This window comes from Nocardia niwae NBRC 108934 = DSM 45340, assembly GCF_001613465.1.
GTDB lineage: Bacteria > Actinomycetota > Actinomycetes > Mycobacteriales > Mycobacteriaceae > Nocardia > Nocardia niwae.
This window is the reverse complement of the sequence record NZ_BDCK01000011.1, coordinates 110,580-165,858: the sequence shown is the minus strand read 5'-3', so window position 1 is coordinate 165,858 and position 55,279 is coordinate 110,580. Positions and strand designations below refer to the sequence as shown.

The 55,279-nt window shown below is 69.3% G+C and carries 58 protein-coding genes (2 of these 58 only partly in view); 36 read left to right on the top strand and 22 right to left on the bottom strand.

Features of this window, described 5'->3' with window-relative positions:
• The 4 genes from NNI01S_RS03705 to NNI01S_RS03690 form a co-directional block, all read left to right on the top strand.
• Nucleotides 1-665 carry the 3' portion of a carbohydrate ABC transporter permease gene (locus NNI01S_RS03705; protein ID WP_063017474.1) on the top strand. It extends 217 nt beyond the left edge of the window, so 665 of the gene's 882 nt are visible here — the last part of the coding sequence; its start codon lies off the left edge, out of view; the stop codon is at nt 663-665.
• On the top strand, nt 662-1,546 hold the full coding sequence (locus NNI01S_RS03700) for a carbohydrate ABC transporter permease (RefSeq protein ID WP_218019155.1): 885 nt from the start codon (nt 662-664) through the stop codon (nt 1,544-1,546). Before NNI01S_RS03705 ends, NNI01S_RS03700 begins: the two co-directional genes overlap by 4 nt.
• 92 nt (nt 1,547-1,638) lie before the next feature.
• Nucleotides 1,639-2,382, top strand: a complete 744-nt coding sequence (locus tag NNI01S_RS03695) for a TetR/AcrR family transcriptional regulator (protein WP_084488432.1) — start codon at nt 1,639-1,641, stop codon at nt 2,380-2,382.
• A 117-nt stretch (nt 2,383-2,499) separates the two neighbouring features.
• A complete protein-coding gene (locus tag NNI01S_RS03690; RefSeq protein ID WP_063017473.1) occupies nt 2,500-3,291 on the top strand; it encodes a DeoR/GlpR family DNA-binding transcription regulator in 792 nt (263 codons plus the stop codon).
• Between the two features lie 4 nt (nt 3,292-3,295).
• Here the strand turns inward: NNI01S_RS03690 and NNI01S_RS03685 are convergent, their stop codons facing one another.
• From NNI01S_RS03685 to pnuC, 3 genes are all read right to left on the bottom strand, one after another.
• Nucleotides 3,296-3,982: a hypothetical protein gene (locus NNI01S_RS03685; protein ID WP_157114576.1), complete on the bottom strand. Its 687-nt coding sequence runs from the start codon at nt 3,980-3,982 to the stop codon at nt 3,296-3,298.
• 128 nt (nt 3,983-4,110) lie between these two features.
• The gene (locus NNI01S_RS03680; RefSeq protein WP_157114575.1) at nt 4,111-4,587 is read right to left on the bottom strand and encodes a hypothetical protein; all 477 of its coding nucleotides are present in this window, start codon (nt 4,585-4,587) and stop codon (nt 4,111-4,113) included.
• 257 nt (nt 4,588-4,844) lie between these two features.
• Nucleotides 4,845-5,534 (bottom strand): nicotinamide riboside transporter PnuC, encoded by a 690-nt coding sequence (pnuC, locus tag NNI01S_RS03675; RefSeq protein ID WP_063017468.1) that lies wholly within the window; start codon nt 5,532-5,534, stop codon nt 4,845-4,847.
• A gap of 154 nt (nt 5,535-5,688) precedes the next feature.
• Between pnuC and NNI01S_RS03670 the strand changes: the two genes are divergently transcribed.
• The 4 genes from NNI01S_RS03670 to NNI01S_RS03655 all read left to right on the top strand — a co-directional run bounded on the left by NNI01S_RS03670 (nt 5,689) and on the right by NNI01S_RS03655 (nt 9,369).
• The gene (locus NNI01S_RS03670) at nt 5,689-6,492 is read left to right on the top strand and encodes an ABC transporter ATP-binding protein (protein WP_063017530.1); all 804 of its coding nucleotides are present in this window, start codon (nt 5,689-5,691) and stop codon (nt 6,490-6,492) included.
• Nucleotides 6,493-6,616: 124 nt separating this feature from the next.
• A complete protein-coding gene (locus NNI01S_RS03665) occupies nt 6,617-7,363 on the top strand; it encodes an ABC transporter permease (RefSeq protein ID WP_157114574.1) in 747 nt (248 codons plus the stop codon).
• 26 nt (nt 7,364-7,389) lie between these two features.
• The gene (locus NNI01S_RS03660) at nt 7,390-8,187 is read left to right on the top strand and encodes an ABC transporter permease (RefSeq protein ID WP_063017466.1); all 798 of its coding nucleotides are present in this window, start codon (nt 7,390-7,392) and stop codon (nt 8,185-8,187) included.
• 93 nt (nt 8,188-8,280) lie between these two features.
• Nucleotides 8,281-9,369: an ABC transporter substrate-binding protein gene (locus NNI01S_RS03655; protein ID WP_063017464.1), complete on the top strand. Its 1,089-nt coding sequence runs from the start codon at nt 8,281-8,283 to the stop codon at nt 9,367-9,369.
• Here the strand turns inward: NNI01S_RS03655 and NNI01S_RS03650 are convergent, their stop codons facing one another.
• A complete protein-coding gene (locus NNI01S_RS03650; RefSeq protein ID WP_063017462.1) occupies nt 9,370-10,407 on the bottom strand; it encodes an XdhC family protein in 1,038 nt (345 codons plus the stop codon). It lies immediately after the preceding gene.
• 13 nt (nt 10,408-10,420) lie between these two features.
• Nucleotides 10,421-11,017 (bottom strand): nucleotidyltransferase family protein, encoded by a 597-nt coding sequence (locus NNI01S_RS03645; protein WP_063017460.1) that lies wholly within the window; start codon nt 11,015-11,017, stop codon nt 10,421-10,423.
• A 137-nt stretch (nt 11,018-11,154) separates the two neighbouring features.
• Here NNI01S_RS03645 and uraD point away from each other — a divergent pair, with 137 nt between their 5' ends.
• The 9 genes from uraD to puuE all read left to right on the top strand — a co-directional run bounded on the left by uraD (nt 11,155) and on the right by puuE (nt 21,560).
• Nucleotides 11,155-11,658, top strand: coding sequence for a 2-oxo-4-hydroxy-4-carboxy-5-ureidoimidazoline decarboxylase (gene uraD, locus NNI01S_RS03640; RefSeq protein WP_063017458.1), 504 nt, complete (start codon nt 11,155-11,157; stop codon nt 11,656-11,658).
• Entirely contained in the window at nt 11,655-11,972 is a 318-nt protein-coding gene (uraH, locus tag NNI01S_RS03635; protein ID WP_063017456.1) for a hydroxyisourate hydrolase, read from the top strand. The genes uraD and uraH overlap by 4 nt, the downstream gene beginning before the upstream one ends.
• Before the next feature lie 7 nt (nt 11,973-11,979).
• Nucleotides 11,980-12,885, top strand: a complete 906-nt coding sequence (gene pucL, locus NNI01S_RS03630; protein ID WP_063017453.1) for a factor-independent urate hydroxylase — start codon at nt 11,980-11,982, stop codon at nt 12,883-12,885.
• Entirely contained in the window at nt 12,873-14,231 is a 1,359-nt protein-coding gene (locus NNI01S_RS03625; RefSeq protein ID WP_063017450.1) for an 8-oxoguanine deaminase, read from the top strand. The genes pucL and NNI01S_RS03625 overlap by 13 nt, the downstream gene beginning before the upstream one ends.
• A 287-nt stretch (nt 14,232-14,518) precedes the next feature.
• Nucleotides 14,519-15,361 carry an FAD binding domain-containing protein gene (locus NNI01S_RS03620; RefSeq protein ID WP_063017448.1) on the top strand — a complete coding sequence of 281 codons (843 nt, stop codon included), beginning with the start codon at nt 14,519-14,521 and terminating at the stop codon, nt 15,359-15,361.
• Nucleotides 15,361-18,378 (top strand): molybdopterin-dependent oxidoreductase, encoded by a 3,018-nt coding sequence (locus NNI01S_RS03615; RefSeq protein ID WP_063017446.1) that lies wholly within the window; start codon nt 15,361-15,363, stop codon nt 18,376-18,378. Before NNI01S_RS03620 ends, NNI01S_RS03615 begins: the two co-directional genes overlap by 1 nt.
• Nucleotides 18,375-19,592, top strand: coding sequence for a DUF6986 family protein (locus NNI01S_RS03610; protein ID WP_063017444.1), 1,218 nt, complete (start codon nt 18,375-18,377; stop codon nt 19,590-19,592). The genes NNI01S_RS03615 and NNI01S_RS03610 overlap by 4 nt, the downstream gene beginning before the upstream one ends.
• A 20-nt stretch (nt 19,593-19,612) precedes the next feature.
• Nucleotides 19,613-20,614, top strand: a complete 1,002-nt coding sequence (gene alc / locus NNI01S_RS03605; RefSeq protein WP_063017526.1) for an allantoicase — start codon at nt 19,613-19,615, stop codon at nt 20,612-20,614.
• Nucleotides 20,615-20,666: 52 nt separating this feature from the next.
• A complete protein-coding gene (puuE, locus tag NNI01S_RS03600; protein ID WP_063017524.1) occupies nt 20,667-21,560 on the top strand; it encodes an allantoinase PuuE in 894 nt (297 codons plus the stop codon).
• Between the two features lie 107 nt (nt 21,561-21,667).
• Here puuE and NNI01S_RS03595 read toward each other — a convergent pair whose 3' ends face one another.
• Complete coding sequence (locus NNI01S_RS03595) at nt 21,668-22,108, bottom strand: MarR family winged helix-turn-helix transcriptional regulator (protein WP_157114573.1); 441 nt, start codon at nt 22,106-22,108, stop codon at nt 21,668-21,670.
• 71 nt (nt 22,109-22,179) lie between these two features.
• On the opposite strand from NNI01S_RS03595, the gene NNI01S_RS03590 reads away from it, so the two are divergent.
• The 6 genes from NNI01S_RS03590 (at nt 22,180) to NNI01S_RS03560 (ending at nt 30,235) form a co-directional block, all read left to right on the top strand.
• Entirely contained in the window at nt 22,180-23,025 is an 846-nt protein-coding gene (locus tag NNI01S_RS03590; RefSeq protein ID WP_063017520.1) for an alpha/beta fold hydrolase, read from the top strand.
• 873 nt (nt 23,026-23,898) lie between these two features.
• Entirely contained in the window at nt 23,899-25,188 is a 1,290-nt protein-coding gene (gene aceA / locus NNI01S_RS03580; protein WP_063017440.1) for an isocitrate lyase, read from the top strand.
• 383 nt (nt 25,189-25,571) lie between these two features.
• The gene (locus NNI01S_RS03575) at nt 25,572-26,441 is read left to right on the top strand and encodes a 3-hydroxybutyryl-CoA dehydrogenase (protein ID WP_063017438.1); all 870 of its coding nucleotides are present in this window, start codon (nt 25,572-25,574) and stop codon (nt 26,439-26,441) included.
• Nucleotides 26,442-26,835: 394 nt separating this feature from the next.
• A complete protein-coding gene (metE, locus tag NNI01S_RS03570) occupies nt 26,836-29,142 on the top strand; it encodes a 5-methyltetrahydropteroyltriglutamate--homocysteine S-methyltransferase (RefSeq protein WP_063017435.1) in 2,307 nt (768 codons plus the stop codon).
• Between the two features lie 104 nt (nt 29,143-29,246).
• On the top strand, nt 29,247-29,669 hold the full coding sequence (locus NNI01S_RS03565) for a VOC family protein (protein ID WP_063017433.1): 423 nt from the start codon (nt 29,247-29,249) through the stop codon (nt 29,667-29,669).
• On the top strand, nt 29,669-30,235 hold the full coding sequence (locus NNI01S_RS03560; protein WP_063017431.1) for a TetR/AcrR family transcriptional regulator: 567 nt from the start codon (nt 29,669-29,671) through the stop codon (nt 30,233-30,235). Before NNI01S_RS03565 ends, NNI01S_RS03560 begins: the two co-directional genes overlap by 1 nt.
• Here NNI01S_RS03560 and NNI01S_RS03555 read toward each other — a convergent pair.
• From NNI01S_RS03555 to NNI01S_RS03545, 3 genes are all read right to left on the bottom strand, one after another.
• On the bottom strand, nt 30,225-31,550 hold the full coding sequence (locus NNI01S_RS03555) for a tetratricopeptide repeat protein (RefSeq protein ID WP_063017429.1): 1,326 nt from the start codon (nt 31,548-31,550) through the stop codon (nt 30,225-30,227). The genes NNI01S_RS03560 and NNI01S_RS03555 overlap by 11 nt on opposite strands.
• A gap of 129 nt (nt 31,551-31,679) precedes the next feature.
• Nucleotides 31,680-32,870, bottom strand: a complete 1,191-nt coding sequence (locus NNI01S_RS03550) for an AI-2E family transporter (RefSeq protein ID WP_063017426.1) — start codon at nt 32,868-32,870, stop codon at nt 31,680-31,682.
• A gap of 72 nt (nt 32,871-32,942) precedes the next feature.
• Nucleotides 32,943-33,995 carry an NAD(P)-dependent alcohol dehydrogenase gene (locus tag NNI01S_RS03545; protein ID WP_063017424.1) on the bottom strand — a complete coding sequence of 351 codons (1,053 nt, stop codon included), beginning with the start codon at nt 33,993-33,995 and terminating at the stop codon, nt 32,943-32,945.
• A gap of 160 nt (nt 33,996-34,155) precedes the next feature.
• On the opposite strand from NNI01S_RS03545, the gene NNI01S_RS03540 reads away from it, so the two are divergent.
• The gene (locus NNI01S_RS03540; protein ID WP_063017422.1) at nt 34,156-35,277 is read left to right on the top strand and encodes a S1C family serine protease; all 1,122 of its coding nucleotides are present in this window, start codon (nt 34,156-34,158) and stop codon (nt 35,275-35,277) included.
• 6 nt (nt 35,278-35,283) lie between these two features.
• Here NNI01S_RS03540 and NNI01S_RS03535 read toward each other — a convergent pair whose 3' ends face one another.
• From NNI01S_RS03535 to NNI01S_RS03525, 3 genes are all read right to left on the bottom strand, one after another.
• Nucleotides 35,284-35,850, bottom strand: a complete 567-nt coding sequence (locus NNI01S_RS03535; protein WP_063017420.1) for a vitamin K epoxide reductase family protein — start codon at nt 35,848-35,850, stop codon at nt 35,284-35,286.
• A complete protein-coding gene (locus NNI01S_RS03530) occupies nt 35,847-36,626 on the bottom strand; it encodes a DsbA family protein (protein ID WP_063017418.1) in 780 nt (259 codons plus the stop codon). Before NNI01S_RS03530 ends, NNI01S_RS03535 begins: the two co-directional genes overlap by 4 nt.
• 108 nt (nt 36,627-36,734) lie before the next feature.
• Nucleotides 36,735-37,379, bottom strand: coding sequence for a TetR-like C-terminal domain-containing protein (locus tag NNI01S_RS03525; RefSeq protein ID WP_084488426.1), 645 nt, complete (start codon nt 37,377-37,379; stop codon nt 36,735-36,737).
• A gap of 95 nt (nt 37,380-37,474) precedes the next feature.
• On the opposite strand from NNI01S_RS03525, the gene NNI01S_RS03520 reads away from it, so the two are divergent.
• Both NNI01S_RS03520 and NNI01S_RS03515 read left to right on the top strand, forming a co-directional pair.
• Complete coding sequence (locus NNI01S_RS03520; protein ID WP_063017416.1) at nt 37,475-38,812, top strand: carboxylesterase family protein; 1,338 nt, start codon at nt 37,475-37,477, stop codon at nt 38,810-38,812.
• Between the two features lie 34 nt (nt 38,813-38,846).
• Nucleotides 38,847-39,710 (top strand): LLM class flavin-dependent oxidoreductase, encoded by an 864-nt coding sequence (locus tag NNI01S_RS03515; protein WP_063017414.1) that lies wholly within the window; start codon nt 38,847-38,849, stop codon nt 39,708-39,710.
• Between the two features lie 10 nt (nt 39,711-39,720).
• Here NNI01S_RS03515 and NNI01S_RS03510 read toward each other — a convergent pair whose 3' ends face one another.
• Genes NNI01S_RS03510 through NNI01S_RS03495 form a run of 4 tightly spaced genes read right to left on the bottom strand, consistent with a single transcriptional unit; the run spans nt 39,721 to nt 42,421 of the window.
• Entirely contained in the window at nt 39,721-40,569 is an 849-nt protein-coding gene (locus tag NNI01S_RS03510; protein ID WP_063017412.1) for a polyphosphate kinase 2 family protein, read from the bottom strand.
• 34 nt (nt 40,570-40,603) lie between these two features.
• Nucleotides 40,604-41,329 (bottom strand): ESX secretion-associated protein EspG, encoded by a 726-nt coding sequence (locus tag NNI01S_RS03505; RefSeq protein WP_063017410.1) that lies wholly within the window; start codon nt 41,327-41,329, stop codon nt 40,604-40,606.
• Complete coding sequence (locus NNI01S_RS03500; RefSeq protein ID WP_063017408.1) at nt 41,326-41,988, bottom strand: hypothetical protein; 663 nt, start codon at nt 41,986-41,988, stop codon at nt 41,326-41,328. Before NNI01S_RS03500 ends, NNI01S_RS03505 begins: the two co-directional genes overlap by 4 nt.
• 40 nt (nt 41,989-42,028) lie before the next feature.
• Complete coding sequence (locus NNI01S_RS03495) at nt 42,029-42,421, bottom strand: hypothetical protein (RefSeq protein ID WP_063017405.1); 393 nt, start codon at nt 42,419-42,421, stop codon at nt 42,029-42,031.
• 183 nt (nt 42,422-42,604) lie between these two features.
• Between NNI01S_RS03495 and NNI01S_RS03490 the strand changes: the two genes are divergently transcribed.
• Complete coding sequence (locus NNI01S_RS03490; protein WP_063017403.1) at nt 42,605-43,351, top strand: GntR family transcriptional regulator; 747 nt, start codon at nt 42,605-42,607, stop codon at nt 43,349-43,351.
• 61 nt (nt 43,352-43,412) lie between these two features.
• The gene (locus NNI01S_RS03485; protein WP_063017401.1) at nt 43,413-43,604 is read left to right on the top strand and encodes a hypothetical protein; all 192 of its coding nucleotides are present in this window, start codon (nt 43,413-43,415) and stop codon (nt 43,602-43,604) included.
• Nucleotides 43,605-43,712: 108 nt separating this feature from the next.
• On the opposite strand, the gene NNI01S_RS03480 is transcribed toward NNI01S_RS03485, so the two are convergent.
• The 4 genes from NNI01S_RS03480 to NNI01S_RS03465 all read right to left on the bottom strand — a co-directional run bounded on the left by NNI01S_RS03480 (nt 43,713) and on the right by NNI01S_RS03465 (nt 47,942).
• Complete coding sequence (locus tag NNI01S_RS03480; protein WP_063017399.1) at nt 43,713-44,345, bottom strand: class I SAM-dependent methyltransferase; 633 nt, start codon at nt 44,343-44,345, stop codon at nt 43,713-43,715.
• A 5-nt stretch (nt 44,346-44,350) separates the two neighbouring features.
• Nucleotides 44,351-45,601 (bottom strand): saccharopine dehydrogenase family protein, encoded by a 1,251-nt coding sequence (locus tag NNI01S_RS03475; protein ID WP_063017397.1) that lies wholly within the window; start codon nt 45,599-45,601, stop codon nt 44,351-44,353.
• A gap of 37 nt (nt 45,602-45,638) precedes the next feature.
• Entirely contained in the window at nt 45,639-47,051 is a 1,413-nt protein-coding gene (locus tag NNI01S_RS03470; protein ID WP_063017395.1) for an ABC1 kinase family protein, read from the bottom strand.
• A 222-nt stretch (nt 47,052-47,273) separates the two neighbouring features.
• Nucleotides 47,274-47,942: a TetR/AcrR family transcriptional regulator gene (locus NNI01S_RS03465; protein ID WP_084488422.1), complete on the bottom strand. Its 669-nt coding sequence runs from the start codon at nt 47,940-47,942 to the stop codon at nt 47,274-47,276.
• Between the two features lie 350 nt (nt 47,943-48,292).
• Between NNI01S_RS03465 and NNI01S_RS03460 the strand changes: the two genes are divergently transcribed.
• The 5 genes from NNI01S_RS03460 (at nt 48,293) to NNI01S_RS03440 (ending at nt 52,316) form a co-directional block, all read left to right on the top strand.
• Nucleotides 48,293-49,510, top strand: a complete 1,218-nt coding sequence (locus NNI01S_RS03460; RefSeq protein ID WP_435825097.1) for a DUF445 domain-containing protein — start codon at nt 48,293-48,295, stop codon at nt 49,508-49,510.
• Nucleotides 49,511-49,614: 104 nt separating this feature from the next.
• Nucleotides 49,615-50,121: a helix-turn-helix domain-containing protein gene (locus NNI01S_RS03455; protein ID WP_063017390.1), complete on the top strand. Its 507-nt coding sequence runs from the start codon at nt 49,615-49,617 to the stop codon at nt 50,119-50,121.
• A complete protein-coding gene (locus NNI01S_RS03450; protein ID WP_063017388.1) occupies nt 50,118-50,807 on the top strand; it encodes a hypothetical protein in 690 nt (229 codons plus the stop codon). The genes NNI01S_RS03455 and NNI01S_RS03450 overlap by 4 nt, the downstream gene beginning before the upstream one ends.
• An 82-nt stretch (nt 50,808-50,889) precedes the next feature.
• Entirely contained in the window at nt 50,890-51,180 is a 291-nt protein-coding gene (locus NNI01S_RS03445; RefSeq protein ID WP_040870424.1) for a DUF2516 family protein, read from the top strand.
• A gap of 92 nt (nt 51,181-51,272) precedes the next feature.
• On the top strand, nt 51,273-52,316 hold the full coding sequence (locus tag NNI01S_RS03440; protein ID WP_084488420.1) for an alpha/beta fold hydrolase: 1,044 nt from the start codon (nt 51,273-51,275) through the stop codon (nt 52,314-52,316).
• Between the two features lie 19 nt (nt 52,317-52,335).
• Here NNI01S_RS03440 and purU read toward each other — a convergent pair whose 3' ends face one another.
• Complete coding sequence (gene purU / locus NNI01S_RS03435; RefSeq protein ID WP_063017516.1) at nt 52,336-53,226, bottom strand: formyltetrahydrofolate deformylase; 891 nt, start codon at nt 53,224-53,226, stop codon at nt 52,336-52,338.
• Between purU and NNI01S_RS03430 the strand changes: the two genes are divergently transcribed.
• On the top strand, nt 53,225-53,482 hold the full coding sequence (locus NNI01S_RS03430; RefSeq protein WP_245675952.1) for a FitA-like ribbon-helix-helix domain-containing protein: 258 nt from the start codon (nt 53,225-53,227) through the stop codon (nt 53,480-53,482). The two genes, purU and NNI01S_RS03430, sit on opposite strands and share 2 nt — an antisense overlap.
• Nucleotides 53,479-53,895 (top strand): type II toxin-antitoxin system VapC family toxin, encoded by a 417-nt coding sequence (locus NNI01S_RS03425; RefSeq protein ID WP_063017377.1) that lies wholly within the window; start codon nt 53,479-53,481, stop codon nt 53,893-53,895. Before NNI01S_RS03430 ends, NNI01S_RS03425 begins: the two co-directional genes overlap by 4 nt.
• A 113-nt stretch (nt 53,896-54,008) precedes the next feature.
• Here NNI01S_RS03425 and NNI01S_RS03420 read toward each other — a convergent pair whose 3' ends face one another.
• A complete protein-coding gene (locus NNI01S_RS03420) occupies nt 54,009-54,563 on the bottom strand; it encodes a GNAT family N-acetyltransferase (RefSeq protein ID WP_063017375.1) in 555 nt (184 codons plus the stop codon).
• Between the two features lie 155 nt (nt 54,564-54,718).
• On the opposite strand from NNI01S_RS03420, the gene deoC reads away from it, so the two are divergent.
• Nucleotides 54,719-55,279: the 5' portion of a deoxyribose-phosphate aldolase gene (gene deoC / locus NNI01S_RS03415; protein WP_063017373.1), read on the top strand. The gene runs 108 nt beyond the window's last position; 561 of the gene's 669 nt are visible here — the first part of the coding sequence; it begins with the start codon at nt 54,719-54,721; the stop codon falls past the right edge of the window.

The window sequence follows — 55,279 nt, the reverse complement described above, 5'->3', positions numbered from 1 at the left end:
GGGTGGTCGGCGTCGTGCTGGTCACCTTGCTGCTGTCCGCGGCGCTGGCCCAGTTCCTGAGCAAGGACTTCCCCGGGCGCACCGCGGTGCGGATGGCGATCCTGGTGCCGTGGGCGGCGTCGGTGGTGATGACGACGACGATCTTCTACTACATGCTCGACCCCGATGTCGGCATCGCGAACCGATTCCTGGTCGACATCGGTGTGCTCGACCGTGGTTACGGTTTCACCAAGCAGCCCACGCAGGCGTTCCTCGTGGCGATGGGCGTCGCGGTGTTCGTCTCGGTGCCGTTCACCACCTACACGATCCTGGCCGGACTGCAATCCATTCCGGCGGAGATCGACGAGGCGGGACGGGTCGACGGTGCGAGCGCCTGGCAGCGTTACCGCTATCTCACCCTCCCGCAGCTGCGACCGGCGATCGCGGTGGCCACCGTCATCAACATCATCAACGTGTTCAACTCGCTGCCGATCCTGCAAGTGATCACCGGCAGCATCGCCGGGTTCTCCGCGGACACCACCACCACGCTCACGTTCAAGCTGATCCGGCAGAACCAACAGGTCGACACGGCCGCCGCGATGAGTGTGCTGAACTTCGCGCTGATCATCGTCGTCATCGCGATCTACGCGCGGCTGGTGCGCCCGACCCGGGAGGCGGACCGGTGACGGCGCAGGTGGAGGTGCGCGAGCACGAAACCGCGCCGCCGGTTGCCGAGGCGGCGCCCGCGCGACGCCGCTGGGAGCTCACCGCGGTCGGCGTGGTGCTCGCCGCGGTGTTCCTGCTGCCGTTCGTCGTGATGGTGCTCGGTTCGCTGAAGAGCAAGGCCGAGATCCTGCGCATCCCGCCGACGTATCTGCCGCGGTCCTGGCATCCGGGCAACTACGCGACGATGTGGGCCACCCCGGAGACGCCCTTGCCGTTCAATCTGGCGAGCACGATCATCATCGCGGTCTGCGCCACCGCGCTGGTGCTGGCCGTGGCGATCCCAGCCGGGTATTACACGGCGCGGCACCGCTTTCCGGGGCGCGGGGTGTTTCTCGGCGTGGTGCTGGTGACCCAGATGTTGCAGCCGACGGTGCTGGTCACCGGGTTGATCCGGGAGTTCTTCGCGCTCGGCATCAACGACACCTGGCTGGCGATGATCCTGGTGAACGCCGCGTTCAACCTGTCGTTCGCGGTGTGGATCCTGCACAGTTTCTTCGCCGCCATCCCGGTGGAGATCGAGGAAGCCGCCATGCTCGACGGACTCGGCCGCGCGCAGACGCTGCTGCGGGTGAGCCTGCCGCTGGTCTGGCCGGGCATCGTGACGGCGACGATCTTCGTGGTGGTGGCCTGCTGGAACGAATTCGCCGCCAGCCTGGTCGTGCTGACCACGCCGGAGAATCAGCCGCTGTCGGTGGCGCTGACGAAGTTCGTCGGCCAATACGACACCGCGTGGCAGTACGTGTTCGCGATTTCCACCGTCGGCATCATCCCGGTGGTGCTTCTCTTCGCGGTCATCGAGAAGCGCTTGGTGGCGGGACTGACCGCGGGCAGCGTGAAATAGCGTGCCCGCGCCGGACCGCGCGGACGACGGAATCGCCACGCCCGCACCGTCGCACGCGCGGGCGGTCGGTAGCCGCGCGGTAGCATCGAACGGTGACACGGCGGGATCACCGACCCAAGGATGGTCGCAGCTACGGCGGGCTGTCCAAGGAGCAGCGGGTTGCCCAGCGGCAGACCCGCCTGATCGACGCCGCCCTCGAACTATTCGGCACCCAGGGCTACGCGGCTACCTCGATCGAACGCCTCTGCGCCCTGGCGAACGTCTCCACGCGCAGTTTCTACGAGGACATGGGCAGCCGCGAGGCCCTGCTCATCGCCTTGGCCAATCGCATCACCTCTCGCGCGCTGGAGTACGCGCTCGCGGCACTGGCGGCGACCGAGAACGAGCCCTTGCCTGTGCGCATCGTGGCGAGTTTCCGCGCGTACTTGGGAGTCACGTGTGCCGATGCCCGGCGCGCGCGAGTTTGCTACGTCGAGGTGGTCGGCGTGAGCTCCGCGGTGGAGGAGTGGCGCAGGCAGCAGCGCCGTCTGCTGTCGGCGTTGCTGATCAGCGAGGCCGAGCGAGCCGTCGGCCGCGGCGAGACCGGCCCGCGCCGGTTCGATCTCTTCGCGCTGGCGGTGATCGGCGCGGTGACGTCCCTCGCCCAGGAACTTGTGCAGAGCACAGCGCCGGACGCGACGGTGAGCCTGGACGAAATCTGCGCGGAGATCGCCTATTTCGTGCATTCCGGCCTGTCCCACCCACGGGTCGACCTGTCGGCAGGCGACCCGGCCGAATGTCTCCCCGGCGGCTCGGCGCTTCGGCAGAGGCCCGCAGTCGAGGCCGATGTGTCCTGAACCGGACCGGCCCGGCTTTTGCCGTAGGGGATCGCTACGGCCGGCGAGCGCGTGTGGTCATATTGTTCGCGTGTTCGCCGAAACAGCGGGTTTCCCGCGCGACCGGGGCGGTGTGAGATGACCGGACCGACGGATCGTCCGCAACGGTGGAACCGGTTGCTGGAATTGCTCGCCGAATCCGGGCGGCTCTCGGTGGAGGAGGCCGCCGACCGGCTCGGCGTGTCGGCCGCGACCGTGCGCCGAGATTTCACCGCACTCGCCGAACAGCAGCTGGCCACCAGGACGCACGGCGGTGTGGTGGCGACCTCGGTCGCCTACGACCTGCCCGCCCGTTACCGGCAGAGCGCGGGCGAGGCCAAACAGCGCATCGCCGAACACGCCGCCGCTCTGGTCGATCCACAGGCCGTGGTGGGGATGAACGGCGGCACGACCACCACGGCGGTGGCCCGGGCGCTGGCCGGGCGCACGGATCTCGGGTCGGCGGGGGACGAGCAGCTGACCATCGTCACCAACGCGCTGAACATCGCGGGGGAGATGGTGCTGCGGCCGCACGTGCGCACGATCGTCCTCGGCGGGGTGGCGCGGCGGGAGTCCTACGAGCTGCACGGGCCGCTGGCCGAGCGGGCGCTGGCCGAATTGCGGCTAGACGAGCTCGTGCTCGGCGTGAACGCGATCTCCGTCGCGGGCGGCGCGCAGTGCAGGCATATCGACGAGGCCGGGGTGACCACCGAGATGGTGCGGCGTTCCGGCCGGGTGCTGGTGGCGGCTACCGGCGACAAGCTCGAGCGCACCGCGCTGGCCCGCATCTGCGGTATCGAGCAGGTGCAGGTACTGGTCACCGATTCCGGCGCGGATCCAGCGGCGGTGGAGGCGATCCGAGCGGCGGGCGTGCGGGTCGACGTGGTGTAGCCGCTCACGCGGTCTGGGCGATCCAGGTGTCCCAGTAATCTTCGTACCACGTACGGAAATTCTGGCCGTACGACATCTTGCTGTGGCTACCGGCCTCGAAGCGATAATGAGCGGCTATTCGTTGTACCGCTTCGTCACGGGAGAATTCGCCCTCGCGGTATCTCTCGTAGATTCTGCGATACTTCCCGGAGACGCTGTGGTTGACGTCCGGTCCGCCGTTCTCGAGTATCTGGCGGCGTACGGTGAGCTGGGACATGACGGCGTGGCCCTCGTTCAGCAACGACCGGTCCACATGATCGGCGACCCATTGCTCCCGGGTTCGGCCCATCGGCGGCGAGGGGGCGTCGTTGTGCGGATTAGCCGGGTGGGCATGGTCGATCTCGTGGGCGAGCGCATCGACGGATGCTCGGGCGTCGCCTTCCATTTTGCGATCGAGAACGACAGCCTTCTCGTCGTAGTCGGCGTAGGTTCCGTCGCCCCTTTTCCCGTAGCGGATGGTCCAGCCGGACTGCTGTACCTCCTGAACCTTACGAATGAGGTCCTCGGACAAGCCGGCGATTTCGTCGACCTCTCTGCCGAGCCCGGAGGTCACGGATGTCGAGTATCCGAGCCGCTCCAGACTTCTCAGATATTCCGGGGTGTCCGGGGTCTCCCGGCGGATGGCGTCGCGTCCGGACAGGTCGGCATCCACCGTCCTGCCGACGGCACGGTCGACTTCTCCGCTGACAGTGTGGAATTTGTCCGATATGGCATTCGCGGACCTCGATAGATCGCGGCGTAGACCGGCTGTGATGTTCGCGAAGAGTTGGCGGAGGGCTTTCATTCGGGGCTATCGCCGCCAGTGCGCGGAGGTTGTTGCCGGTTCACGTGTACGGAGATATCGCGCAGGAGTTGCGAGCGGGCATCGAATCTGATGCGCAGCGTTCTCGTCCCCTGCTGCGAGGTGAACGAAACCGTGCCCTCGGGTGGCGTCCTCGGGTCGATCCGTGCGCTCTGGATCGGCAATTCGAAGGTCCCGGACATATCTGCCCGGGTAATGCGAATGCCCCTCGCGACGTGCATGATCACCACGGCGGGTGCGCCGTTCGCGGGCGGGCGCGGGCCATGGAACAGGATGGCGGAGAACGGCCCGCTGGCGGGGTATGCCACGAATTCGCGTGCGTGCGGGTTCGTGCAGGGTACGGCACTGAACTCAACCGCGCATGCCGAGAAGACATCTTCTGGGCTGAACCGTTCCGGTACTGCTAGTACATGGTCGGCAAGCTGTCGAATCCGGTGGATGTATGGCAATGTCATGCTGGCTGTTCCTCGGCGGCCCGAAGTGTCGAGGCTCACAGATTATGGTGCTCACCTTGCCGGAAAGTCGTTCCTCCCAGGGTTGGTGCGGTGTGGTCGGCGGATGTCCGGCATCTCATCCGCTCTACGGCGCGGGTGTCGTCGCAAGTTTGGCAAACACCTGGCACAAACTTCATTCCCATAATTGGGAATGGATGGTTAGGTAGATCTGTGCGATTGCGAACGGGTTACCGACACGTGAATAAGACGTCCTCCGGTCACCGGTCGGCGGTGACGAGCCGATCGAGCGGCGCATCGGCGGTTCGGCGCACGGCTCGCGCCCAGACGAGAAATCCCCAGGCGACGAAGCCCGCGTAGATCAGATACAGGGCGGCCGAAGGGTAATAGCCCGCCCGCACCAGTAGCGGAACGCCGACCAGGTCGACGGCTATCCACAGCAGCCAGAACTCGGCCAGCCCCCGCGCCATACCGTAGGTGGCCAGGACCGAGCCGGTGAAGATCCACGCCTCGGCCCACGGACCGTAGGAACCCAGCCACTCGAACAGCTGGGCGAACACCGCAGTGCCCGCGAACATGGCGGCCACGAGCACAACGCGTTCGCGCGTACTCGCCCAGCGCGGGTCGACCCCGCGATGCTCCAAGCCGGTCTCCCGCGCCGCGTGGCGGTACCAGCTCCACCAGCCGTAGACGCTGACCGCGACGAACATCAGCTGGCGTCCGGCCTGCCCCGCCATGTTCAGCTGCTGCGGGGTATGGAACACGCCGCCGACGAACACGGTGAACAGCAGGGCGTTCCCGGCGATGCCGACCGGCCAGGCCCAGACACGCCGTCGCATGCCGCCGATCGCGGAAGCCAAGCCGAACCCGTTGCCGATCACCTCGCGCCAGAGAATCTCCGAGCCCGCGATGTGCAGCTTGGCGTCGAGCAGCGTGATGATCGGGTTCACCTGTCGTGTAACCCGCGACCGGGCGTATCTCATCCGATCCGATCGCCGAGATTCGAAATCCATCGTGCCGCCGCGGCGCGGACCGTAACGATTGCGCAATCCGGCGGCGCGATTCGCAATGTCCGTGCAATGGAGGGCTCTTATCGTGGCCGTCATGAGCACGGAGAGCGGCACCGCCGGGGGGACCGGAATTCATCTCAGCGGATTGACGAAGACCTTCCGGGTCGGTCGGAAGACCGTGCAGGCGTTGGCGAGCGTCGATCTGCACACCGAGCAGGGCGCGTTCCTGTCGCTGCTCGGCCCGTCCGGCTGCGGCAAGTCGACGGTCCTGCGCATTCTCGCCGGTCTGGAGACGCCGACCGCGGGCAAGGCGCTGATCGACGGCGCGACGCCCGCCGAGCTGCGCGGCAGGCACGCGCTCGGCATCGCGTTCCAGGATTCGGCGCTGCTGCCCTGGCGGTCGGTGGCTTCGAATATCGCGTTGCCACTGCAGGTCGCGGGCGTCAAGCCGGAGCCGGGGCAGATCGACGAGCTGATCGGGCTGGTGGGGCTGGAGGGTTTCGAGAAGGCCAAACCCGCCCAGCTGTCGGGTGGCATGCGCCAGCGCGTCTCGATCGCGCGGGCGCTGGTGGTGCGGCCTGCCGTGCTGCTGCTGGACGAACCCTTCGGCGCGCTCGACGACATGACCAGGCAGCGGCTCAATCTGGAGTTGCTGCGGATCTGGACCGAGAAGCCCGCGACGACGCTGATGGTCACCCACGGCATCGCGGAAGCGGTGTTCCTGTCCGACGTGGTGGCCGTGATGAGTCCACGGCCGGGACGGGTGCTGGAATTGGTCGAGATCGAGCTCCCGCGCCCGCGGCTGCCGGAGATGATGCGGACGCCGGAATTCCACAAGCTGCACGACTATCTGTCGGAACTGCTGTTCGGGAGCGCGGGACAAGGAGGCGTCGCATGAACGAGCACCGGCCCGAACGCCGCTCGCGCCGTAGCGAACCGGACCGGCTGTGGTCGATCACGCACCTCCGGCCGGTGCGGCGGCGCCCCTTCGCACGCTGCGCGCGGCGGACGGGAGGCACGGCATGAAGCGCTTCGGCGGCGTGCTCGGCGTGCTCGGGCTGGTCGCGGTGTGGTGGGCGCTCGCCGCATTCGAGGTCGCGGGCGGCACCGTACCCAGCCCCTGGCAAGTGCTGCACGCCATCTACACCGACGGGTGGGAGCTGTACGGCCCCAACTTCCGGATCACCGCGCTCGGCGCACTGCAAGGCTTCGTCTGGGGCAACGGCCTGGCCATCGCGCTCGCCGTGCTGATCGTGCTGGTGCCGCCGATCGAGTCGCTGGCCACGCAGCTGGCCATCCTGAGCTACTGCACGCCGCTGCTCGCGCTGGGCCCGATCATCCTGGTGGTCTTCGGCGGACGCACCCCCACCGTGTTCTTGGCGGCGATGTACTGCTTCTTCACGACGATGGTCGGTACCGTCGCCGGGTTGCGTTCGGCCGACCGGACGAGCCTGGACCTGGTGCGCGCGTATGGCGGTGGGCGCTGGCAGCAGCTGTATCGGGTGCAGGCGATCTCGGCGCTGCCGAGCACGTTCGCGGCGTTGAAGATCGCCGCGCCGTCGGCCGTGCTCGGCGCGATCATCGGCGAGTACCTCGGCGGCGTGGACAGCGGGATCGGGGTGGCGCTCACCGCCGCGCAGACCTCCTACAACGTGCCACGCACCTGGGGCATGGCGCTGGCCGCCGCCGCGCTGGCCGGGCTCGGTTACGCCCTGGTGGCGCTGGCGGCCCGGTTGGCCGCGCCGTGGACCGCGCAGGGAGCGCGATGAACGCCAGGCACGCCGAAGGACGCCCGATGAACCTGCTGCGACGTATCGGGATCTTCTTGTTCCCGCTGGCCACTTCGCTGCTGTTGATGTTGGTGATCTGGTACCTCTTCCTGCGGGCGTTCCCGCAGGTCGGCCCGCGGGTCGGCAAGACGCCCAGCGATATCTGGACCTACCTGGTGACGGCGCCCAACGCCGCCGCGGCGCGGCAGGCGATCCTGGACGATCTGCAGATCACGCTGCGCGACGCGGCGATCGGGTTCGGCGCGGGCATGCTCGCCGCGCTGGTGGTCGCGGCGCTGTTCGTGTCGTTCGCCGCCGTCGAGCAGACCTTCCTGCCGGTGGCGATGCTGCTGCGCTCGGTGCCGCTGGTGGCGCTCACACCGATCATCGTGCTGGTGTTCGGCCGTGGTCCGGCGGGCGTCGCCGTGCTCGCCGCGATCGTGGTGTTCTTCCCGGCCCTGGTCATGATCATGGCGGGCTTGCGCAACGCGCCCCGGCAGGCGCTGGAGCTGGTGAACGCGTACGGCGGATCGCGGTGGACCGGATTGCGCATGGTGGCCGTGCCCGCCGCGCTGCCCTCGGTGTTCGCCGCCGCGCGGATCTCGGTGCCGGGTGCGCTGATCGGCGCGTTGCTGGGGGAGTGGCTGGGCAGCGGAACCGGGTTGGGCGCCAGTCTGATCCGGGCGATCCCGACGTTCCAGTACAGCAAGTTGTGGGCATCGATCGTCATCGTCACGCTGGTCTCGGTGGTGCTCTACGCAATCGTCGGCGTGGTCGAGAATCTGGTGCTGGCCAGGTTCGGGGCCGAAGCCGGACGACTCTGATCCAGTGGCTCGCCGCCCGGCGCTACTCGCGCGAATTCTCGCTCGGAACGCCAAAGTAAAGAATTCGAAACGCGCTCCACCTAGATTCGGCCCATGACACCCGCGCACCGCTCCACGTTCGGGCACCTGAACCGACGCTCGTTTCTTCGTTACTCCGCGTTCGCCGGCGCCGCGCTCGGCGGTGCGGGGGCGCTGGCCGCCTGCGGCGGAAACTCCGGCGACTCGTCCGGCGGCACCACCGCGGACGGATCGAAATACGGGGGCGTCGCGGTGCAGCTGTCCTGGCTGAAGAACATCGAATTCGCGGGCGAATACTTCGCCGACTCCAAAGGCTATTTCAAGGAAGCCGGTTTCGGCTCGGTCGACCTGATCGCGGGCGGCGCGGCCAGCACGTCGGTGGAGGCCGGATTGGACACCGGGAAGGTGTGGCTGGGATTGTCCGCGCCACAGACCACCGCGCCGGCGATCCTGGAGGGCCTGCCCGCCAAGATCGTCGCCACCACCTATCAGAAGAATCCGTTCGCGATCGTGTCGGCGGCGGCGAGGCCGATCAACACGCCCGCGGACCTGAAGGGCCGCAAGATCGGCGTGCAGGACACCAACCAGCTGATCTTCACCGCGCTGCTCACCGCCAACGGATTGAAGCCAGGCGACGTCACCATCGTGCCCGCGCAATTCGATCCGACCCCGCTGGCCAACGGCGAGGTCGACGGATGGGTCAGCTACGTGACCAACGAACCGATCACGCTGGCGGCGAAGGGCTTTCCCACCGCGCATTTCCTGTTCGCCGACTACAACCTGCCGCTGGTCGCCGAGACGCTCACGGTCGCGCAGTCCACCATCGACAAGGAACGCGACAAGCTCAAAGCGTTCCTGGCCGCCGAGATCAAGGGATGGAAGGACGCCGTGGCGGATCCGGCCGAATCGGCCCGGCTCGCGGTGGAGGTGTATGGCAGGGATCAGAAGCTGGATCTGGCCGAGCAGACGAAAGAGGCGGTCGCGCAGAACGATCTGGTGGTCTCGGCCGACACCGCCGCCAACGGTTTGCTCTCCATGACCGACGCGCTGATCGAGCAGAATGTCGCCGCGCTACGCAGCGCGAAGATCGATATCAAGGCCGCGCAGCTGTTCGACCTGTCCGTGCTGCGCGAGGTCTATGCCGAGAACCCCGGCCTGAAATGATCAGATGCCGAGTCCCACAGCGGTTCTCGGCGTGATCGGGATCTCGCCGCTGTAGGGGTCGACCGCTCGCACCGGTTGCGCGGCGCGGGCGGCCAGCAGTTCGGCGGCGATCGCGACGGCCATCTCGGGCGCGGTGCGCGCGCCGATGTCCAATCCGGCGGGCGAGTGCAGCCGCGCGAGCGTCTCCGGGCCGAAACCGCCTGCCTGAAGATCCTCGATGCGCCGGATGTGCACCTGGCGCGATCCCATGGCGCCGAGATAGCCGATCTCGGGTAGTCGGAGCGCCACGGTGAGGAGCGGGATCTCGAACGTGGGATCGTGCGATAGCACGACAATGGCCGTGCTGCTGTCGATCTCCCCGGCCGCGGAGAGGGTGTTGAGGTAGCGATGCGGCCAGTCCACTACCACCTCGGCGCCGGGAAATGCCTCCGGCGTGGCGAAATTGGGGCGGGAATCGCAGATGGTCACCCGGTAACCGAGCAACTCGGCCTGCACCGTGAGTGCGGCGGCGAAGGAATTGGCGCCGAAGATGATCAGTCGCGGCGGCGGGGCGAACGAGGAGACGAAGACGTCCGAATCCGGTAGCGCCACCAGTTCGGTGGCGTGCTTCTTGTCGGTGATCAGGTGCTGGCCGATCAGGTCGGCATCGGAGTTCCACACCACCGTGAAGACGGTGACCCTGCGGTGCGCCGCGATCTCGGCGGCGACATCCGGGAACTCCGGGAAGTGTCTTCGGGAGAACGGTTCGGTGAAGACGTCCATCATCCCCTCGCCGTGCGCGCCCGCCTCCAGGCCGCTGGCCACGCCGAAGCGGTGCATCGCGCGCCGGCCGGTGCGCGCGGCCTGGAGCACCGCCTCGTAGGCGATCTCCTCCAGCCCGCCCGCGGCGACCGATCCGTAGACGCCCCCCTCCGGGTCGACCAGCATCGCGGAGCCCACCGGTAAGGGGGCGGCGCCCACGGTGCGCACGATGGTGCCAAGTCCGCCGGTCCGGCCCGAGTGCCACACCCGCAACAGGTCGTCGACGATGTCCCGCATCAGCTAGCTCCGATCACCGTGCGGTCGTGGCCGGGAAGTCACGATCGACGCCCGTCGCCAAATCGTCGCACGTGACGCACACCATATCGTCTCTACCGGCCAAATATGTCCGGGCGCCGGAATCTCCCGCCGCCGCCCCGCACACCGCGTTCCAGTGCTTGTGGGCGATGACAACCGGGTGGCCCGGTGTGTTGTGAAACACAGCGCGGGCCAGTCCGCTGGGGGCCGCCAGCGCGGCGTTCAGTACCCGGGCGACCACGTCGGCGCCGACATCAGGGGTGTCCACCGGCATGATCGCGGCATAGTGCGCGGGCGTGCTCGACGCGGCGATCAGGCCCGCCCGCAGCGCGGCGCTCAGACCGGTGGCCCAGTCCGCCGCCCACACATGCCGCACGCCCGGCGGCAGATCCACGATCCGCGGCGTGGGCCCGGTCGCGCCGAGCACCACGATGACCGGGTCGCAGCCCCCGTCGCGCAACGCGGTGACCGTCGCCCGCAACCAGGCGCCGCCCTCGGCGAGCACTTTGGGTTTTCCGTAGCGGGTCCCGGCACCCGCGGCGAGCACGACGCCGGCGCAGGGCGCGACGGCGGAGCGATCACGGTCGGCCATGCGTAGAACGGTAATACCGGCCGGTCTGCGTCGCACGATGGAAAATCGGTGCTCAGACGTGTTCCGCGAGCGACACGCCGACAACGATCCAGGCCTTTCCGGTGGCGGCGCGCCGGGTCGTATTCGATGCTGGTCCGATGAGTGAACGGCGACCCGGGATCGCGGCGTTCGACGCGCTGTCCGACGACGCGGCCTATCGGGCGGTGCTCGGCTGCTGCTCGTCACCGGGCTTCGCGCGGTCGCTGGTCGCCCGCCGTCCGTACCGGAGCGTCGCGGCGCTGCTGGACGCGGCGGAGGAGGTGTCGGCGCGGCTGCCGGAATCCGAACTCGACCTCGCGCTGGCGGGTCATCCCAGGATCGGCGAACGGCCGCATTCCGCCGCTTCGGCACGGGAGCAGGCCGGGGTGGCGGCGGCGGACGAGGCGGTACGCGCGGCACTCGGCGAGGGCAACCGCGCTTACGAGGAACGGTTCGGGCACATCTACCTGGTGTGCGCGAGCGGAAAGTCGGGCGAGGAGCTGCTCGCGCTGCTCACCGCCCGGTTGCGCAATGATCCCGAGACCGAAAGGCGAGTAGTGCGAACAGAATTGGGCAAGATCAACCGCATCCGGCTGCACGCGCTGCTGGCGGAACTGTCATGAGCACGCTGAGCACCCACGTGCTCGACGCGGTGCGCGGGGCGCCGGCCACCGGTGTCACGGTGACGTTGTACCAGCGGGAACGACAGCTCGATTCGGGCGAAACGGGCGCGGACGGGCGGATCAGAGCGTTGGGTGAAGCGCTCGAACCGGGAACGTATCGGCTTGTGTTCGACACCGGCGCCTACTTCGCGCGGCAAGGGGTCGAAACCTTCTATCCAGAGGTGAGTATCGCGTTCGTGGTGGACGACGACCGGCGCTATCACGTCCCGTTGCTGCTGTCGCCCTTCGCCTTTTCCACCTATCGAGGGAATTGAGCCGAGCATGGAACTGACCGGACCGATCGTGCTGACCGACCACCGATACGGCAAAGCGGAGAACCGGATCGTCCGGATCTACCGGCAGAGCGCACGGCACGAGATCCGCGACGTCAGCGTGTCCACCGTGCTGCGCGGTGATTTCGCCGACGCGTACGTGTCCGGCGACCAGGCGAAGGTCTTGCCCACCGACTCGCAGAAGCAGACGGCCTACGCCTTCGCCGCGCAGCCGGGACTGCGGACCATCGAGGACTACGCGCTCGCGCTGGCCGATCACTTCGTCGCCGACATCGAACCGGTGCGCAGCGCGCGCATCGAGGTCGACGAATACGCCTGGCAGCGGGTCTCCGTCGGCGGCGTGGAGCACGACCACACCTGGGTGCGCAGCGGGCCGGACGTGCGCACCGCGGCCGTCACCGTGACCGGCAGCGGTGACGAGCGGCGGGCCTGGGTCGTCGGCGGGGTGAAGGACCTGACCATCCTCAAGTCGACCGGCTCGGAGTTCGCGGACTTCCTGACCGACGACTTCACCGTCCTGGCACCGACCCGCGATCGGATGCTGGCCACCGCGCTGGTGGCCGAGTGGCGGTTCGCGAGCAGCGCGGGCGTGGACTGGGACGAGGTCTACACCGGCGTGCGGGCCCGGCTGGTGCAGACCTTCGCGACGCTGCACTCGAAAGCCCTGCAACAGACGCTGTTCGAGATGGGCAAAGCCGCGCTGGCGGCCTACCCGGTGCTGGCCGAGATCCGGCTCGCGGCGCCGAACAAGCACCACTTCGACTACGACCTGGCCCGCTTCGGCATCGAGAACCGCGGCGAGGTGTACCACGCCGACGACCGGCCCTACGGCCTGATCCAGGCCACCGTGGCGCGGGCCGACGCGCCGGAAGCGGGACCCGCGTGGACCAGGTGACCGTCATCGTGGACTGCGCCGTCGCGACCGTGGACCCGCACGCCACCGAGTACGCCCGCGGCCACGTCGTCGTCCGCGGCAACCGGATCGACGCGGTGGGCGCGGGCGACCCGCCGGAGTTCGGCGGTGCGCGACGCATCGATGGACGCGGCTGCCTGCTGACTCCCGGGTTGGTGAACACCCACCAGCATCTCTATCAATGGATCACCCGGGGCCTGGCCGCCGACCACACCCTGTTCGAGTGGCTCACCGAGCTCTACCCCGTGTGGGCGGGCATCGACGAGGACGGGGTGCGCGTGGCGGCAACGGGCGCGCTCGCCGCTCTCGCCCGCACCGGCTGCACCACCACCACCGATCACCACTACGTGTTCCCCCGCGATGCCGGTGACCCGCTCGCCGCCGAGATCACCGCGGCGGAGCGGGTCGGCCTGCGGTTCCACCCCTGCCGCGGGTCGATGGATCTGGGCGCGAGTGCGGGCGGGCTGCCGCCCGATCACCTGGTGGAGCGCTTGGACGACATCCTCGCCGCGAGCGCGGAGGCCGTCGCGCGCTGGCACGACCCGTCGTTCGACGCCATGCTGCGGATCGCGCTCGCGCCGTGCTCGCCCTTCTCGGTCACTCCCGACCTGCTGCGCGAGTCGGCGGCGCTGGCCCGGGCCACCGGGGTCCGGCTGCACACCCATCTCGCCGAGACCGTCGACGAACAGGACTACTGCGCGTCGGCGTTCGGCTGCACACCCGCGCAGTACATGCAGCGGCTCGGCTGGTTCGGTCCCGACGTCTGGTACGCGCACGCCGTCCACCTGGACGACGACGCGATCGACGCCATGGCGAAAACCGGCACCGGCGTCGCGCATTGCCCCACGTCGAACGCGCGGCTCGGCGCGGGCGTCGCCCGCACCGCCGACCTGGTGCGCGCGGGCGTCCCGGTGGGTCTCGGTGTCGACGGTGCGGCCAGCAACGAGGCCGGTTCGATGATCGAGGAGCCACGCCACGCGCTGCTGTGGGCGCGCAACCGAGGCGGCCCGCACGCGATGACCGTGCGCACCGCGCTGGAGCTGGCCACCATGGGCGGCGCACGCGTGCTGGGCCGCGCCGCCGAGATCGGTTCGATCGAGGTGGGCAAACTGGCCGACCTGGCGCTGTGGCGCCTGGACACGGCCGCGCACGCCGGGATCGCGGATCCGGTGACCGCCCTGGTGCTCGGCTCGGCCCCGCCGCTGGCCGCGCTGCTCGTGAACGGACGCGAGGTGGTGCGCGACGGCGAGGTCCGGACGGTCGACACGGACGTGGTCGCCACCGAGGTGGCCCGAGCGCAGGCGGCGTTGCTCGCGAAGGCGGGTTGAGCGGCTCGCCGAGAGTCCGATGGAAGATCGCCCCGCGGATCTGGGCGAGGTGTCGTGCCTGGTCAGGCGGGACGAGCAATACTGAAGCAGTGTCGGCTCGCACGCCCGTCGAGGCGTGCGCAGCTGTGTTGGCGTGGACTGCGTGCCCGCTCGGCCGGGGCGGTTTCCCGGCTCAGGGCGGTCGTCGTGCGGTGCGGTAACCGCCGCGCAACCGGACGCGCGTCGCACGCAATACGGCGGCAACCGACTGGCTCTACGGTGACGGAGAGGCAGGAACGAGGTGAGACGTGGACCTGGACACGATCCGCGAGGTGGTGATCGCCCGCGAGCGGGCGGACCTGGCGGCGCTCGGCGCTTCGGCCGCGGTGCTCGCCGGAGGGACCTTTCTGTTCTCCGAGCCGCAGGATCAGCTGGTGCGTCTGGTCGACATCACCGGCCTGGGATGGCCTTCCTTCGAGATCCGCGACGACGGACTGGAGATCGCGGCGACCTGCACCCTGGCCGAGTTCGCCGGCGCCGGGCCGGGACGTGAACTGGGGACGCCGGTGCTGCACGATCCGTGGCCGGGGACCGCGCTGTTCGCGCGGTCGTGCCGGGCGCTGCTGGCCTCGCACAAGATCTGGCGTTCCGCCACCGTGGGGGGCAACGTCTGTCTCGCCTTGCCCGCGGGCGCGGTGCTCGGCGCGCTGGTCGCGCTGGACGGGACGGCGCAGGTGTGGGCGGCGGACGGTGCCGATCGAAAAATCCCGCTGCGGGAGTTCGTCCTGGGCCCGGGACGCACGGTGCTGCGGCCTGGTGACGTGCTGCGCTCGATTCAGTTGCCGCGGTCGAGTCTGCTCGCGCGCACGAGTTTCCGGAAGATCGCGCTCGCTCCGCTCGGCCGGTCCGGCTCCGTGGTGATGGGGCGGAGGGAGCGGGACGGCCGCATCGCGGTCACCATCACGGCCGCTACGACCAGGCCGGTCGTCCTGGACTTCGCCGCGCCACCCGCCGATGACGCGATCTGCGATGCCGTCGACGGCCTCCCTGCCGCGCTCTGGTTCGACGATCCGCACGGATCGCCCGAATGGCGTGCGCACGTCACGGGGTTGCTCGCCCGCGAGGTCGCCGCGGAACTACGGGAATCCTGATGCGGTTCGAGGTGGACGGCAGGACCGTCGACATCGCGGCGCGGCCGGGCCAGTGTCTGCGGACGGCCTTGCGGGAGAGCGGCGCACTGGCGGTGAAGAAGGGGTGTGACGCGGGCGATTGCGGGGCGTGCTCGGTTCTGGTCGACGGAATGGCGGTGCACTCCTGCGTCTTTCCCGCTTATCGGGCCGCCGGGCGTTCCGTCACCACCGCCGCCGGGCTCGGAACGCCCGAACATCCGCATCCGGTGCAGCGCCGGTTCGTCGACAACGCCGCCTTCCAGTGCGGCTTCTGCACCGCGGGCATGGTGGTCACGGCCGCGGGGCTGGGATGTGGCGCCGACGAGCAGACTGCTGTGCCGGGTGATGAGCTGGCCGAAATGATGAAAGGTAATCTCTGCCGCTGCACGGGTTATCGCGCCATCCGGGCCGCGCTGGGTGAACCGCCCGATCCGGGCGATCCCGCCGTATCCGTTTCCGATCGCGCCGTGGCGAGTGCCGGGGGTGCGGTAGGTGAAGCGATGGCCGGGCCGCGCTTTGTATCGGGTGGTGAGCCGCGTCCTCCGGACGATTCCGCCGCGTTCGCTTCCGATCGGTTCACAACGGCCGCCGGAGGAGCAGGGATCGGCGCGTCGGCCGGGTCGCGCTTCGTTTCGGGCAGTGAGCCGCGTCCTCCGGATGCTGCTGCCTTTGCATCCGATCGATTCGCGACGGCCGGAGGGGCGGGGGCCGGGGTCGGTGCCCTGGCCGGGCCGCGCATCGTTTCCGGCAGCGAGCCGTTCACCCTGGACCTGCCGCTGGTCGGCTCCCGCGCGGAGGACTCGGCGCGAGTGGGCGATACCGCGCCACCCACCGCCCCACTGCACATCGCCGTGCTGACGAGTCCGCATCCGCATGCGCGCATCCGCTCCATCGGCACCGCCGCCGCCGAGGCGCTGCCCGGCGTGCGCGCGGTGCTCACCCACGCTGATGCGCCGGACGTGCCGTTCTCCACCGCGAGGCACGAACTGCGCACCGACGATCCGGACGACACCTACGTGCTCGACCGGACCGTCCGCTTCGTGGGGCAGCGAGTGGCCGCGGTGGTGGCCGACAGCGTCGGGATCGCCCGCGAGGCCTGCCGTCTGCTGGAAGTCGACTACGAGGTGTTGGCCGCCGTCTTCGAGCCGGGAGACGCGCTGCGCACCGAGGCGCCGAAACTGCACGGGGACAAACCGCCCTCGGCCCGGATCGCCGATTCGGACCGGAACCTGGTCGCCGAACTGCACGGCGAAGTGGGTGACGTCGCCGCCGGGCTGGCCGCCGCGGCTCAGGTCGTGCGCGGCGTCTGGTATTCGCCGCGCGGGCAGCACGTGCACATGGAGACGCACGGCGGGGTCGGTTGGCTGGACGACGCCGGACGGCTCGTCATCCGGTGCAGCACTCAGGTGCCGTTCCTGGTGCGCGATGAACTGTGCCGTCTGTTCGGGCTGTCGGCGGCGCAGGTGCGGGTGTTCGCGGCCAGGGTCGGCGGCGGGTTCGGCGCGAAGCAGGAGATGCTGGCCGAGGACCTGATCGCGCTGGCCGTGCTGCGCACCGGCAAACCGGTGCAGTACGAGTTCACCCGCTCCGACGAGTTCACCTCCGCCACCTGCCGTCACCCGATGCGCGTCGAGGTCTCGGCGGGGGCCGACGCGCACGGCGTGCTCACCGCCTTGGCCGTCGACGTGCTCGCCGACACCGGCGCCTACGGCAACCACAGCGGCGGGGTGATGTATCACGGCGTCGGCGAGTCGGTGGAGCTGTACCGCTGCGCCAGCAAACGGGTCGACGCGCGGGCGGTGTACACCAACAACGTTCCCTCCGGCGCGTTCCGCGGCTACGGCCTCGGGCAGGTGATCTTCGCGGTGGAGTCGGCGCTGGACGAGCTGGCGCACGCGCTCGGCATGGATCCGTTCGAACTGCGCCGCCGCAATGTCGTGGTGCCGGGCGACCGGTTCGTCGGCGCGGCGGTGAACGAGAGCGACCTCATGTTCGGCAGCTACGGCCTGGACCAGTGCCTGAACCTCGCCGAACGGGCGCTGCTGCGCGGCAACGACGTGCACGCGCCCGGCCCGGAGTGGCGGGTGGGCACCGGCATGGCCGCCGCCATGATCGCGACCGTCCCGCCGCGCGGCCACCGGTCGACGGCGACGGCCGCGCTGCTGCCCGACGGTCGCTACGAGATCCGCTCCGGTACAGCCGAATTCGGCAACGGCACGACGACGGTGCACGCGCAGCTCGCGGCCACAGCGCTGGACACCGAGGTCACCCGCATCGTGGTCCGGCACGCCGACACCGACCTGGTGGACCACGACACCGGCGCGTTCGGCTCCACCGGCATCGTGGTCGCGGGCAAGGCCGTGTACGCGGCGGCGTGCGCGTTGCGCGGGCTGCTGCTGGCCAGGGCGGCCGAACTGGCGGGCGTTCCGGAGCGGGACTGTGTGCTGACCTCCGGCGGCGTGCACTGCGGCGACCGTTTGCTTCCCGCGGCCGAACTGCTGACCGGCGGCGATCTCGTCGCCCACGCCGAGCACGGGGGCAGCCCCAGGTCGGTGAGCTTCAACGTGCAGGCCTTCCGCGTCGCCGTGCATCCGGGTACGGGGCAGGTGCGCATCCTCCAGTCGATCCAGGCCGCCGACGCGGGCACGGTGCTCAACCCGGTGCAATGCCACGGGCAGATCGAGGGCGGTGTCGCGCAGGCCGTCGGCACCTCGCTGTACGAGGACATGCGTAGCGCACATGGCGTGGTCGGCGCGCGGACCCTGCGGCACTACCACGTGCCGCAGTTCGCCGACGTGCCGCGCACGGAGGTCTACTTCGCCGAGACCACCGACGCGCTCGGCCCGTTGGGCGCCAAGTCGATGAGCGAATCGCCGTACAACCCCGTCGCGCCCGCGCTGGCCAACGCGATCCGCGACGCGGTCGGCGTGCGGCTGTACCGGTTGCCGATGACCGCGGACCGGGTCTGGGCCGCGCTGCGGGAGAAGGGGTCACGATGACGAAGGTGCCGGAGAACGTCCGCGCGCGGATCGAGTCGATGCTCGACACGGTCGACACCGAATTGCGCCGCAGGTATCCCGGATCGAACGGCCGCTTACAACCCATCCACACCGTGTACGTCCCGGCCGACCGGGTCACCGAGCGGACACCCGGGGCGTGGGGCGCGAGCGCGGTCGACCTGCTCGACCGCCACCAGGATCTGCTGGCCGCACTCGACACGACCGGTTCGCTGCCCGGCGTGCGCAAGCGACTGGAGGCCGACCCGGTCCAGGACTTGCGCATCGACTTCGAGGACGGCTACGGCTTACGCGCCGACGCCGAGGAGGACCGTGCCGCGACGGCGGCGGGCGCGGTGCTCGCGGCCTGGGCGGGGAACTCCGGAGGCCCGGCGAGCAGCGGCATCCGGATGAAGGGTCTGGGCGGCGGCGAGCGTCGCCGGGCGCTGCGCACGCTGGATCTGGTGTTGGAGGGCGCGGGCGGGGTGCCAGCGGGATTCGTCTTCACCGTGCCGAAAATACGCGCCGCGCAGCAGGTTCCGGCTCTGGTGCAGCTGTGCGTCGGGCTGGAACGCGCGTACGGCATCGCCGAGGGCAGCCTGCGTTTCGAGCTGCAGATCGAGAGCCCGCAGGCGATCCTGGCCTCGGACGGCACCACCCCGGTGGCCGCCATGCTCGCGCTGTCCGAAGGTCGCTGCAGCGCGTTGCATTTCGGCACCTACGACTACACCGCCGCCTGTGGCGTCGCCGCGCCGGATCAGGCGCTCGATCACCCGGCCGCCGACTACGCCAAAGCGGTGATGCAGGTGGCGGCCGCGCAGACCGGCGCGTGGGTGTGCGACGGATCCACCCAGATCGTGCCCGACGGCGACCCGGCGGCCGCGCTGCGCAACCATCACCGGCTGGTGACCCGGGCCCTGCGGCGGGGGTACTACCAGGGCTGGGACATGCATCCGGGCCACCTGGTCACCCGCTGGCTGGCCACCTACGACTTCTTCCGCCGGGCGATCGATGTCGCGGTGCCGCGCCTGCGCGACTACCTGGCCCGGCGCGGCGGCGATGTCGTCGACGAACCGGCCACGGCGGAAGCGCTGGCCGTCACGGTGCTGCGCGGCATCGAGTGCGGCGCCCGCCCGGACGCCGGCGCTCCGGAACTCACCGAGGCGGTCCTGCGCTCCCTGGCGGCACGTGCGCCGATGCCGAAGGAGACGCCGTGACCGGCCATCCGAACGGGGCGATCCCGGAAGACGCCGCAGACGCGCCGCGCGACCGGGGCGAGGACGCGGAGTTCACGTTGCTGCCGGATCTGGCGGTCCGGCCGCTCGGCGGCGCAGTGATCTGGGCGAACGACGAATTCTTCGCGGAGAAGGAGAATCTGATCAACCCCGCCCCCGCGCAGTTCCGTCCGTCCACCTTCGGGCACAAGGGCCAGATCTACGACGGCTGGGAGACCCGCAGACACCGCGGGCAGCCCGGTGACGACGCCGCGATCGTGCGGCTCGGCGTACCGGGCGTGATTCGCGGGATCATCGTGGACACGGCGTGGTTCAAGGGGAACTACCCGCCCGCCGTCTCGGTGTCCGCGCTGGAGATCGAGGACTACCCGCCCGCCGAAGCCCTTGCCGCGCGCGATGATTGGGTGATGCTGGTCGATCGCTCCCCGGTCGCGGGCGACAGCCGCAATCTGTTCGCGATCGAGAACGAGAAGCGCTGGACCCACGTGAGACTCACCATGCACCCGGACGGCGGCGTGGCCAGGCTGCGGGTGCACGGCGAGGGCAGGCCCGATCCGCGCCTGCTCGGACTCGGCCCGCTGGATCTGGCCGCCCTGGAGAACGGCGCGTTGGTGCTGGACTGCTCCAATCGCTTCTACAGCTCGCCCAACCAGTTGCTGTATCCCGGCCGGGCCCGGTCGATGGGCGAGGGCTGGGAGACCGCCCGGCGCCGGGACGACGGCAACGACTGGGTCCGCATCCGCCTGGCCGGACCGGGATCGATCCGGCTCGCCGAGCTGGACACCTCTTACTTCCTCGGCAACAGTCCCGGGGCGGCCCGGCTCACCGGCCGCACCACCGACGGCACCGAACTGGAGCTGTTGCCGCGTACCGCCCTGCTACCCGATACCAGGCACCGGTTCCCGATCGCGCCCATGGCCGCGTCGGTGGAAGAGGTGCGTTTGGACATCTACCCGGATGGCGGGCTTGCGCGGCTGCGCCTGTACGGAGAACTCGGCGCATGAGCACGCGGACATCGGCAGCGCGTACCGAGCCATGTTTTCGGGAGGCACGGTCATGAGGGACTTCGTCGGTTACGGCCCCCGTCCGCCGGACCCGAAGTGGCCGGGGGCGGCGCGGATCGCGGTCCAGTTCGTGCTCAACTACGAAGAGGGTGGTGAGAACAACGTCCTCGACGGTGACGACTTCTCCGAGACGTTCCTGTCGGAAATGACTCCCGCCGAGGCATTTCCGAACCGCCATATGAGCATGGAGTCGCTCTACGAATACGGCTCGCGCGCCGGGCTGTGGCGGGTGCTGCGCGTCTTCGAACGACGCGAGTTGCCGCTGACGATCTTCGCCGTCGCCCGCGCCCTGCAACGCAATCCGGAGGCGGTGGCGGCCTTCCGCGAACTGGGCCACGAGATCGCCTGCCACGGTCTGCGCTGGAAGTCCTATCAGCTCACCGACCGCGACACCGAGCGAGCGCACATGGCCGAGGCGGTGCGCATCCTGACCGAGCTGACCGGCTCCGCACCGTTGGGCTGGTACACCGGCCGCGATTCGCCGAACACCAGGGAACTGGTGGTCGAGCACGGCGGCTTCGTCTACGACGCCGATTCCTACGCCGACGACCTGCCCTATTGGGTGCGCGTGCACGACCACGACCACTTGGTCGTGCCCTACACCCTGGACACCAACGACATGCGATTCGCCTCACCCGCCGGTTTCCCCACCGGCGAACAATTCTTCGCACACGTCCGCGACGCCTTCGACGTGCTCTACCGCGAAGGCGCGGAAGGGGCCCCGAAAATGCTGTCCATCGGCCTGCACTGCCGCCTCATCGGCCGCCCGGCCCGCACCGCCGCCCTGGAACGCTTACTCGACCACATCCAGTCCTACGACCAGCTCTGGATCACCCGCCGCATCGACATTGCCCGCCACTGGCGCGTGGTCCACCCGCCACTCTGATCCGCCCACGAGTGGCACATGGCTGTGGCGAAACGCGAGAAGACGCTCGCTGATGTGCCACTCGTCGCACTGGTCGGCGGCATCGGCAAGGGGGCTCGGAGGGGATGTCAGAGGTCGGCGCGGCGTTCGCGTGGCCGTAGGTGGCGGGTGAGTGTCGTGAGCGCGTCGAGCACCTCGCGCACGGCGGCGGGGTCGGCGTCGGGCAGCGCCGCCGCCACCGCTTCGTCCACAGGCGTGGCACGCACCTCGGCGACTCGTGGTGAAGCCTGGTCGGCCGCGCGGATCAGGGTGCGCCTGCGATCGCGGGGGTCGACCGTCGAGGTGACCGCGCCGGTCTCCTTGAGCCGGGCGACGGCGGTGGATACCGCGCTTTGCGGTAGTCCGGTTCGGATGGCGATTTCGCCCACGGTGCTGTCCGGATGGTCGAGGATGTCGCTCGCCACGACGAGCACGGGGCGGTGCCCGCCGCCGAGTCCGGCCGTCGGCAACGCCTCTTCGCCGATCTTCATCAATGCCCGTCCCAGCAGGAACAGTTCGACTCCGTTCACGATGGAAACTTTACATCAATCTAGATACATCATATTTGATGTATCTAGATTGATGGATTACCGTGGTCGGCATGAGCACGATTTCCACCGGCACTCTCGAAGTTCCCGGAGCCGACTTGTACTACGAAGTTCGTGGCAGCGGGCCGACGCTGCTGATCGCGCAGAGCGGAGAGGGGGACGCGCGGCGCAGCGAAGATCTGGTCGGTCAGCTGGAACGGCGCTTCACCGTCGTCACCTATGACCGGCGTGGCCTGTCCCGCAGTGTCCTTCGCGATCCCGGTGAGCCCGCCTCGGTCGCGACGCACGCCGATGACGTCCACCGCCTGCTCTCGACGTTGGCCGACGAACCCGTGGCAATGCTCGGCTGCAGCATGGGCGCGGCCATCGGAGTGCATCTGGCGGTCGAGCACCCGGACCGGATGCACACTCTCATCGCGCACGAGCCCGTCACGCCTTGGCTGCTCGCCGCCGCCGACCGCGCCACCCAGCTCGGCGAACTCGAACACTGCGAGCAGGTGTTCGCCGAGCTCGGCTGGCAGGCGGCGCTCGCTCCGATGGTGCGGACACTGGGGATCGATCCGCAGAACCAGGACCGCGAGCCCGGCGTGACCGCGCCGTCACTCGGTCCCGAGCGCGCCGCGAACTTCGAATATTTCCTCGGGCACGACTTCTCCGCCATTCGCGCCGACCACCTGGACGTAGCCGCCTTGCGCCATTCGCCGGTGCGCATCATCCCAGCCTGCGGGAGCACCACCCCGCAACACGTCTTCGACTACAAGGCTGCTCACGAACTGGCGGCATTACGCGGTGCGCCGGTCGTGAAATTCCCCGGCGGGCACAACGGAAATCTGACCCATCCGGCCGGATGGGCCGCGCGCGTCGGCGAAATCCTGTCGGATCACTCAGTATCGGTGTGATGCGCCTGCCCGGCTCGCCACTTCGTACCAACTCCATCGCGAATCCCTCGGCCGTGCCGCTGCCCGGCTCGGTGGGATCGAGCGCTGCGGTGGTGCCGACGTCCGGGACCGCGATGCTCATCCAGGCGTTCGGCACCGGGCGACCGGATTGCTCGCCGAATCTTCGCCAGTCCTCGGTGCACTCGGTGCTGATTTCGCTGCGGCCGGTGACCTGGCCTGAGGAGTGGACGTGCAACCCTCCGGGGCAATCGTTCACGCTCGATGCCGCTCACCGCGCGACGCGGTTGCATCGCGACCACGACTGCCCCCGGAAGCGCGCCGCCTTCGCGGCACTGGTCTGCGGCCGGGCGCATCATGCCGGACTCCGCGCGACGACATCGGCGGTGGGGATGGTCCGCGGAATCCGACTGACGGATTGTGGGGAGGGGCATGGTGGGCGGGCAGGCGAGGGAACCGCCCCGCCGGGCTCGAAGCTTTCCCGAGGCCGGGCGGGATCGAGCCCGTGATCGAGCGGTGGTGTAGACCACAGTGGCGCTGTGAAGGTCCTCACAGTTGGGAATGGCGACGTCGGGGTAAAGGGGACCGCTCGTCGATCGCTAACAGTACGAGCGTTACGCTAAAAGCCCACGTCAGGGCTACCGGCTGGTAGATTGCACTGCTGCAATTTGAGAGCAAATTTTGCAGAGTTAGCAAAGAGGTTGGAAAACCTAGCTTAGATTCACATTAACAACAGGTAGACGGCCATTTCTTCGTGTGCCATCGTGTGGAAGTACACCCCAAGGGCCTAGCAAGCCTGCAAATTGCCGCTCCAGCAGTACGAGCTGCTTCGTAGCTCGACCGGCGGCAGCACCGAACGAAGAAGTGGAGTCACAGATGTCGACCACCGGCACCCCGAGGACCGCCGCGGAAATCCAGAAGGATTGGGACACCAACCCCCGCTGGAAGGGCGTCACCCGTAACTACACCGCGGAGCAGGTGTCGAAGCTCCAGGGCACCGTCGTCGAGGAAGCCACCCTCGCCCGCCGCGGCTCGGAGATCCTGTGGGATCTCGTCAACAACGAGGACTACATCAACTCCCTCGGCGCCCTCACCGGCAACCAGGCGGTCCAGCAGGTCCGCGCCGGCCTGAAGGCCATCTACCTGTCCGGTTGGCAGGTCGCCGGTGACGCGAACCTCTCCGGCCACACCTACCCCGACCAGTCGCTGTACCCGGCCAACTCGGTTCCGGCCGTGGTCCGCCGCATCAACAACGCGCTGCTGCGCGCCGACGAGATCGCCAAGGTCGAGGGCGACACCGCCGTCTCCAACTGGCTGGCCCCGATCGTCGCCGACGCCGAGGCCGGCTTCGGTGGCGCGCTGAACGCCTACGAGCTGCAGAAGGCCATGATCGCCGCCGGCGCCGCCGGTGTGCACTGGGAGGACCAGCTGGCCTCCGAGAAGAAGTGCGGCCACCTAGGCGGCAAGGTGCTGATCCCGACCCAGCAGCACATCCGCACCCTGACCTCCGCGCGTCTGGCCGCCGACGTCGCCGACGTGCCGTCGGTGATCATCGCCCGCACCGACGCCGAGGCCGCCACCCTGATCACCTCGGACGTGGACGAGCGCGACCGTGAGTTCCTGGACGGCACCCGCACCCCCGAGGGCTTCTTCGGCGTGAAGAACGGCATCGAGCCCTGCATCGCGCGCGCCAAGGCCTACGCCCCCTACGCCGACCTGATCTGGATGGAGACCGGCGTGCCGGACCTCGAGGTCGCGCGCAAGTTCGCCGAGGCCGTCCGCGGCGAGTTCCCGGACCAGCTGCTGGCCTACAACTGCTCGCCGTCCTTCAACTGGAAGGCCCACCTGGACGACGCGACCATCGCGAAGTTCCAGCGTGAGCTCGGCGCGATGGGCTTCAAGTTCCAGTTCATCACCCTGGCCGGCTTCCACTCGCTCAACTACGGCATGTTCGACCTGGCCTACGGCTACGCCCGCGAGGGCATGACCGCCTTCGTCGACCTGCAGGAGCGCGAGTTCAAGGCCGCCGCCGAGCGTGGCTTCACCGCCATCAAGCACCAGCGTGAGGTCGGCGCGGGCTACTTCGACACCATCGCCACCACGGTCGACCCGAACACCTCGACGGCCGCGCTGAAGGGCTCCACCGAAGAGGGACAGTTTCATTAAGCCGCGCCTCCGCGCGGCGTGTTCGCGGCCCCTGTGAGTCTCGTGTCCGAGCGCCCGCTGCTCGCCGCCTGCGGCGCATGCGCAACGGACACCCGGACACGAGACGGGCCACGAACGGCGCTCGATGGCCTCGCGCGTGGGTGGCTGCGTACGCAGCCGAACTCACGAACGGATGCCTACCACTGGTGCTCGCTAGGGAAGTGAGGTTCCCGACGTGAAATCCGACAATCCTCTACTCCGGTAGGGGTGTACTGCCCTCCCCGCCGAACAGCCCCGGCGGGGAGGGCATCCCTATACCTTGGACCATCGAAGGGCACGCTCACACCGGAGCGACACCTTCGCAGACCAGCCACCCCAGCCAGACAACCCAGCAGGAGCGGGACGTGAGCAGCGAAAAGATCCAACGCGTCGGCATCATCGGCGCCGGCCAGATGGGCGCCGGAATCGCGGAGGTGTGTGCCAGGGCGCACGTCGACGTACTGGTGTACGAGCAGACCCGGGAGCTGGCCGCGGCCGGCCGCGCGCGGATCCTGCGGTCCCTCGATCGTGGCGTCAGCAGCGGCAAGATCACCGAGCGCGAACGCGAACAGGCCGCCTGGCGCCTGCGGTTCACCTCCGACCTCGGCGACTTCGCCGACCGCCAGCTGGTGGTCGAGGCGGTGCTCGAGGACGAGAAGGTCAAGACGAGCATCTTCGCCGAACTCGACAAGGTCGTCACCGACCCCTCGGCCGTGCTGGCGTCCAACACCTCCTCCATCCCGATCATGAAGATCGCGGTCGCCACGGCGAACCCCGAGCGCGTGGTCGGCATGCACTTCTTCAATCCCGTTCCGGTGCTGCCGCTCGTCGAGCTGGTCACCACGCTCAAGACCAGCGAGTCGGTCTCCGCGCGGGCCGAGGCCTTCGCCGGCGACGTGCTCGGCAAGCAGGTCGTGCGCTCGGCCGACCGTTCCGGCTTCGTGGTCAACGCGCTGCTGGTGCCATACCTGCTGTCGGCGATCCGGATGGTCGAGTCCGGCTTCGCCACCAAGGAGGACGTCGACAAGGCGATGGTGCTCGGTTGCGCCCACCCGATGGGCCCGCTGGCGCTGACCGATCTGGTCGGCCTCGACACCGTCAAGTCCATCGCCGACTCCATGTACGGCGAATTCAAGGAGCCGCTGTACTCGGCCCCGCCGCTGCTCATGCGCATGGTGGAGGCGGGACTGCTCGGCAAGAAGACCGGCGCGGGTTTCTACCAGTACCGTGCTTGATTTGCAGCGCCTGCGGCGCTGCGTGTTCGCGGCCCCTGGGGGTCTCGCGTCCGAGCGTCCGCCGCTCGCGCCCGCGGCGCATGCGCGACGGACACTCGGACGTGAGACGGCCCGCGAACGGTGCTCGTAAGACTCGCACCCGACGGGGCCGGATAAGCGAGCATCGAACGATCGACCGATACAACGGCTCGCGGTAGTAGGAACGGCACCGCCGGATCTCGATGCGGAGCCGACCAGAAGTCGGTGTCGCCGAGCCGGTGACGTCGATCGGCATAAGCTGCACAACAGCCGGGCCATGGTGACGGCTCGGCTGGGTATCCGGAGCGCAGCGCCGGATCGATCCGGTCGATCCGGGCAAGGGCCGCGCAGGTGATCGAAAGAAGGTATCCCGCTTATGGTGAACGTGACCGACGGCTACGGGTCGAGCATCCTGGGCTATCCCAGGATCGGGCCGCACCGCGAGCTCAAGCGGGCGCTGGAGGCCTACTGGCACGGTTCGCTCGATCGCGAGGAACTGCTCGCGGTGGGCCGCGAGATCCAGGAGACCCAGTTCAACGAGCTGGCCGCCACCGGCCTGACCCAGGTGCCGGGCAATACCTTCTCGTTCTACGACCACGTGCTGGACAACGCGCTGCTGTTCGGCGCGGCGCCGAGGCGCTTCGAGCCCTACCGCGAGGGCCTGCATCCGCTGGACTTCTACTTCCTGATGGCGCGCGGCCGTCCGGACCTGCCGCCGCTCGAACTGGTCCGGTTCTTCGGCACGAACTACCACTACCGCCAGCCGGAAGTGGACGCCGAGACCGAGTTCTCGCTGCATCCCGAGGCGCTGCTGGACGAATTCGATCGCGCGAAGGCGGTCGGCATCGAACTGCGGCCGGTCGTGATCGGACCGGTGTCGCTGCTGCTGCTGTCCAAGGCAGGCCACATCCCCGGCGAGTCGGGCGGATTCGACACGCTGAGCCTGCTGGACAAGCTGCTACCGGTCTACGAGGAGCTGTTCGAGATCCTCGCCAAGCGCGGCGCTACCTGCGTGCAGCTGGACGAGCCCGCGTTCACCAGTGAGCGCGCGCCCGCCGAACTGGCCGCGTTCGAGGCGGCCTACCACCGGCTGGGCAAGGCCCCGCTGCGCCCGCGCATCCTGGTCACCGGCCAGTACGGCGATTTCGGTGCGGCGCTGACCATTCTCGCGGGCACCAACGTCGAGGCGATCGGCCTCGACCTGGCCAGCCACCGGATACGGCCCGAGGATCTGGCCGCGGTGCCTGGCATCCGGCGCAAGCGCCTGTACGCGGGCGTGATCAGCGGCCGCAACGTGTGGCGCGCGGACCGCTACGTGACGCTGGAATACCTCAACGAGCTGGCCCAGGTGTGCCCGGACCTGGTCGTCTCCACGGGGACCACGCTGCTGCACGTGCCCTACGACCTGCTGATCGAATACGACATCGAGGGCCACGTCGCCGACCGGCTGGCGTTCGCGAAGCAGAAGGTGGGCGAGGTGGTCTCGCTCGCCAGGGCGCTCACCGAGGGCCCGTCGGACAAGTGGCGCAAGCGGCCCACCGAGGTGCACTTCAAGCAGAAGCACGCGGTGCGGCAGCGGGTCTACGCGGTCACCCCGGACATGCGCTCGCGGGAGCCCTACGAGGTGCGCCGGGAAGCCCAGCAGCGCAAGCTGAACTTGCCGCCGGTGCCCGCGACCACGCTCGGTTCGTTCCCGCAGACCGCTCGCATCCGCCAGGCGCGCTACGAGCTGGGGGAGGGCCGGCTGTCCTACGAGGAGTACCGCAAGCGGATCGAAGCCGAGATCGAGGCGACGATCCGGCTGCAGGAGGACATCGGCCTGGACGTGCTGGTGCACGGCGAGCACGAGCGCAACGACATGATCCAGTACTTCGCCGAGCTGCTCGACGGCTTCGCGACCACCCACTTCGGCTGGGTGCAGGTGTACGGGTCGCGGTGTGTGCGACCGCCGATCATCTACGGGGACGTCTCGCGGCCCGCGCCGATGTCGGTGGAGTGGATCACCTACGCGCAGTCGCTCACCGAGAAGCCGGTCAAAGGCATGGTCACCGGCCCGGTCACCATGATCGCCCGTTCCTTCGTCCGCCAGGACCAGCCGCTGCACGAGACCGCCGACCAGGTGGCGCTGGCCATCCGCGACGAGGTGGTGGACCTGGAGAAGGCGGGCATCGCGATCATCCAGGTCGACGAGCCCGCGATCCGGGAAATGCTGCCGCTGCGGCCCGAGGGCCGCGCCGAGTACCTGCGCTGGGCGATCGGCGCCTTCCGGTTGGCCACCTCCGGGGTGCGGGCGGAGACCCAGATCCACACGCACATCGGCTATTCCGGTCGCGCCGAGGTGGTCGAGGCGATCGAGCAGCTCGACGCCGACGTCACCGCCATCGTGGCGACCCGCTCGATCGAGTGGGTGCTGCGGGCGCTGAAGGAGGACTGCGCCTCCGGGCACGGCCTGAGTCACGGCGTCGGCCCCGGCGTGTACGAGAGCCGGTCGGCGCGTATCCCCGACATCGACGAGCTGGACGAATTGCTGACCGCGGCGGCCGAAGCCGTGACGCCGCAGCGGTTGTGGGCCAATCCCGACGGCGGTCTGAAGACCCGGCACTACTGGCAGCTGGAACCGTCGCTGCGGAACTTGGTCGCCGCGGCGCGCCGCATCCGCAGGCGGGTGGAGTCCGCGGAGTGAATTGAAGCCGAACGCGCAGGGCCGTCTTCGTTCGATCGAACGGAGGCGGCCCTCGGCGTTCGCGGGCCGACATTTCGGTACAGTTCGTACTGTATTGTTTTGCAATGGACACCGACAACGACTGGCCGGCCGCACTGCGCGTCGCGCAGGTCCGGATCGCTCGCCCGACCGACCGGCTCGACGAGGTGGTGCGGTTCTATGTCGAAGGGCTCGGCCTGCGCGAGCTCTCCCGATTCCGGAACCACGCGGGTTACGACGGGGTGATGCTCGGTTTGCCCGGGGCCGCATACCATTTGGAATTCACCACGCACGTGGACGGCAGCCCCGGTGATGCGCCGAGCCGGGAGAATCTGCTGGTGCTCTATTTCGCGGGCGAGTCGCACATGTACGACGTGGCGCGGCGGCTCGGTGAGTTCGGCGTCGAACCGGTGCCCGCCGAGAATCCGTTCTGGGCGGCCCACGGCGGCTTGACCTTTCCGGATCCGGACGACTGGCGCGTCGTGCTGATGCCGCGGCCGGTCTTCTGATGGCGGGACGAACCCGCGACGATCGCATCGACGCCGCGGTGCTCGCCGCCGCGCGGGAACTGCTCGACGAGGTGGGATACGCGGACCTGTCCATCGGCCAGGTCGCTGCCCGGGCCGGCCTGCACCGTCCCGCGATATACCGCAGATGGCCGTCGAAGCGGCACCTCGTGGTCGACGTCGTCGCCGGGCTGCTCGGCCTGCGACCGACCCCGGACACCGGCGACCTGCGCGCCGATCTCACCCGCGCCATGCGGGATCTGGTCGCGGCACTGCGCGATACGTCGCTGCACCGGGTGCTGCCCGCGCTGGTCGCCGACCTGGCCTGGGACGAGCAGTTGCGGGCCCACTTCCTGACCGCCGTCTTCGAACCGCGGCGGCGCACCACGGCGACGGCGTTGCGTTCGGCGATCGCCCGCGGCGAAGTGGACCCGGGCATCGATCCGGATTTCGTCCTGGACGCGGTGGCCGCGCCGATCTACTACCGGGCATTGTTCGGACACCTGCCACTGACCGACGAACTCGCCGATCAGTCGGTCGCGGCGGTGCTCAGGGCGATCACCCGCTGACGGCGGCCAGCGCGCTGAGCGTCGCGAGCACCTCGGTGGCGGCATCGGCCACCGCGCCGGCCTCGGCCATGGCCAGCGCGGCCGATGTCGCGGCACGCACGCGTGGCAGCAGCGCCAAGCAGGCCGCGGCGGCGGCGCGGTCGGCCGCGGTGAGCTCGGCGTCGTCCTCGGCGGCGGATTGCCATGCGGCGGTGGCGATCACCTCGTGCAGCCAGTTGAGCAGCTCCAAGCGCAGCGGTTGCGGCTCACGCACCCAGGCGCGGGCATAGGTCACGTCGGTGCGCTCGTGCAGCAGGGCGCCGAGCACGACCTCGGCGGCGGGCGCGGTGACGGAGTAGATCGATCCCTGGTGCAGGACGGCGGAGAAGAGGAAGACGATGCCGCGCACCTGGTCTTCGACCGTCGCGCCGATCAGGTCGGCGAGCATGGCCGGAGCGTCATCCGAGGGACCCTGGGCGTGCGCGAGCCCCGCCCAGTCCGTCTCGCGCAGCACGGTCGCGGCGCGTTCGTGATAGATCGGCGCGAGCGCGGCCGCGGCCCGGACGCGAGCTTCGGCATCCGTCGAATCGAGTGCGCGCTGGAAGGCCGCCAGCGCCACGTCCGGCTCGCCGAGCTGCTCGCTGAACACACCGATGTCGAAGCTCGCTCGCGCGGCGACAGCGGGATCGTCCGATTCGGCCAGCGACCGGCTGACCTCTCTGGCCCCCACCAGATCGCCTGCCTCGCCGAGATGCTGAACCAGGTCTCCCGCGACGATGCGCGCCTGATCGGCGGGCCAGCCGTCGATGACCGTGCGGTAGGCGGCTTTCACGCCGTCCAGGTCGTCCTCGGTGCGCAGGAGGTAGGCCAGGTTCGACAGCGCGAGCCGGGCGATGTCGCCGGGACCCGCGTCGATCGCGTGCTGGTAAGCCGTGCGCGCTGCGGCCGAGTCCCCGCGCTTGGCGCGGGAATAACCCAGATTGATCCAGGCTCGCGGGGCGGCGTCGAGATGACCGGACGCGGCGGCGCGCTCGTACATCGCTTCGGCCGCCGCGGTGTCGCCGCGTTCGGCAAGCAGCAGGCCGAGGTTGTAGGCCGCGCGCGGCGCCGCGTCTTCGTGGCCGGAGTCGACTGCGACGTGGTAGGCGCCTTCCGCGGCGGGCTTGTCGCCCGTCGCGCTGAGCAGTCCGCCCAGCTCGGCGGCGGCCAGCGGCGCCCAGTTCGGATGGCCGGAGGCAATGGCGATCTGGAACGCCTCCCGCGCCGCCGCCACATCGTTGCGCCTGCGGTGCATCTTGCCGAGATCGAAGGCCAGGTCCGGCGGCCGCTTCAGCATTGTTCCCATCCAGCCTTCGGCACCGAGTCGGTGCGAATCGTTTCCGAGAAGTTCTACATCGGCGCGCGATCCCTGGCTACCCGTAGGACTTCCGCACCGAGAAGATCCGAGCGGCGGCCGGATCCGCCTTCACTCCGCGGGCGGCTTGTGACGACCTGCCAGCCGAAGAGTCAACTGCCGGGCGAGCTTCCGGCGCCGCTTGGTCGGGCCGGTGCGCTCGATATCCGCCTCCACGTCGGCCTCGACGTCGTAGCGGCGGATGTAGGCGCCCGCGAAGGCCTGCACCGTCGCGGTGACCGGGATGGCGAGCAGCGCGCCGGTCGCGCCGAGCAGCGCCGCGCCCGCCAGCACCGCACCGAAAGCGACGGCCGCGTGCATGTCCAAGGTGGTCGCGGTGATGCGCGGTTGCAGCACGTAGTTCTCGAACTGCTGGTAGAGCACGATGAAGCCGAGAATCCACAGTGCGGTGCTCGGGCCGTGCACCAGACCGACGATCACCGGCAGCGCACCGGCGAGATAGGTGCCGACCGTGGGAATGAACTGGGAGACCACCCCGACCCACAGCGCCAGGGCGAACGCGGACGGCACGTCCAGTATCCGCAGCATCACGTAGTGCGCCAGGGTCGAGATCAGCGCGAGCAGGCCCCGCGAGAAGATGTAGCCGCCGGTCTTCTCCACCGCGATATCCCAGGCGCGCAACACATGCCGCTGGCGGCGCGGCGGCAGGAGCGAGCAGACGGCGGTGCGGATCCGGGGGCCGTCGGCGGCGAAGTAGTAGGTGAACAGCAGGATGCCCAGACCCTGGAAGAGCGCGCCGAGCGCGGCCGTGCCGATGCCCCAGACGTTGCCCGCCAATCCGGTGAGATAGCCCTCGAGGGTCGAACTCCAGTCGGTCGCGTACTTCTGGATGTCCGTACTGGACAGATCCTGGTGAAAGGTGTGGTTGATCCACTCCACGCCCCGGTCGGCGTAGTCGGGGGCGTGCTTCACCAAGGTGGTGACCTGCTCGACCAGCAGCGCGCCCAGCGTCCAGAGGAAGGCGACGACGAGGGCCGTCAGGCCGAGGAACACCAATCCGGTCGCGGGTCCGCGCCGCATGCCGCGCCGCGCCAGCCAGTTCACCGCGGGCTCGATCGCGAAGGCGAGGAACAGCGAGACCAGCAGAACCGTCAGCAGGCCCTGCAACCGCTCGAGCACCCAGAACGCCGCCAGCAATCCGGTGATCGTCGCCGCGGCCAGCAGGAACGCACGCGGCAACCACGGCGGCATGTCACGGGCGCCGTCGGCGGGTGGCGTCTGGTCCTCGTCCTGCACAGGCACACCGCCAAGGTACCCACGCCGCGGCCGGTTCGCGGCCGGACATCGCGGGCCGCGCCGGTGCGGCGAGCAGGCTCACATGGTCGAGACGTCGATGACGAACCGGTAGCGCACGTCGCTGGCCACCACTCGGTCGTAGGCGCCGTCGATCTCGTCGGCGGCGATCAGCTCGATCTCGGCGCCGATGCCGTGCTCGGCGCAGAAGTTCAGCATCTCCTGGGTCTGCGCGATGCCACCGATCATCGAGCCCGCCAGCGAACGGCGGTATTTGGCGAGGTTGAACGGCTTGACGCTGATCGGGTTCTCGGGAAGACCCAGGATCACCAGCGTGCCGTCCAGGTTCAGCAGACGCAGATAGTCGTCCATCGGCAGGTTCGCCGACACCGTGTTGAGAATGAGGTCGAACCGGCCGCGCAGCTCGCGGAAGGTCTGCTTGTCGCTGGTCGCGTAGTAGGCGCTCGCCCCGAAGAGCTTGCCGTCGTCCTGCTTGCTCAGCGAGTGGCTCAGCACGGTGACCTCGGCGCCCATGGCGGCCGCGAGCTTCACCCCGACATGGCCGAGGCCGCCCATACCGATGATCGCGACCTTCTTGCCCGGTCCGGCCCCCCAGTGCCGCAGCGGCGAGTACAGCGTGACGCCCGCGCACAGCAGCGGCGCCGCGACATCCAGGCCGATCCCCTCGGGGATGGCGACGACGAAGTTCTCGGTCACCACGATCCGCGTCGAGTAACCGCCGAGCGTATGGCCACCGGGCTGCACCGCGGGGTCGACCACGCTGTCGTAGGTCATGGTCGCGCCCGCGGTGCAGTACTGTTCCTCGTCGGCCAGGCACGGCGCGCAGACGCCGCAGGAATCGACCATGCATCCGACGCCGACGCGGTCGCCGACCCGATGCCGGGTGACCGCGGAGCCGACGGCGGCGACCACGCCCGCGATCTCGTGCCCGGGCACGCAGGGGTAGCGGCTGCCACCCCACTCGTCGCGCGCGGTGTGGATGTCGGAGTGGCAGATGCCCGCGAACTTGATGTCGATCAGCACATCGTGCGGACCCAGCTCCCTGCGTTGGATCGTCACCTTCTCGAACGAGCCATCGGGTGCGGGCAGGGCGTAGGCGGCGGCTGTGTGCATGAAGACATGCCTACCGCCGCATGGGTGCGGTTGCCAACTGTGACACGAGAAAGGCACGCTCACGGGCCCTTTTTCAGCGCGGTCCGGCGTTCGATGATCTTCGGCGGCGTTCTCCGGCGACAATGGAATCGGTGAGCGGTTCGGCCGAGGCGGGAGAGCCATGGACGAAGAACGGCAGCAATGGACCGGGGCGCGGCGCACGCCGGGCGGTGGCCGGGTGTTCGTGTCGGTCGTCGCCCTCATGCTCGCGGTCGCGGCTTTTCTCGGCTATCGCGGCGATCTGCCGGACCGTGGGCGCGACCCCGCCGGGACCGCTGCCTCGGTCGCGTTCGCTCCGCCCGCGCCGCTCGACCCAGGAATCGTCACCGCGGCGGTGCGGCCCGCGCTGGTCAACATCAACGCCTCGGCCGAGCGGTCCGGGCCCGGCGCGGCGGGGTCTGGCATCGTCCTGACCGCCGACGGGGAGGTCCTGACCAGCCATCACGTGGTCAAGGGCGCGGACACCGTGACGGTCACCGACGTCGGCAACGGCAAGGTCTACGACGCGGTGGTGCTCGGTTACGACGCCGAAGCCGATATCGCGCTGCTCGACCTGGCCGCCGCCACCGGGCTGCCGACCGCGAATATCGGCAGTTCGGCCGGATTGCGGCTGCGTGAGGAGGTCGTGGCGATCGGCAACGCGGGCGGGACCGGCGGAACGCCGACCGCGGTGCACGGCCCCCTCACCGACTTGGACAGCGCGATTGTCGCGATCAACGCCGCCGATCTGTCACGCAAGGCGCTCAGCGGGATGCTGGAGGTCGCGGCGCCGGTCACCCCGGGGCAGTCCGGCGGAGCCCTGGCCGATCGGAACGCCTCTGTGGTCGGCGTCATCGCCGCGGCCTCGGGCGACGGGGCGCGCCCGGCCGACCATCCGGCGAACGGCTACGCGGTGCCGATCGACGCCGCGATGCGGGTGGTGCAGCAGATCCGCTCGGGCACTCCTACCGAGACCGTGCACATCGGCCCCACGGCCACACTCGGTGTGCTCATCTCGAACGCGCTGCCTTCCGGGACGGGCGCCCGCGTGGATGTGGCGATCTACGGCATGCCCGCCTACGCCGCCGGTCTGGCCGCCGGGGACGTGATCACCTCCATCGACGACCGCACCGTCAGCAGCGCCCAGGCTCTGCGCGCCGCCCTGAATACGCGCAAACCCAACGACACCGTCCGGTTGGGCATCACCGGCGCGGGCGGCGCGCGCACAGTGCCCGTGGCGCTGGTCGCGGGCCCGCCGAACTGATCCGGATCAGACCAGCGACAGCCAGTAGTCCTGGAAGCGCAGGAAGACCAGCAGCAGCACGACGGCGTAGAACAGCGCGACGATCGTCCACCGCCACTCGGCGAGCACGCCGAGCGGACCTCCGGAGCGCCCCCACAGCTGGTCGGTGCTCACCGCGAGCAGCGGCGTGATGATCGCCCAGACCACCATGCAGTACGGGCACAGCGCGTTGATCCGGTACAGGCTCTGGAAGATCAGCCAGCCGATGAAGACGACGCCGAGCAGGGTGCCCAGCCACAGTCCCCCCCAGACCCAGCGCGGGAAACCGACCCCCGCCACCGACAGCACGCCGAGCGTCACGACGACCGAGAACCCGACGACGCCGATCAGCGGATTCGGGAATCCGAAGACCGCGGCCTGATCGGTCACCATCACCGACCCGCAGGACAGAATCGGGTTGATGCTGCACGACGGCGTGTAGCCGGGATCGGTGAACAGCTTGAACCGTTCCACGGTCAGCGCCACCGCGGCCAGCCAACCGGCCAACCCGCCGATCAGCAGGACCCAGGCGGCCCGGGGTCCCGCGGTGATCATCGGCCCGCGGCGGCGTTGATCGCGGGTGCGAGGCCACCGGTGCCGAAGATCTCCTGGCTGGACTCGACCTTCTTGCCGTCGACGAACACCGAGGGAGTCGACTGGATGCCGCTTTCCAGCACTTCCTTGGTGCGGGCTTGGACGTACTTGTCGTACTTGTGGTCGGTGATGCACTGGGCGACCGCGTCGTCGGTGTAGCCGGCGCTCTTGGCGATCTGCACCAACTGGTCGTCGGACAGACCCGCGCCGCCCTCCGGCGGCTGCTGCGCGAACATCGTCTTCAGCCACGTCTGGTACTTCGACGGGTCGGCCTCGGCGACGCAGTAGGCGGCGTTGGCCGCGCGCGAGGAGTACCGCGTGGTGGAGGCCTTGTCCAGGAAGGCGATGATGTTGTACTCGACGACCGCGGTGCCGTTGGTGACCGCGTCCTCGAGCACCTGTCCGTTGGCCGCCTCGAACGCTTTGCAGGCGGGGCACTGCAGGTCGGCGACGACGCGCACGGTGACCTTCGCGTCCGGCTTGCCGATCCGGACGGCGCCGTTGTCGGTGAGCGAGCCGGGCACGGTGCCCGCGTTCGCGGTGCCGGTGGCCGCGATGGACGGGGTGGGACCGGGATCGTCCTTGCGGGCCTTCTTCACCGCGATGCCGATGCCGATCGCCGCGATCAGCGCGACGAGCACGGCGGCGACGGCCACCTGGATCAAGATCTTGCGGTTGCGGTCGGCGCGTTCCGCCGCCAGCAGCGGGTTCGACTTCCCACCCTGGTTTTTGCTCACCGTGCGCTCACCACGCCTTTCGCTCGCCGGACGGTTCCTGCCGCCACGATCGTAGATCCGCCGACCACCTTGCCGGGTGATCGGCCCACTGCGGCCATCATGGTCGGCCTACCTGAGAGATTCCGTAACATTCGTCCCGCTACCGGTGATACCGGCGGAGTCCGACCCGGCGGCGGGTTCGGCGCGGGTGATTCCGGTGAGGATCAGATCGACGGCGTCGCGGGCCAGTCCGGGCGGCAGCTCGCCGCCCAGTTGCGTGACGTGCAGATGGACCAGGCCGCCGAGGGTCAGCACGGTCAACCGGGGGTCCACCGTCGCGGCCACGTCGCCGCGGGCGATGGCCCGCCGGACGATCTCTTCCGAGGCCGATAGCCGCCGCACCCAGAATTCGCGCCGGAAACCCTCCACTTCGGGATCGGCCTCGGTGATCACGCTGCCGCGGATCAAGGCCCGGCCCGTCGGCGTCTGCGCGAAACGGATGAGATCGGCCATGAACCGCTCCAGATCGCCGCGCAACGTCCCGGTGTCCGGCAGTGGGATCTCTTCGGCCACGCGGGTCAGCAGAGCCTCCAGAAGCAGCCGAGGCAGCGTTTTCCACCGTCGATAGATCGAGGTCTCGTGGACGCCCGCGTCCGCGGCGACGTCGGCGATCCGCACGGCGCCGATGCCGCACGACTCGATGCGGGCCAGCGTCGCGTCGAGGACGGCTTTGCGCAGACGCGCGCCGCGGATCTGTCCGGGCGAGTCAGTCATGCGGTGATTATCGCAAGTCTCCTTGCGTTGCACCGGGGGCGGTCTTAGCGTAGAGAGCTATCGCAAGTCGACTTGCGATAGGAAGTGAGAATGGCATGCACCATGTCATGGCGGCCTCCGGGCGCTGGCGAGGCGAGGTCCGCGCCGGAGTCGCGGTGTTCCGCGGAATCCCGTACGCCCGGGCCGAACGGTTCGGCGCGCCGCGACCGGTCGAGCCACCGGAGGAGGTGTTCGACGCGGCGCGCCGGTATGCCGTCGCACCGCAGTTGCCGGGACGACTCGAAGGTGTGATGGGCCGTGCGGAGAGTCTGCCGCAGTCGGAGGACTGCCTGGCGGTCACCGTCACGGCCCCCGCAGGCGCCGAACCCGGGAGCTGTCCGGTGCTGGTCTGGCTGCACGGGGGCGCCTATCTCGCGGGTAGCGGCCAATGGAACCTGTACGACGCGGACCGGCTCGTGCGGGAGACCGGCATGGTGGTCGTAACGGTCAGCTATCGGCTCGGTGTGCTGGGGTACCTCCGCGCACCGGGCATCTCGGCCGGGAATCGCGGTGTGGACGACCAGATCGCGGCGCTGCGCTGGGTGCGCGAGCACATCGCCGAGTTCGGCGGTGATCCGGAGCGGGTCACCCTGGCCGGACAGTCCGCGGGCGCGCAGTCGGTCGTCGCGCTGCTCGGCATCGCGGCAGCCAGAACCCTGTTCGCCCAGGCGATCGTGCAGAGCGCGCCCTTCGGTATCGGGTTCAGGAGTCACCGGCGGGCCGAGCGAGTGGGGGCGATGTTCCTCGCCGAACTCGGCGCCGACCCGCGCTCCGCACCGGTGGCCGACCTGCTCGCCGCGCAGGCACGGACGGCGCGCCGGATAGCGGGCCCCGCCGCGCTCAACCCCGCACCACCCTTCTCGCCGGTGGCCGATGCGGGCGAACTGCCCGGCGAGCGCGCTTGGCGGCAAACGGTGCGGAACACGGCCGCCGAACTGCCGGTGCTGCTCGGCTGCGCGGCCGAGGAGGCCCGGGCGTTCTACGGCGGCCCGCATCCGGTCTTCGGCAGACTACGGCGCCTGCCGGTGACCGGCGCCCGGCTCGACGTGGCGATCCAGCGGCTGATCAGCCGAAAGGCATTCGAGGACGGATTGTTCCGTTTCGCGGACGAATTGGCCGACGCGGGCGCGCGCGTGTACTGCTACCGGGCGGGACGACTCCATCCGGCGAATCCGTACGGCGCCTGCCACTGCATCGAACTACCGCTGCTATTCGCCGACGGCGACACCTGGCAAGCCGCTCCCATGCTCGCGCCGCTCACCGCGGGCGAGATCGACGCGCTCGGCCGCCGAACCCGCAGCCGCTGGGGCGAATTCGTGCACACCGGACGGATCGCCGACACCGGCTGGCCGCCGCACCGGCCGGGCTCGGGCAACGCAGGGCAACTGCCCTGAGCATCCGCTGGCCGCAGCCGGTAGGAATAGTGGGATGACTGTTCTCGGCGCTGTATTCCGCCCGCAAAATCCGCCCGAACTACTGCGCGAGGCCGCCCGAGTGGCCGAGGCCACGGGCTTGGAGGAGCTGTGGCTGTGGGAGGACTGCTTCCTGGAGAGCGGGATCGCCAGCGCGGCGGCCGCACTCGCCTGGACCGAACGGGTGCGCGTCGGGGTCGGGCTGTTACCGGTCCCGCTGCGCAACGTCGCGCTCACCGCGATGGAGGCGGCGACCCTGCACCGGCTGTTCCCGGACCGGTTCCTTCTCGGAGTGGGACACGGCGTGCAGAGCTGGATGGCGCAGGTCGGCGCCCGCGTCGAGTCGCCGGTGACCTTGCTGAGCGAGCATGTGACCGCGCTGCGCGCGCTCCTGGCCGGTGAGCGGGTCACCGTCTCGGGCCGCTACGTGCGGCTCGACGCCGTCGCACTGGACTGGCCGCCCGCGACGCCGCCGAAGGTCTACGCGGGTGCGCGCGGCCCGCGCTCGATCCGGCTGTCGGGCGAGCACGCCGACGGCACGCTGCTGGATTCGATCACCGACGCCGACGGCGTCCGCGCCGCGCGGACGCTGATCGACGAGGGGCGTGCCGCGTCCGGGCGCACCGACGTCCACCGCGTAGTGGCGAACCTGCTGGCGGTCACCGGCCCGGATGCCGAGGCGCGCCTGGCAGCCGAACGCACCCCGGCGCACGCGCCGAAGGCGGGCGTGGCGGGTGACGCGCACGCGATCGCCGAGGCCGTGACCATGCTGGCCGAAGCGGGCGCCGACACCGTCGTCCTCCAGACCACCGCCGACGACCCGGACGCCGCCGCTTTCCTCCGGTTCGTCGCCGAGGAAGTCCGGCCCTTGGTTGCCTGAGGACGACGCCCTAGGCCCGGGCCAGGCGCTTCTTCTGCGCCTCGACGTCGAACGTCGGCCCGGGCCAGTCGAGGTCCAGCCGCTCGAGAGCCGCGATCAGCAGTTCGGTCACCGCGAGCCGGGAGAACCACTTGCGGTCGGCGGGCACGACGTACCAGGGCGCGTACTCGGTGGACGTGCGGTCCAGCATCGCCTGGTACGCCTCCTGATAGGCCGGCCAGTACGCGCGCTCATCGATGTCGGCCGGGTTGAACTTCCAGTATTTGTCCGTCCGTTCCAGCCGCTCGGCGAGCCGCTTCTTCTGTTCGTCGAGCGAGACGAACATGGCCACCTTCACCAGCGTGGTGCCCTCGTCCACCAATTCCCGCTCGAACGCGTTGATCTCGTCGTAGCGCGGCTCCCACACCGTGGGCGGCACCAGGTTGTGCACGCGCACGACGAGCACGTCCTCGTAGTGCGAGCGATCGAACACCCCGAGCTGCCCCGCGCGCGGCAGCGCCTTGCGGATGCGCCACAGATAGTGATGGCGTCTCTCCTCCTGTGTCGGCACGCCGAAGGCGGCGTGGTCGACGCCCTGCGGGTCGACGGAGCCGATGACGTGCCGGACGATGCCACCCTTGCCCGCGGTGTCCATGCCCTGCAGGATCAGCAGCACGTTGCGCCGGTCGCCGCCGGAGCGGCCGTTGGCGTACAGCTTCTCCTGCAGATCCGACAGCACCTGGCTGCGTTCGGCGAGCAGCGCGAGTCCTGCTCTCTTGCCGCCGGAGAACCCCGGTGTCCCGGAGGTGTCCAGTTCCGCCACGCGCAGGCCATCGGCTTTCATGGCTTCGGTAGGGCACATCGTCCACTGTTCGGGCATGGTCTCAACCTACCCACGCGGCGGTTGCGCCTGGTCACACTTGCGCCAGCCGCAGGAATTGGGTGGCGAACTCCTCGTCCGACACGGGGGTGAGGACGAGATCGTGCGCGGTGGTCAGCAGGTAGCGGCCGTCGCCGGTGAAGTCCAGCCAGGTGCGGTGGCGGGTGGGCGGGGACATCGGGTTCTCGGGTTCCACCGTGACGGTGATGAAGCCGCGCCCGTCCACCGGCTTGCGCAGAGTCTGGCGGAATTTCGCCGCCCCGCGATGACCATTGGTGACGAACGGCTCGGTGCGGTCCGGACTCAGCACGGCGTCCTGCGGCTCGCGCATCGGGGCGAGCCTGCCCGGCCGCGCCGACCCGATGATCTGCACCAGGCGTTCGCCCACAGCGCGGGCATGGCACATCTGCACGGTCACCCGGTCGGGCGTGGCGACCAGGATGCCCGCGTGGTTGTGCACCACCGCGGCGAAGGCGAGGATCTGCTCGGCCTCCGGGCCGCTTCCGTTGCGGGCGAGCGCCGCGCGTTCGCCGGAGACGGTGATGGTGGTTGCGTCGTTGCGCGCGCAGAGCATCAGCGCGGCGGCCAGATCGGGGTCGGCCTGGCGGGCGAAGCGCTGCGGCAGACGGAGGGCGTGGTATTCCGACTCGGTCCGCGCCGTGGCCGAGGGGACCATGTTGACCGGGTAGGGCCTGCGGTCCAGGCTCGTTTCGTTCGTCCAGACATGCGTGAATTCGTCCGGGCTGAGCACCCATTTCACCGTGCGCCGCCTCCGCGGACGGAATCCGGATCGCCGGGTGCGCCGTCGGCCGCGGCGCCTTCGTGCGGCTGGGGGAATCGGGGAACGTGATCGCCGGTGGCGGGCATCGTCGGGGTGTAGACGTACGTCATCGTGTCCCGGACATCCGCCTCGATGTCTGCCGCCGCACTATCGTGTTCCATCCTACGTTTTCCACCGTAAACCGCTTCGGCGGCCGGGTCCGCCAGCGGCCGATATCGCTGCGGCGGCGCGATCGCGCCCCGGACCGTTTGCGCGGCATCGCTATTCAACTCCATCAGCCGGGCGACCGCCCGGCACACGTCGTGCACGTCCCCGCCCGCGCGGACGAACTGCCTGGTCGCCCCCACCGCGGCATCCGCGGCGCGGCCGGACCAGCGCGCAAACTCTCGGTTGGCGGCATCGGAGAACACTTGGAACGCTTCGGCCACCGCGGCGGCGTTCGCCTGCCATGCCGTGGCGACCCGGCCCAGCGCCGCCGGGTCGAGCGTTTCGTGCACCAGATCCCAGATCTGCTGATGGGTGTAGGCGCCGAACAGCTCCCGGTCCGGCGCGTAGGCGGGATCTGCTGTCCCGCTGGAGAATCCGGCCAGCTCCCGCCGGATGCCGTCGGCGGCGGCGCGTGCCGCGGAGTCTCCCATCCGTCGTCCCCTCAGTCGGTTCCGGCGCGCGGCCGCGTGCTCAACGGGGCTCCAGGTAGTCGGCGATCAGCCGCAGCGCTGCCTGGTTCGCCGCCTCGGCGTCGGCGAGCCGGTTGGCCGCGGCGAGATAGGCGGCCTTGAACAGCAGCGCCGTTTCCTGGAACGCGGCCAGGGTGTCCAGGTACTGGCGTCCCTTCGCGGCGAATCCGCGGGTGAGGCCGTGGCCGGTGGGCAGGTCGGGAAACCCGGTCACGTCGGTGATCAGGTGTTCGCCCGCCATCGCGCGGCGTAGATCGTCGACCAGTCGATCGCATGCGGCGGCGAGGTTCTCCGCGACGGCGGTGTCCAGCTCGAACCGCTCGCCCCCGCCCACGCCGATGGCCGCCGCGTACAGCTCTCGCGCCGTCCTCTGTCCGGTATCGGGTACCGCCACGTGGAAGCCCCCTTCCGCTCGGTCCTGTTCGTACCGCGCTGTATCGGACTCGCACTTTACCGGGCGGTACAGCGCGGCGGACCGCGTCGGGTCCGGGCTTGTGCTCGTCCCTCGGCGGCCGCCTCCGTCGTTGTTACACTGACCAGCGGTCCGAGGGGCGGTGTCCGCAGGGGAAGGCGACCGGTGACCGGAATCGAGGGCGTGGTCCCGAAATACCTGCGGATCGCGGGGCATCTGCGGGAGCTGATCGAGCGTGGTGAGCTGGCCGTTGGCGCCGAGGTGCCGTCCGAGCGAGAACTCGCCGCGCAGTGGAGGGTGGCGCGGCCCACCGCCGCCAAGGCGCTGAACATCCTTCGGCAGCAGGGAATCGTCAGGTCCCGCCGGGGGTCGGGCACCTATGTCGCCGAACAGCCCGCCCTGCTGCGGGAGAGCGCGCCCCGATACCAGTCGTCTTCGCCCGTTGGCCGGTCGGTGACCGTACTGCGAGCGGAGGTGGTGGAAGGCCCGCGGGAGGTCACCGACGCGCTCGGCCTTCCCGCCTCGAGCGCGGTGATCGTCCGAAAGCTGCTCAGTGAGGACGATTCCGGAGCGGCGCGACTGGTCACCTGCTGGTATCCCGGCGAATTCGTTTCGGCCGCTGCGCTGTTACTCGGGTCCGAGCCGCTGCACGGGGAAGCCTCGCGGTACCTGGAAGCCGCGCTCGGGCGCGTAGCCGCGGTCGTGCGCGAGAGCGTCGGCGCCCGGCTGGCCGGGGAGGACGAATGCCGCCATCTCGCGCTCGCCCACCCGGCGGCGGTGCTGGTCGTGCACCGCATCGGCCGCGACGTCGACGGTGTCGCGCTGGAGTACCGCGAAAGCGTTCACCCGCCCGGCGTTTCCATCTTGCACCGAGAGTATTTCGCCAGCTCAGCGACCGATTTCCGCCGTTGACACCCATTTGCCGCAACTGGCATAGTCCAGTTGTCGCAAGTGTCGAAGGGTGGGAGGGGCGATGTCCGATCGATTGACCGTCGGCGGCTGGGTGATCGTGGGGGAGCAGTGCTCCGTCCGGCTGGCCCCGGTCCCTCGCGGTGACTACCTCGCATTCGTCTTCGAAAGCAGCGGAACCGAATTCGAATTGGCCCTCGCTCCCGCCATCCTGCACCGCATGGTCGATCTCGGCTCGCGTCCACGGCCGTCCTGACGTGCTCGGCGGCCGCGCAGGCAACCCCGTCCCCGCCCTGATCGTCGCCGACGAGGGTGACGAAATGACGGGGTCGAGCACCGCCGGTTACGGCCGGGAAGGCCGAGGCTAGGCGGGTTTCGTCGCGCTGACGTACTGGAGCAGGCGATGGACCCGCTGGTCGATCTCCACCAACCCCTGCTCGGCGAAGAGGGTGGGAAAAGTCCGGGTGCCGAACACCCGCAGGCCGCTCAAACCGCCGACCACACGGCTCACTTCGCCGATCGGGTTGGCGGCTCGGTGACTGGTGGTGATCGCGATGCGGCCACCGGGAGCGAGGACGCGGATCATCTCGCGGGCGGCGACGAGCGGATCGGGAATGAGGTACAGCGCGCCGAAACAACAAACGGCGTCGAAGGTTCCGTCCGCGAACGGGAGAACGCGCGCGTCACCACGCAGATATCCGACGCGCGGTCCGGCGTTGTCCGCGACGGCGCGCGCCAGCATCGGCTCGGAGTAGTCCAAGCCGATCGCGTAACCGTCGCCGGACAGCGCTTCGCTCAGATATCTGGTGAAATTACCCGGCCCGCAAGCGATGTCGAGCACCTTCTGCGCGCCGCCGAGCCGCAGGGTCGAGACCGCGTCGCGCCGGTCGGACGCGGTCGTCCGCCCGCTGGCGAGATAGAACAGCGTCGGCCGCCAGGCTCGCTCGTACACCGCCGCGAGCGCGGGGGCGTTCATCGTCTTTCGTGCGAGGTTCACCGGAGTCAGGCGCGGTCGACGGTGATGGTCATGCCCGCCGCGCGCAACCGATCGGTCAGCGCGTCGCCCATCGCGGCTGCCGGGGTGAGGATGCCAGCGAGCTCGGGTTGCTTGTCGGTGTCGAACGCCAGGCACAGGCCGCTCTCACCGAGCAGCACCGCGGTGGCCTGGTAACCCGGGTCGCCGCTGCCGGAGAAGGTGGCCACGTACTTCGCGCCGGAGGTGGTGTGCGCGAACGTCTTCATGGAGAACCAGCCGCTCTTGCGGGCCTCTTCACTCGGCCCGGTACCCGGCTTGGGCAGCACACGGTCCAGCAGCTTGCGGCCCGCGGCCGCCCGCGACAGCAGCGCGCCGGCGGTCATGCCCGCCACGATGCCGCCCGCCATGCCCGCCGCCACCAGCGGCGCCACCCGCGACTTGCCCGCGCTCATCACTTCGCGGTAGCGGAAGTTCTTGCCGTAGACCCAGCCGAGCAGCCCGTTGGTGCGGCGCACGATCTTGGTGTTGTGCGCGGCCATCACGAACGTGCTCACCCACCCGTCCAGACTCGGGTCGATGGCACTCGCCCGCGACAGCGCCTGATCGGACTGGCGGCCCACGTCGGGATCCATCGTCTTGTCCGGGCTCAGCGAGTACGGGTGCGCCATCACCTTGCCCTTGGCCGGGTCGGCGGCGATCGCCTCCATCATGGCGCGGCCGGAATCGATGGTGCCGCCGCTGACGCCGCCCTTGAGCGATGCCACCAGCGTGGTGTCGACGAGTTCGCCGGTGTTGTCCTCGACCGTGCGGCGGTAGAGCCGGTACACGCTCAGATCGGACGGAATCGAGTCGTAGCCGCAGGAATTCACGATCTTCGCACCCGTGGCGACGGCTTGTTCGTGATAGGCGTCGATGGCGTCGCGGATGAACAGCGGCTCACCGGTGAGGTCGGCGTAGTGGGTGCCTGCCTTGGCGCACGCCGCCACCAGCGGCATCCCGTAGCGCAGGTACGGGCCGACGGTGGTGACCACGACCTTGGTGCGCGCCGCCAGCGCGTCCAGCGCGGCCTGGTCGGTCGAGTCGGCCACCACCAGGCCCCAGCCCGCGGCGGTCGGGCCGAGATCGTCACGCACCGACGTCAGCTTGTCCAGCGACCGTCCCGCCAGCGCGATCCGGGCGGATTCCGGAGCGGCCGCGAGGAGGTACTGCGCGGTCAGCTTGCCGACGAAACCGGTCGCGCCGAAGAGGACTAGGTCGTATTCCCGCGTGTCTGCCATGGTCTTCCGTTCTGGGAGTCGTGTCGCCGCTCGGCGGCTACTTCGTGGTCTTCTTGCGCGGCCGTTGCGGCGCGGCGTGGGGACGGTCGGCGAGCCAATTGTGATGAGCGCGGCCGAGCTCGGTGACCGGCGGTTCGTCGTAGAGCCATTCCCGGGCGATGCGATGCCAGTTCGCGGTGCAACCGAGCTGACCGAGCATGCCGAAGGTCAGGAAGTCGGCGCGGCGCGAGAAAAGGTGTTCCGGCGGCAGATTCTGCTGCTTCATGCCGGTGAACTCGCTGGCCCTCGGGTCGACCGCGAGCAGGAAGGCGCCGCTGGCCAGTTCGGGGGTGATGGTCAGTTCCTCATCGATCAGACACCATTCCGAGGCGGCCAGCACGTATTCGAGGCACTCCTCGGCGCCGATCTCCTGCGGTGAATCGATGACGCCACGCTGGATCATCAGCTCGCGCAGGTCTTCGGCGCGATCCTCCGCCGCGGCGCGCAGACAGATCAGTTCGAATTGCACGTGCTCGGCGTCCATCCGGTTGAACAACCCGAAATCCAGGAAGCCGACCCGGCCGTCCGTGGCCAGCAGCACGTTGCCGGGGTGCGGGTCGCCGCAGAACTCGTTGAAGGTGAACAACGACCCCATGTAGAACCGGTAGATGATCTCGCCGATCCGGTCGCGCTCCGCCTGCGGCAGCTGCCGGATCGCGTCGAAGCCCTTGCCCTCCACATACTCGGTGACCAGCACCCGCGTGGTGGAGAACTCCGGCAGCGAGCGCGGCACGATGACGAACGGGTGCTCGGCGTACAGCTCGGCGATCTGCAGCTGGGTGGCCGCCTCGGCCCGGTAGTCGAGTTCGGCTTCCATATTCAGTCGCAGCTCGTCCAGCACCGCGGGCGTCACCCACGGCATCGCGGACTGCAGCACGCGGCGGAACATCGCGAGATTCTTCAGATCCGCGCGTACCGCGGCGTCGATGCCCGGGTACTGCACCTTCACCGCGACCTGGCGGCCGTCGTGCAGCCGCGCCCGGTATACCTGGCCGATCGAGGCGGCGGCGACCGGCTCGGCGTCGAACTCCGCGAAAACCGTGTCGATCGGCTTGCCGAAATCGTCCTCGATCACCTGCCGCATGGCGGCGAAGGAGACCGTCGGGGCCGCGTTGCGCAGCACGGCCAGGCGTTTCTGGAACCGTTCCCGGTGGTCCTCCGGCACCAGATCCAGGTCGAGCACCGACATCATCTGGCCGAGCTTCATGGCCACGCCCTTCATGGTGCCCAGCACCGTGACCACTTGTTCGGTGGTGCGGATCATGGACTCCTCGGCCATCTTCGCCCGGACGGCCTCGGATCTGCCCCGCATGGTCAATCGGGTGCGCTGGGTGCGAAGTACCGAGCCGGCTGCCACCGCGCCCAGTTTCGTGCCACGAGCAAGCCGAGAGGTCGGTACTTGCTTCGCCATCGAGGTACCTCCGTTGGTGCCGCGGTCGTAGCGACGGACACGCAGGCGGCGACGCGTGGCACCGGGGTGTCCCGCGTGGACCGCCGTCGAGTACGGCGCAGGCGGTGACGCAGCGCACTCGGCGCACCGCTCGGGTTCAGACTAGCCAAGGTTTCGACAAAGTCGAGAGTGCCAGTGAACTTTTGCAAGCGGTCCAGCTAGCGGCAGGCCCCATGGGCCGATTCAGTCTTGCCCGGGCGCCTCGGGAGCGGGCAGCACGTGCTGCTGCGCGTTGAACGTCGCGGGCGAACCGCCGGAGCGGGCCATGCCCTCGATCGCGCTCCAGGCGAGCATGGTGAGGTAGTCGATCACGGCCTCGCGCGACAGCGACTTGTTGGTGGTCCACCAGTGCGTCGCCAGCTGGATGCCGCCGACCAGCACGTACGACGCCAGCGCCGCGCCCTCGGTCGCCACGCCCCGATCCTTGGCGCGCTCGGTGATGACCGCGCACACCACCTCGGCGAAGAGCTTCTCGAACTCCGCGAGCGAGGACTGGTCGGCCGAGCCGTTGCCCATGATGAACCGGTAGACCTCGGGATCCTCGTCGACCGTCCCGACGTACTCGGCCAGCGCGGAGCGGACCAGCTGGTACTCGTCGGCATCCAGGCTGATCGCGCCGTACACCCGCGGCATCAGCGTGGTCTCGATGAACCGCTGCATGGTCGCGTGGACCAAGTCGTTCTTGTCGGAGAAGTAACGGTAGAGCACGGTCTTGGAGACGCCGATCTCAGCGGCGATCTCGTCCATGCCCGCGTTGGAGCCGCGAGCGCGTACGGCGGCCAGCGTGCCGTCGACGAGTTCCTCGCGGCGGTCGATCTTGTGTTGCCGCCACCGGCGCTTGCGGCCGTCCATCCGGCCGCCGCGTACCGCCGACGGTCGCTCGCCGACATCGACAAGGTCTTCGGTGGACAGCGTGGGCTCCCTCGTTCGTATGTGCTCCGGTGGCTACCAGCTTAGGTCCCCGATACCCGTGATATGCGCTTTTGGGCGCGGATGCGGTAGGAACCACAGTGTCGGGCGCGCCTGGCGTGTCCTCGCCCGCTCGCCCGCTCGCCCATTTCGCCACGCACAGCAGAATGGGAGGCATGGAGAAAGCTCCCGGCAACACCGCGGTGGCGGACGGCCCCGCCGCGCCTGCCGCCGCGCCCGTCGGCTTGGCCGCCGTGCTCGACGAGGCGGCCAAGCGTCGTGACCTCTGGCGCATGAAGGCGTTCGCCACCGGCCTGCTCGCGCTGGCCACCGCGATCTATCTGTTCTGCCGCTGGACCGAGTCGCGCGGGGCGGGTGGCGACTGGGTCGGCTACCTGCGCGCCGCGTCGGAGGCCGGCATGGTCGGCGCGCTGGCGGACTGGTTCGCGGTGACCGCCCTGTTCCGTCATCCGCTCGGCCTGCCCATTCCGCACACGGCGATCATCCGGCGGAAGAAAGACCAGCTCGGCGCCAGCCTCGGCACCTTCGTCGGCACGAACTTCCTGGCGCCGGAGGTGGTGTCGGCGAAACTGAGTTCGGCCCAGATCTCCCTGCGGGTCGGACGCTGGATGGCCGATCCCGGGCACGCCGCACGGGTGGCCCAGGAGAGTTCGACGCTCCTGCGGGCCGTCGTCGGCGTACTGCGCGACGAGGACGTGGAACAGGTCATCGACAACACCATCGTCAAGCGGATCGCCGAGCCGCTGTGGGGTCCGCCGATCGGGCGCGTGCTGGCCGAACTGCTCGCCGACAACCGGCAGCTGGCGCTGCTGGACCTGCTCGCCGAGCGCGCGCACCAGTGGGCGCTCGGCTCTCAGGAGACGATCGATCGGATCGTGCTGCGGGACGCCCCGCAATGGGCGCCGAAATTCGTCAACATCCTGCTTTCGGAACGGATCTATCGCGAACTGGTCGAGTTCACCTGGAAAATCCGCTCCGATCCGGAGCACGAAGTGCGCCTGGCCGCGAACCGTTTCCTGGAGGAATTCGCCGAGGACCTGCAATTCGACGATGCCATGATCAAGAAAGCCGAGCGCATCAAGGCGCAGATCATGGGCCGCGAGGAGATCACCGGACTGGCCTCGGCCACCTGGCGGGCGGCGAAGCGGCTGATCCTGGAGTCCGCCGACGATCCGCGCAGCACGCTGCGGCGCAAGGTCGCCGAGAACGTGCAGCAGCTCGGTGAGCGATTGCGCGACGACGCGGATATGCGCGCCAACGTCGACGGCTGGATCGACCGCGGCGCGCGGTACTTGGTGGAAAACTATGCCGGTGAGATCAGCACCCTGGTCACCGACACGGTTGCCCGGTGGGATGCCGAAGAAGCGAGCAAGAAGATCGAATTGCAGGTCGGCCGGGATCTGCAATTCATCCGGATCAACGGAACCGTCGTCGGTTCGCTTGCCGGACTGGCGATCTACACGATTTCCCATCTGATGTTCGGCGGGTGATCCGCGGCACGCGGAACGTTTGCCGAAACACTGCTAGCAGACTGCTTGCAATAGCTAGCACCCTGACCTAGAATCGAACCCGTACAACCGCCAGAAGGTGAGTGATGGCAGACCAGCCCGAGGTTTCCGCCGAGTACACCGAGAGATCGGACGAGCACTCGTCCGGCATCGGGGAACGAGGGGGTCGCGTCGTCAATGCGGCGCACGACATCGGAGGCTTCATCAGGGCGCAGCGGGAAGCCGCGCAAGTCTCGCTGCGTCAGCTCGCCCAGCTGGCGGGGGTGAGCAATCCGTACCTCAGTCAGATCGAGCGCGGACTGCGTAATCCGTCCGCCGAAGTGCTCACGCAGATCGCGAAAGCGCTGCGGGTCTCCTCGGAGGTCTTGTACGTACGGGCTGGCTATCTCGAGCAGCGGCCGCACAGTCCGGTCCGGGACGCCTTGCTCGCCGACACGTCGATCAGTGAGCGGCAGAAGCAGGTGCTGCTGGACATCTATGAATCGTTTCGCCGGGAAAACGGGGGAAACGAGGCAGGGGGGGACGTATGGGACAGCGACGTTCCGCGCACGACAACCGACACTCCGCCACGCCAGGAGAACGAAACACCATGACCGAGAAGAACGCCACCGTCACCAAGCCCTTGCTCGCCACCGTCGGCGCGGGTGACGCCCTCTACTCCGCCGTGAACGACGTGGTCGCGCAGGTGCGCGAGCGCGCGGTCGCCACCGAGGTGCAGGCCCGGGTGGAGGAGGCGCGCGAGCGCTTCGCCAACGTCCCCGCCGACGTGCAGGCGCAGTTCGACACGCTGCGTGAGCGGTTGTCCGGCCTGCCGTCGGAGCTGCCGGACGACCTCGCCGAGCTGCGCGAGAAGTTCACCGCCGAAGAGCTGCGCGCCCTGGCCGAGAAGTACTACCGGCAGGCGCTGGACCTCTACGCCGACCTCGCCGCTCGCGGTGAGGAGACCATCGAGCGGCTGCGCGCAAACCAGACCGTCGACGAGCGGATCGGCAAGGTCGAGACCCTCTACGGCGACGCGGTGAGCCGCGCCGAGGACGTGGTCGGACGCGTCAACGGACTGCTCGGCCGCCCGGCCAAGCTCGAGGCCGAGGTGGAAACCGAGGCGGACATCGTCCCGGCGCCGGTCGTCGAGGCCGAGGTCGTCGAGGTGACCACCGAGGCCACGCCGGCGCCCGTCGCGAACGGTGCGGCCAAGAAGGCTCCGGCCAAGAAGGCGGCCACCACCCCCGCCGCCGCCAAGAAGGCTCCCGCGAAGAAGGCCGCCCCCAAGAAGGCCTGAACGGCTCGCGGCTGAGGCGATTCGACGCCCTCGCACACCCCTGGTGTGCGAGGGCGTTGCTTCTATGATGGGTGGGGTGAATATGGTGCACGGATTGACCGGGATGATCCTGCTGGTGCTGTGGCTGGCGGCGCTCGGTGCGACGATTTTCGCGCTGATCCACGCCGTGCGTCAGCGTCCGGACGCGTTCACCGCGGTGGACAAACTGACCAAGCCGATCTGGCTGGCGATTCTCGGGGCGGCTGTGCTCGTGCTTCTTCTCTCGCCCGCGGGGCTGGGCCTACTGTCCTTCGCGGCGATCATCGCCACGGGTGTCTACTTGGCCGATGTGCGGCCCAAGGTGGACGAGGTGCAGCGGGGTCCGCGCTGGTGAGAAAGAAGTCTGCCGACGGGTAAGAGTGCTTGCACTAGCAAGCGGCGCGAATCGGGGTTACTGTATCTAGCAGTAACACAAAGGAGTGTCCGATGCGTGCCATGCTGCCGACCGCGTTGACGAGCTTCCCGGGATTGCTCCGGAGCTTGCGCGCCGCGCACAGTGCCGACCTGCGTTCTCGTACCTACCAGACCGCCGCGTTCAATCCACCGACCGCGCCCCGCGAGGTGATCCCGGTCCGCGCGGGGGACGGCGCCCGGCTGCGGGTACACGCCTACGGTCCGTCGGACAAGCCGGCCGTCGTGCTCGTCCACGGCTGGACCTGCTGCCTCGAATACTGGAATCCGCAGATCAACGCGTTCGCCGGCGACTATCGCGTGATCGCCTACGACCAGCGCGGCCATGGCGAGAGCGAGTACGGCTCGAGCGATGTGACCATGGAGCTGCTGGCCGACGACCTGGCCGCGGTGCTCGACGCCGCGCTCGCGCCCGGGCAGCGGGCCGTGCTGGTCGGCCACAGTCTCGGCGGCATGACGCTGCAGGCGTGGGCTGGACGTTACCCGGAGCGGGTCGCGCGCCGAGCGCACGCGGTGCTGCTCACCAATACGGCGGCCGATCGGCTGATCCTGGAGACCACGGTCGTGCCGCTGCTCAACCGCCCGCTGCGGTTGCTGCAACTGAAGGTACCGCTGCCGTTCCTGTTCGGCAGGCTGGGTCTGGGCGCCCCGCTCGTCTTTCCGCCCATCGCGCCGGTGCGCTGGCTGTTCGCGCGCCAGATCCTCAGCACCGCGGCGAAAGGCGACCTGCTGGAGTTCAGCATGGCCATCGTGCGGTCGTGCCCGGCCTGGGTGCGTTCCAAGTTCGGATTCCTGCTCGCCACGATGGACGTCGGGGAGGCGGCCAGGAATCTGGTGGTGCCCACGACGGTGATCTCCGGGCAGTTCGACGACATGACGCCGCCGGTCCACTCCGAGCGCATCGTCGAGATACTCCGGCAGACCGGCAGCCTCGTGCGCTACCAGGTGCTGCCCACCGGCCATCTCGGCAACGTCGAAGCCCATGAGCGGTTCAACGAGGAACTCGCCCGCGTTCTCGCCGCGGCGGGCAAGTCCGCCCGCGCGCACCTCGCGGGCTGACCCGCCGAGAGCGCGCCGGTCAGGAGAAGACGACCGTCCGGCGGCCGTGCACCAGGACGCGTCCCTCGAGGTGCCAGCGCAGTCCGCGCGCGAGCACCACCCGCTCGATGTCGCGGCCCTGGCGGACCATGTCGCGCACTTCGTCCGCGTGGTCGATGCGGATGACGTCCTGCTCGATGATCGGGCCCGCGTCCAGTTCCGCGGTCACGTAGTGGCAGGTCGCGCCGATCAGTTTCACACCGCGGGCGAATGCCTGGTGGTAGGGGCGGGCGCCGACGAACGAGGGCAAGAAGCTGTGGTGGATGTTGATGGCCTTGCCCGCCCAGTGCTCACACAGCTCGGCGGGCAGCACCTGCATGAACCGCGCCAGCACCACCGCGTGCGGGTCGTGCGCGTCCACCAGGGCGCGGACCTCCTCGAAGGCGGGACCGCGCTCGGCCGGATCCTTCGGGAACGGCACATGATGGAACTTCACCCCGTGCGCCTCGGTCATCCCCGCGAGATCCGGGTGGTTGCCGATCACCGCCTCGATGGTGGCGGGCAGCTCACCGCTGGCGGCGCGTCCGAGCAGGTCGTGCAGGCAGTGACCGTCCTTGCTGACCAGCAGTACCGCGCGGCGGCGCGACCTGGAGTCCAGCAGCTGCCATTCGGTCTCCGGTCCCAGGCCCGCCGCTACCCCCGCGAACCGATCACGCAACTCCGCGAGCCCGAACGGCACCGTCGCGGCCTTGATCGCCTGGCGAGTGAAGAACCAGCCCGTCTCCACGTCGGAGTGGTACCCCGCCTCCACGATCGAGCCGCCGAACTCGGCGATGAACGACGTGATCCCGGCGATGATGCCCGGACGATCCTTACAGCCGAGCGTCAGCACGTAGCGGCGGTCGTCCAGGGCGGGTGGAGCGGAACTCATGCGTTCATCCTCGCAGGTGCGCCGCACAGGGATGGCCGCGCCTTCGGAAGCGCTGCGTGTCCGTGCCGCGCAGCATGGGCGCAGCACGGAGGCGGAAGTCCGGGCAATCCTCATCGAAGCCGTCACTCCTGTGGCGCAGGTCGAGCTCGGATCGATGTCGGCGGAGATCGGTCGGGAGGTTGAACTCACCGACGAGGAGCTCGACGAGTTGAACGCCCGTGACCGGCAGCCCGTCGCCCCCGTGGAGTTCGAGTGATCATCCTCGATACGAATGTCATTCTCGAGCCGCTGCGGAAGGCGCCGGACTCTCGTGTAGTCGCTCGGATCGATGCTCAACCGCTGCGCACTCTGTACCTGTCGGCCATCACAGTGGCCGAGCTGCGGTTCGGGACTGCCGCGATGCCCGCGGGCAGGCGGCGGGACAATCTGCGCGACAGGTTCGAAGCCCGGGTATTACCTCTCTTCGCGGAACGGGTACTCGCATTCGACCTGACTGCTTCCGCGCAGTACGCCGAACTCGTGGCCACGGCCCGCGCCACCGGAGCCGCGATCGGCACGGCCGACGGATATATCGCCGCGATAGCCGGCGCCGCTCGGATGGCCGTCGCCACTCGCGATACCGCGCCTTTCCGAGCTGCCGGAGTATCCGTGATCAACCCGTGGGCTTAACGTCCGCAACGCCGCGCGCACCGGATCGGGGCGGAACCCACCGAGGTCGAGGTGCGGAATACCGTGCAGCGCGTGGGTCTGCGCATCGAGGCGCCTGAGCCGAGCGATGCCGCTCAAAGGTTGTAAAACGGCTCCGCGTAATGGAATTCGCCGACGATCTGGGAGTCGTAGGCCGACAGGGAGCGGACCTGGAAGTGGCTGATCCAAGCCGGGTCGTCCGGGGTGATGCCGAGACGAGCGGCGGGGACGAAACCGAAGCGGGGGTAGAACTCCAGGCTGCCGAGCAGGCCGATCAGTGGTTCGTCGAGGGCGTCGGCGGCGCCCAGAGCCGCGTGCATGAGGGCCGAGCCGACGCCGGAGCCCTGGTGGTCGGCGAGAACGCCGATCGGGCCGAGTGCCAGCACCGGGAACGGGCCGACGGCGGCTCTGGTCAGGCACAGGTGACCGACCACGCTGTCGTGCTCGATCGCCACCAGCGAGAGCGTGGGAATCCAGCCCTCGTCACTACGCAACTGCGCGACCAGGTCCACCTCGGGAGGATCCGCGCTACCCCGGCCGCCGGACGCACCACCGGACGCGTCGGCAGAGGCATAGCGCGGTGCGAATGCGCTGCGATGCACCGCCGCGATCGCAACGGCGTCGTCGGCGCGTTCGCGACGGATCAGCACAGTCGTCTCCTCCCGAACGAAGTAGGACCCATCCGCACACGTTAGTCAGTCGACCGTGGCGTCACGCTCTCCGATGCGCCATCAGTTACGAGTGTGCGGGAAGTGCCGCCAGGCGCGCAACGGAATTCGCGCCGCGTGTGCCAGACTCTGACCCCATGGCAAGTTCCACGTCGCTGACCAGGGCCGAAGTGGCCGCCATGATCGATCACACGCTGCTCGCACCGGAGGCGACGCGCGAAGAGGTCGACACGCTCATCGAAGACGCGCGGGCGTTGGGTGTGCTCGCGATCTGTGTGTCGCCGTCCATGTTGCCGGTGCGCGCCCCCGGGCTCGTGGTCGCGACAGTCGCCGGATTCCCTTCGGGCAAGCATCATTCGCTGGTGAAGGGCGCCGAGGCGCGGCTCGCGGTGGATCAGGGCGCGGCCGAGGTCGACATGGTCATCGACGTCGGCGCGGCCCGCGCGGGGGATTACACCGCGGTGCTCGCCGACATCGTCACGGTGCGCGAGGCGGTGGGCGATCGGGCGCTGCTGAAAGTGATCATCGAGTCCGCCGCGCTGCCGGACGAAGCGATCGTGCAGGTGTGCCGGGTCGCCGAACGCGCGGGCGCCGATTTCGTGAAGACTTCCACGGGATTTCATCCCGCGGGCGGCGCGAGCGCCCACGCGGTGGGATTGATGGCCGAGACGGTCGGCAACCGTCTCGGCGTCAAGGCC

What these genes read in the sequence shown, in the direction of transcription:
- NNI01S_RS03500 (WP_063017408.1), bottom strand. Translation starts at nt 41,988, where the DNA reads ATGGGAGACTCCGCGGCACGCGCCGCCGCCGACGGCATCCGGCGGGAG.
- NNI01S_RS03440 (WP_084488420.1), top strand. Translation starts at nt 51,273, where the DNA reads ATGCGTGCCATGCTGCCGACCGCGTTGACGAGCTTCCCGGGATTGCTC.
- NNI01S_RS03650 (WP_063017462.1), bottom strand. Translation starts at nt 10,407, where the DNA reads ATGCGGGACATCGTCGACGACCTGTTGCGGGTGTGGCACTCGGGCCGG.
- NNI01S_RS03470 (WP_063017395.1), bottom strand. Translation starts at nt 47,051, where the DNA reads ATGGCGAAGCAAGTACCGACCTCTCGGCTTGCTCGTGGCACGAAACTG.
- NNI01S_RS03475 (WP_063017397.1), bottom strand. Translation starts at nt 45,601, where the DNA reads ATGGCAGACACGCGGGAATACGACCTAGTCCTCTTCGGCGCGACCGGT.
- NNI01S_RS03430 (WP_245675952.1), top strand. Translation starts at nt 53,225, where the DNA reads ATGCGTTCATCCTCGCAGGTGCGCCGCACAGGGATGGCCGCGCCTTCG.
- NNI01S_RS03460 (WP_435825097.1), top strand. Translation starts at nt 48,293, where the DNA reads ATGAAGGCGTTCGCCACCGGCCTGCTCGCGCTGGCCACCGCGATCTAT.
- NNI01S_RS03455 (WP_063017390.1), top strand. Translation starts at nt 49,615, where the DNA reads ATGGCAGACCAGCCCGAGGTTTCCGCCGAGTACACCGAGAGATCGGAC.
- uraH (WP_063017456.1), top strand. Translation starts at nt 11,655, where the DNA reads ATGAGCACGCTGAGCACCCACGTGCTCGACGCGGTGCGCGGGGCGCCG.
- NNI01S_RS03645 (WP_063017460.1), bottom strand. Translation starts at nt 11,017, where the DNA reads ATGGCCGACCGTGATCGCTCCGCCGTCGCGCCCTGCGCCGGCGTCGTG.
- NNI01S_RS03535 (WP_063017420.1), bottom strand. Translation starts at nt 35,850, where the DNA reads ATGATCACCGCGGGACCCCGGGCCGCCTGGGTCCTGCTGATCGGCGGG.
- NNI01S_RS03555 (WP_063017429.1), bottom strand. Translation starts at nt 31,550, where the DNA reads ATGCTGAAGCGGCCGCCGGACCTGGCCTTCGATCTCGGCAAGATGCAC.
- NNI01S_RS03525 (WP_084488426.1), bottom strand. Translation starts at nt 37,379, where the DNA reads ATGACTGACTCGCCCGGACAGATCCGCGGCGCGCGTCTGCGCAAAGCC.
- NNI01S_RS03610 (WP_063017444.1), top strand. Translation starts at nt 18,375, where the DNA reads ATGACGAAGGTGCCGGAGAACGTCCGCGCGCGGATCGAGTCGATGCTC.
- NNI01S_RS03465 (WP_084488422.1), bottom strand. Translation starts at nt 47,942, where the DNA reads ATGGACGGCCGCAAGCGCCGGTGGCGGCAACACAAGATCGACCGCCGC.
- NNI01S_RS03665 (WP_157114574.1), top strand. Translation starts at nt 6,617, where the DNA reads ATGAAGCGCTTCGGCGGCGTGCTCGGCGTGCTCGGGCTGGTCGCGGTG.
- NNI01S_RS03670 (WP_063017530.1), top strand. Translation starts at nt 5,689, where the DNA reads ATGAGCACGGAGAGCGGCACCGCCGGGGGGACCGGAATTCATCTCAGC.
- uraD (WP_063017458.1), top strand. Translation starts at nt 11,155, where the DNA reads ATGAGTGAACGGCGACCCGGGATCGCGGCGTTCGACGCGCTGTCCGAC.
- aceA (WP_063017440.1), top strand. Translation starts at nt 23,899, where the DNA reads ATGTCGACCACCGGCACCCCGAGGACCGCCGCGGAAATCCAGAAGGAT.
- NNI01S_RS03690 (WP_063017473.1), top strand. Translation starts at nt 2,500, where the DNA reads ATGACCGGACCGACGGATCGTCCGCAACGGTGGAACCGGTTGCTGGAA.
- NNI01S_RS03560 (WP_063017431.1), top strand. Translation starts at nt 29,669, where the DNA reads ATGGCGGGACGAACCCGCGACGATCGCATCGACGCCGCGGTGCTCGCC.
- NNI01S_RS03590 (WP_063017520.1), top strand. Translation starts at nt 22,180, where the DNA reads ATGAGCACGATTTCCACCGGCACTCTCGAAGTTCCCGGAGCCGACTTG.
- NNI01S_RS03445 (WP_040870424.1), top strand. Translation starts at nt 50,890, where the DNA reads ATGGTGCACGGATTGACCGGGATGATCCTGCTGGTGCTGTGGCTGGCG.
- NNI01S_RS03520 (WP_063017416.1), top strand. Translation starts at nt 37,475, where the DNA reads ATGCACCATGTCATGGCGGCCTCCGGGCGCTGGCGAGGCGAGGTCCGC.
- NNI01S_RS03450 (WP_063017388.1), top strand. Translation starts at nt 50,118, where the DNA reads ATGACCGAGAAGAACGCCACCGTCACCAAGCCCTTGCTCGCCACCGTC.
- NNI01S_RS03510 (WP_063017412.1), bottom strand. Translation starts at nt 40,569, where the DNA reads ATGCCCGAACAGTGGACGATGTGCCCTACCGAAGCCATGAAAGCCGAT.
- purU (WP_063017516.1), bottom strand. Translation starts at nt 53,226, where the DNA reads ATGAGTTCCGCTCCACCCGCCCTGGACGACCGCCGCTACGTGCTGACG.
- metE (WP_063017435.1), top strand. Translation starts at nt 26,836, where the DNA reads ATGGTGAACGTGACCGACGGCTACGGGTCGAGCATCCTGGGCTATCCC.
- pucL (WP_063017453.1), top strand. Translation starts at nt 11,980, where the DNA reads ATGGAACTGACCGGACCGATCGTGCTGACCGACCACCGATACGGCAAA.
- NNI01S_RS03540 (WP_063017422.1), top strand. Translation starts at nt 34,156, where the DNA reads ATGGACGAAGAACGGCAGCAATGGACCGGGGCGCGGCGCACGCCGGGC.
- NNI01S_RS03680 (WP_157114575.1), bottom strand. Translation starts at nt 4,587, where the DNA reads ATGACATTGCCATACATCCACCGGATTCGACAGCTTGCCGACCATGTA.
- NNI01S_RS03515 (WP_063017414.1), top strand. Translation starts at nt 38,847, where the DNA reads ATGACTGTTCTCGGCGCTGTATTCCGCCCGCAAAATCCGCCCGAACTA.
- NNI01S_RS03655 (WP_063017464.1), top strand. Translation starts at nt 8,281, where the DNA reads ATGACACCCGCGCACCGCTCCACGTTCGGGCACCTGAACCGACGCTCG.
- NNI01S_RS03660 (WP_063017466.1), top strand. Translation starts at nt 7,390, where the DNA reads ATGAACCTGCTGCGACGTATCGGGATCTTCTTGTTCCCGCTGGCCACT.
- NNI01S_RS03615 (WP_063017446.1), top strand. Translation starts at nt 15,361, where the DNA reads ATGCGGTTCGAGGTGGACGGCAGGACCGTCGACATCGCGGCGCGGCCG.
- NNI01S_RS03485 (WP_063017401.1), top strand. Translation starts at nt 43,413, where the DNA reads ATGTCCGATCGATTGACCGTCGGCGGCTGGGTGATCGTGGGGGAGCAG.
- NNI01S_RS03565 (WP_063017433.1), top strand. Translation starts at nt 29,247, where the DNA reads ATGGACACCGACAACGACTGGCCGGCCGCACTGCGCGTCGCGCAGGTC.
- NNI01S_RS03545 (WP_063017424.1), bottom strand. Translation starts at nt 33,995, where the DNA reads ATGCACACAGCCGCCGCCTACGCCCTGCCCGCACCCGATGGCTCGTTC.
- puuE (WP_063017524.1), top strand. Translation starts at nt 20,667, where the DNA reads ATGAGGGACTTCGTCGGTTACGGCCCCCGTCCGCCGGACCCGAAGTGG.